General features: G+C 37.9%; 64 protein-coding genes and 1 riboswitch (2 of these 65 cut by a window edge). Of the genes, 58 read left to right on the top strand and 6 right to left on the bottom strand.

Features of this window, described 5'->3' with window-relative positions:
* The 9 genes from comGB to gcvPB form a co-directional block, all read left to right on the top strand.
* Window positions 1–594, top strand: the 3' portion of a protein-coding gene (gene comGB, locus NYE67_RS12465; RefSeq protein ID WP_340728417.1) for a competence type IV pilus assembly protein ComGB. 480 nt of this gene lie to the left of the window's left edge; the window shows 594 of its 1,074 coding nt (coding positions 481–1,074); the start codon falls outside the window, past its left edge; its stop codon occupies window positions 592–594.
* 18 nt (window positions 595–612) lie between these two features.
* Complete coding sequence (gene comGC, locus NYE67_RS12460) at window positions 613–924, top strand: competence type IV pilus major pilin ComGC (protein WP_340728416.1); 312 nt, start codon at window positions 613–615, stop codon at window positions 922–924.
* An 18-nt stretch (window positions 925–942) separates the two neighbouring features.
* On the top strand, window positions 943–1,494 hold the full coding sequence (locus NYE67_RS20805; protein WP_445683020.1) for a prepilin-type N-terminal cleavage/methylation domain-containing protein: 552 nt from the start codon (window positions 943–945) through the stop codon (window positions 1,492–1,494).
* Entirely contained in the window at window positions 1,403–1,696 is a 294-nt protein-coding gene (locus NYE67_RS12455; protein ID WP_340728414.1) for a pilus assembly FimT family protein, read from the top strand. The genes NYE67_RS20805 and NYE67_RS12455 overlap by 92 nt, the downstream gene beginning before the upstream one ends.
* A complete protein-coding gene (comGF, locus tag NYE67_RS12450) occupies window positions 1,693–2,145 on the top strand; it encodes a competence type IV pilus minor pilin ComGF (protein WP_340728412.1) in 453 nt (150 codons plus the stop codon). The genes NYE67_RS12455 and comGF overlap by 4 nt, the downstream gene beginning before the upstream one ends.
* A gap of 428 nt (window positions 2,146–2,573) precedes the next feature.
* Window positions 2,574–3,086 carry a shikimate kinase gene (locus NYE67_RS12445; RefSeq protein ID WP_340730219.1) on the top strand — a complete coding sequence of 171 codons (513 nt, stop codon included), beginning with the start codon at window positions 2,574–2,576 and terminating at the stop codon, window positions 3,084–3,086.
* Between the two features lie 130 nt (window positions 3,087–3,216).
* Window positions 3,217–3,309: riboswitch (glycine riboswitch) on the top strand.
* Window positions 3,310–3,581: 272 nt separating this feature from the next.
* The gene (gene gcvT, locus NYE67_RS12440; protein ID WP_340730218.1) at window positions 3,582–4,685 is read left to right on the top strand and encodes a glycine cleavage system aminomethyltransferase GcvT; all 1,104 of its coding nucleotides are present in this window, start codon (window positions 3,582–3,584) and stop codon (window positions 4,683–4,685) included.
* Between the two features lie 23 nt (window positions 4,686–4,708).
* Entirely contained in the window at window positions 4,709–6,055 is a 1,347-nt protein-coding gene (gene gcvPA, locus NYE67_RS12435) for an aminomethyl-transferring glycine dehydrogenase subunit GcvPA (RefSeq protein WP_340728408.1), read from the top strand.
* Entirely contained in the window at window positions 6,048–7,529 is a 1,482-nt protein-coding gene (gcvPB, locus tag NYE67_RS12430; RefSeq protein WP_340728407.1) for an aminomethyl-transferring glycine dehydrogenase subunit GcvPB, read from the top strand. The genes gcvPA and gcvPB overlap by 8 nt, the downstream gene beginning before the upstream one ends.
* A 129-nt stretch (window positions 7,530–7,658) precedes the next feature.
* Here gcvPB and NYE67_RS12425 read toward each other — a convergent pair whose 3' ends face one another.
* The gene (locus NYE67_RS12425; protein ID WP_191700099.1) at window positions 7,659–8,042 is read right to left on the bottom strand and encodes a rhodanese-like domain-containing protein; all 384 of its coding nucleotides are present in this window, start codon (window positions 8,040–8,042) and stop codon (window positions 7,659–7,661) included.
* Window positions 8,043–8,141: 99 nt separating this feature from the next.
* Between NYE67_RS12425 and NYE67_RS12420 the strand changes: the two genes are divergently transcribed.
* Window positions 8,142–8,975 (top strand): lipoate--protein ligase family protein, encoded by an 834-nt coding sequence (locus NYE67_RS12420; protein WP_340730217.1) that lies wholly within the window; start codon window positions 8,142–8,144, stop codon window positions 8,973–8,975.
* A 251-nt stretch (window positions 8,976–9,226) separates the two neighbouring features.
* Window positions 9,227–11,797 carry a vitamin B12-dependent ribonucleotide reductase gene (locus tag NYE67_RS12415; RefSeq protein ID WP_340728405.1) on the top strand — a complete coding sequence of 857 codons (2,571 nt, stop codon included), beginning with the start codon at window positions 9,227–9,229 and terminating at the stop codon, window positions 11,795–11,797.
* A gap of 112 nt (window positions 11,798–11,909) precedes the next feature.
* Here the strand turns inward: NYE67_RS12415 and NYE67_RS12410 are convergent, their stop codons facing one another.
* Window positions 11,910–12,668: a YqjF family protein gene (locus NYE67_RS12410; RefSeq protein WP_340730911.1), complete on the bottom strand. Its 759-nt coding sequence runs from the start codon at window positions 12,666–12,668 to the stop codon at window positions 11,910–11,912.
* A 225-nt stretch (window positions 12,669–12,893) separates the two neighbouring features.
* Here NYE67_RS12410 and trhO point away from each other — a divergent pair, with 225 nt between their 5' ends.
* The 20 genes from trhO (at window position 12,894) to NYE67_RS12310 (ending at window position 31,969) form a co-directional block, all read left to right on the top strand.
* The gene (gene trhO / locus NYE67_RS12405) at window positions 12,894–13,835 is read left to right on the top strand and encodes an oxygen-dependent tRNA uridine(34) hydroxylase TrhO (RefSeq protein ID WP_340730216.1); all 942 of its coding nucleotides are present in this window, start codon (window positions 12,894–12,896) and stop codon (window positions 13,833–13,835) included.
* Window positions 13,836–13,964: 129 nt separating this feature from the next.
* Window positions 13,965–14,558, top strand: coding sequence for a hypothetical protein (locus NYE67_RS12400; RefSeq protein WP_340730215.1), 594 nt, complete (start codon window positions 13,965–13,967; stop codon window positions 14,556–14,558).
* Window positions 14,559–14,655: 97 nt separating this feature from the next.
* Window positions 14,656–15,267 (top strand): response regulator transcription factor, encoded by a 612-nt coding sequence (locus NYE67_RS12395; protein ID WP_191700091.1) that lies wholly within the window; start codon window positions 14,656–14,658, stop codon window positions 15,265–15,267.
* Window positions 15,264–16,238: a sensor histidine kinase gene (locus tag NYE67_RS12390; RefSeq protein ID WP_340730214.1), complete on the top strand. Its 975-nt coding sequence runs from the start codon at window positions 15,264–15,266 to the stop codon at window positions 16,236–16,238. Before NYE67_RS12395 ends, NYE67_RS12390 begins: the two co-directional genes overlap by 4 nt.
* A gap of 75 nt (window positions 16,239–16,313) precedes the next feature.
* Window positions 16,314–17,078: an ABC transporter ATP-binding protein gene (locus NYE67_RS12385; protein ID WP_340728400.1), complete on the top strand. Its 765-nt coding sequence runs from the start codon at window positions 16,314–16,316 to the stop codon at window positions 17,076–17,078.
* On the top strand, window positions 17,068–19,026 hold the full coding sequence (locus NYE67_RS12380) for an ABC transporter permease (RefSeq protein ID WP_340728398.1): 1,959 nt from the start codon (window positions 17,068–17,070) through the stop codon (window positions 19,024–19,026). The genes NYE67_RS12385 and NYE67_RS12380 overlap by 11 nt, the downstream gene beginning before the upstream one ends.
* 468 nt (window positions 19,027–19,494) lie before the next feature.
* A complete protein-coding gene (locus NYE67_RS12375) occupies window positions 19,495–20,325 on the top strand; it encodes a phosphate ABC transporter substrate-binding protein (RefSeq protein WP_191700081.1) in 831 nt (276 codons plus the stop codon).
* Between the two features lie 21 nt (window positions 20,326–20,346).
* Window positions 20,347–21,261 carry a phosphate ABC transporter permease subunit PstC gene (pstC, locus tag NYE67_RS12370; RefSeq protein WP_191700078.1) on the top strand — a complete coding sequence of 305 codons (915 nt, stop codon included), beginning with the start codon at window positions 20,347–20,349 and terminating at the stop codon, window positions 21,259–21,261.
* A 1-nt stretch (window position 21,262) separates the two neighbouring features.
* On the top strand, window positions 21,263–22,087 hold the full coding sequence (pstA, locus tag NYE67_RS12365; protein ID WP_340728395.1) for a phosphate ABC transporter permease PstA: 825 nt from the start codon (window positions 21,263–21,265) through the stop codon (window positions 22,085–22,087).
* 16 nt (window positions 22,088–22,103) lie between these two features.
* The gene (pstB, locus tag NYE67_RS12360) at window positions 22,104–22,919 is read left to right on the top strand and encodes a phosphate ABC transporter ATP-binding protein PstB (protein ID WP_340730213.1); all 816 of its coding nucleotides are present in this window, start codon (window positions 22,104–22,106) and stop codon (window positions 22,917–22,919) included.
* Window positions 22,920–22,934: 15 nt separating this feature from the next.
* On the top strand, window positions 22,935–23,588 hold the full coding sequence (gene phoU, locus NYE67_RS12355) for a phosphate signaling complex protein PhoU (RefSeq protein WP_340730212.1): 654 nt from the start codon (window positions 22,935–22,937) through the stop codon (window positions 23,586–23,588).
* A gap of 22 nt (window positions 23,589–23,610) precedes the next feature.
* Entirely contained in the window at window positions 23,611–24,318 is a 708-nt protein-coding gene (locus NYE67_RS12350; protein ID WP_191700072.1) for a response regulator transcription factor, read from the top strand.
* A gap of 127 nt (window positions 24,319–24,445) precedes the next feature.
* On the top strand, window positions 24,446–24,625 hold the full coding sequence (locus tag NYE67_RS12345; RefSeq protein ID WP_191700070.1) for a hypothetical protein: 180 nt from the start codon (window positions 24,446–24,448) through the stop codon (window positions 24,623–24,625).
* A gap of 126 nt (window positions 24,626–24,751) precedes the next feature.
* Window positions 24,752–25,228 (top strand): RNA polymerase sigma factor, encoded by a 477-nt coding sequence (locus tag NYE67_RS12340; protein ID WP_340730211.1) that lies wholly within the window; start codon window positions 24,752–24,754, stop codon window positions 25,226–25,228.
* The gene (locus tag NYE67_RS12335; protein WP_340730210.1) at window positions 25,221–26,099 is read left to right on the top strand and encodes a hypothetical protein; all 879 of its coding nucleotides are present in this window, start codon (window positions 25,221–25,223) and stop codon (window positions 26,097–26,099) included. Before NYE67_RS12340 ends, NYE67_RS12335 begins: the two co-directional genes overlap by 8 nt.
* An 80-nt stretch (window positions 26,100–26,179) precedes the next feature.
* Window positions 26,180–27,439, top strand: coding sequence for a kynureninase (kynU, locus tag NYE67_RS12330; protein ID WP_340730209.1), 1,260 nt, complete (start codon window positions 26,180–26,182; stop codon window positions 27,437–27,439).
* A gap of 11 nt (window positions 27,440–27,450) precedes the next feature.
* A complete protein-coding gene (gene kynA, locus NYE67_RS12325; protein WP_340728387.1) occupies window positions 27,451–28,308 on the top strand; it encodes a tryptophan 2,3-dioxygenase in 858 nt (285 codons plus the stop codon).
* Between the two features lie 39 nt (window positions 28,309–28,347).
* The gene (locus tag NYE67_RS12320; RefSeq protein ID WP_340728386.1) at window positions 28,348–29,694 is read left to right on the top strand and encodes a sodium-dependent transporter; all 1,347 of its coding nucleotides are present in this window, start codon (window positions 28,348–28,350) and stop codon (window positions 29,692–29,694) included.
* Between the two features lie 10 nt (window positions 29,695–29,704).
* The gene (kynB, locus tag NYE67_RS12315; protein WP_340730208.1) at window positions 29,705–30,319 is read left to right on the top strand and encodes an arylformamidase; all 615 of its coding nucleotides are present in this window, start codon (window positions 29,705–29,707) and stop codon (window positions 30,317–30,319) included.
* A gap of 168 nt (window positions 30,320–30,487) precedes the next feature.
* The gene (locus NYE67_RS12310; RefSeq protein ID WP_340730207.1) at window positions 30,488–31,969 is read left to right on the top strand and encodes a methyl-accepting chemotaxis protein; all 1,482 of its coding nucleotides are present in this window, start codon (window positions 30,488–30,490) and stop codon (window positions 31,967–31,969) included.
* A 469-nt stretch (window positions 31,970–32,438) separates the two neighbouring features.
* Here the strand turns inward: NYE67_RS12310 and NYE67_RS12305 are convergent, their stop codons facing one another.
* Window positions 32,439–32,897, bottom strand: coding sequence for a cAMP-binding protein (locus tag NYE67_RS12305; protein WP_340730910.1), 459 nt, complete (start codon window positions 32,895–32,897; stop codon window positions 32,439–32,441).
* Window positions 32,898–33,035: 138 nt separating this feature from the next.
* On the opposite strand from NYE67_RS12305, the gene NYE67_RS12300 reads away from it, so the two are divergent.
* The 14 genes from NYE67_RS12300 to NYE67_RS12235 all read left to right on the top strand — a co-directional run bounded on the left by NYE67_RS12300 (window position 33,036) and on the right by NYE67_RS12235 (window position 45,243).
* Window positions 33,036–33,737, top strand: coding sequence for a GntR family transcriptional regulator (locus tag NYE67_RS12300; RefSeq protein ID WP_340730206.1), 702 nt, complete (start codon window positions 33,036–33,038; stop codon window positions 33,735–33,737).
* 192 nt (window positions 33,738–33,929) lie between these two features.
* Window positions 33,930–34,352 (top strand): phosphonate C-P lyase system protein PhnG, encoded by a 423-nt coding sequence (gene phnG / locus NYE67_RS12295; RefSeq protein WP_340730205.1) that lies wholly within the window; start codon window positions 33,930–33,932, stop codon window positions 34,350–34,352.
* 11 nt (window positions 34,353–34,363) lie between these two features.
* Window positions 34,364–34,945, top strand: a complete 582-nt coding sequence (phnH, locus tag NYE67_RS12290) for a phosphonate C-P lyase system protein PhnH (protein ID WP_340730204.1) — start codon at window positions 34,364–34,366, stop codon at window positions 34,943–34,945.
* Window positions 34,933–36,018 (top strand): carbon-phosphorus lyase complex subunit PhnI, encoded by a 1,086-nt coding sequence (locus NYE67_RS12285; protein ID WP_340730203.1) that lies wholly within the window; start codon window positions 34,933–34,935, stop codon window positions 36,016–36,018. Before phnH ends, NYE67_RS12285 begins: the two co-directional genes overlap by 13 nt.
* Window positions 36,015–36,860, top strand: coding sequence for an alpha-D-ribose 1-methylphosphonate 5-phosphate C-P-lyase PhnJ (locus NYE67_RS12280; protein ID WP_340730202.1), 846 nt, complete (start codon window positions 36,015–36,017; stop codon window positions 36,858–36,860). Before NYE67_RS12285 ends, NYE67_RS12280 begins: the two co-directional genes overlap by 4 nt.
* A complete protein-coding gene (locus NYE67_RS12275) occupies window positions 36,857–37,696 on the top strand; it encodes an ATP-binding cassette domain-containing protein (protein ID WP_340730201.1) in 840 nt (279 codons plus the stop codon). The genes NYE67_RS12280 and NYE67_RS12275 overlap by 4 nt, the downstream gene beginning before the upstream one ends.
* Window positions 37,697–37,707: 11 nt before the next feature.
* A complete protein-coding gene (gene phnM, locus NYE67_RS12270) occupies window positions 37,708–38,880 on the top strand; it encodes a phosphonate metabolism protein PhnM (protein WP_340730200.1) in 1,173 nt (390 codons plus the stop codon).
* 11 nt (window positions 38,881–38,891) lie between these two features.
* Window positions 38,892–39,587 carry a phosphonate C-P lyase system protein PhnL gene (gene phnL, locus NYE67_RS12265; protein WP_340728378.1) on the top strand — a complete coding sequence of 232 codons (696 nt, stop codon included), beginning with the start codon at window positions 38,892–38,894 and terminating at the stop codon, window positions 39,585–39,587.
* Complete coding sequence (locus NYE67_RS12260; RefSeq protein ID WP_340728377.1) at window positions 39,584–40,405, top strand: PHP domain-containing protein; 822 nt, start codon at window positions 39,584–39,586, stop codon at window positions 40,403–40,405. Before phnL ends, NYE67_RS12260 begins: the two co-directional genes overlap by 4 nt.
* A gap of 115 nt (window positions 40,406–40,520) precedes the next feature.
* Window positions 40,521–41,561: a PhnD/SsuA/transferrin family substrate-binding protein gene (locus tag NYE67_RS12255; protein ID WP_340728376.1), complete on the top strand. Its 1,041-nt coding sequence runs from the start codon at window positions 40,521–40,523 to the stop codon at window positions 41,559–41,561.
* A gap of 125 nt (window positions 41,562–41,686) precedes the next feature.
* Complete coding sequence (gene phnC, locus NYE67_RS12250) at window positions 41,687–42,532, top strand: phosphonate ABC transporter ATP-binding protein (protein ID WP_340728375.1); 846 nt, start codon at window positions 41,687–41,689, stop codon at window positions 42,530–42,532.
* Between the two features lie 9 nt (window positions 42,533–42,541).
* A complete protein-coding gene (locus NYE67_RS12245) occupies window positions 42,542–43,333 on the top strand; it encodes a PhnE/PtxC family ABC transporter permease (protein WP_340728374.1) in 792 nt (263 codons plus the stop codon).
* Window positions 43,333–44,178 (top strand): PhnE/PtxC family ABC transporter permease, encoded by an 846-nt coding sequence (locus tag NYE67_RS12240; RefSeq protein WP_340728373.1) that lies wholly within the window; start codon window positions 43,333–43,335, stop codon window positions 44,176–44,178. The genes NYE67_RS12245 and NYE67_RS12240 overlap by 1 nt, the downstream gene beginning before the upstream one ends.
* Before the next feature lie 192 nt (window positions 44,179–44,370).
* On the top strand, window positions 44,371–45,243 hold the full coding sequence (locus NYE67_RS12235; protein WP_340730199.1) for a CPBP family intramembrane glutamic endopeptidase: 873 nt from the start codon (window positions 44,371–44,373) through the stop codon (window positions 45,241–45,243).
* A gap of 89 nt (window positions 45,244–45,332) precedes the next feature.
* On the opposite strand, the gene NYE67_RS12230 is transcribed toward NYE67_RS12235, so the two are convergent.
* From NYE67_RS12230 to NYE67_RS12220, 3 genes are all read right to left on the bottom strand, one after another.
* A complete protein-coding gene (locus NYE67_RS12230) occupies window positions 45,333–47,129 on the bottom strand; it encodes an ABC transporter ATP-binding protein (RefSeq protein WP_191700029.1) in 1,797 nt (598 codons plus the stop codon).
* A complete protein-coding gene (locus NYE67_RS12225; RefSeq protein ID WP_340730198.1) occupies window positions 47,126–48,844 on the bottom strand; it encodes an ABC transporter ATP-binding protein in 1,719 nt (572 codons plus the stop codon). The genes NYE67_RS12230 and NYE67_RS12225 overlap by 4 nt, the downstream gene beginning before the upstream one ends.
* A 451-nt stretch (window positions 48,845–49,295) precedes the next feature.
* Window positions 49,296–50,183: a DUF1385 domain-containing protein gene (locus NYE67_RS12220; protein WP_340730909.1), complete on the bottom strand. Its 888-nt coding sequence runs from the start codon at window positions 50,181–50,183 to the stop codon at window positions 49,296–49,298.
* Window positions 50,184–50,418: 235 nt separating this feature from the next.
* Between NYE67_RS12220 and NYE67_RS12215 the strand changes: the two genes are divergently transcribed.
* The 13 genes from NYE67_RS12215 to accC form a co-directional block, all read left to right on the top strand.
* The gene (locus NYE67_RS12215) at window positions 50,419–50,826 is read left to right on the top strand and encodes a DNA helicase (protein WP_340728368.1); all 408 of its coding nucleotides are present in this window, start codon (window positions 50,419–50,421) and stop codon (window positions 50,824–50,826) included.
* Window positions 50,827–50,895: 69 nt separating this feature from the next.
* On the top strand, window positions 50,896–51,324 hold the full coding sequence (gene aroQ, locus NYE67_RS12210; protein WP_340728367.1) for a type II 3-dehydroquinate dehydratase: 429 nt from the start codon (window positions 50,896–50,898) through the stop codon (window positions 51,322–51,324).
* Between the two features lie 15 nt (window positions 51,325–51,339).
* Complete coding sequence (locus NYE67_RS12205; protein ID WP_340728781.1) at window positions 51,340–52,401, top strand: M24 family metallopeptidase; 1,062 nt, start codon at window positions 51,340–51,342, stop codon at window positions 52,399–52,401.
* A 17-nt stretch (window positions 52,402–52,418) separates the two neighbouring features.
* On the top strand, window positions 52,419–52,976 hold the full coding sequence (gene efp, locus NYE67_RS12200) for an elongation factor P (protein WP_340728366.1): 558 nt from the start codon (window positions 52,419–52,421) through the stop codon (window positions 52,974–52,976).
* 169 nt (window positions 52,977–53,145) lie between these two features.
* Complete coding sequence (locus NYE67_RS12195; RefSeq protein WP_340728365.1) at window positions 53,146–54,150, top strand: NAD(P)H-dependent flavin oxidoreductase; 1,005 nt, start codon at window positions 53,146–53,148, stop codon at window positions 54,148–54,150.
* Window positions 54,151–54,253: 103 nt separating this feature from the next.
* Window positions 54,254–54,460, top strand: coding sequence for a hypothetical protein (locus tag NYE67_RS12190; protein ID WP_008404269.1), 207 nt, complete (start codon window positions 54,254–54,256; stop codon window positions 54,458–54,460).
* Between the two features lie 4 nt (window positions 54,461–54,464).
* Window positions 54,465–54,842, top strand: coding sequence for a pyruvate formate-lyase (locus NYE67_RS12185; RefSeq protein WP_340728364.1), 378 nt, complete (start codon window positions 54,465–54,467; stop codon window positions 54,840–54,842).
* Window positions 54,842–55,753, top strand: a complete 912-nt coding sequence (locus tag NYE67_RS12180; protein WP_340728362.1) for a stage III sporulation protein AE — start codon at window positions 54,842–54,844, stop codon at window positions 55,751–55,753. Before NYE67_RS12185 ends, NYE67_RS12180 begins: the two co-directional genes overlap by 1 nt.
* The gene (locus tag NYE67_RS12175) at window positions 55,750–55,884 is read left to right on the top strand and encodes a hypothetical protein (protein WP_263617017.1); all 135 of its coding nucleotides are present in this window, start codon (window positions 55,750–55,752) and stop codon (window positions 55,882–55,884) included. Before NYE67_RS12180 ends, NYE67_RS12175 begins: the two co-directional genes overlap by 4 nt.
* 66 nt (window positions 55,885–55,950) lie before the next feature.
* Window positions 55,951–56,328, top strand: a complete 378-nt coding sequence (locus tag NYE67_RS12170; protein ID WP_340728358.1) for a hypothetical protein — start codon at window positions 55,951–55,953, stop codon at window positions 56,326–56,328.
* Window positions 56,325–56,858 carry a SpoIIIAH-like family protein gene (locus tag NYE67_RS12165; RefSeq protein WP_191700014.1) on the top strand — a complete coding sequence of 178 codons (534 nt, stop codon included), beginning with the start codon at window positions 56,325–56,327 and terminating at the stop codon, window positions 56,856–56,858. The genes NYE67_RS12170 and NYE67_RS12165 overlap by 4 nt, the downstream gene beginning before the upstream one ends.
* A 193-nt stretch (window positions 56,859–57,051) precedes the next feature.
* On the top strand, window positions 57,052–57,546 hold the full coding sequence (accB, locus tag NYE67_RS12160) for an acetyl-CoA carboxylase biotin carboxyl carrier protein (RefSeq protein WP_191700012.1): 495 nt from the start codon (window positions 57,052–57,054) through the stop codon (window positions 57,544–57,546).
* A gap of 15 nt (window positions 57,547–57,561) precedes the next feature.
* Window positions 57,562–57,671 carry the 5' end (the start) of an acetyl-CoA carboxylase biotin carboxylase subunit gene (gene accC / locus NYE67_RS12155; RefSeq protein ID WP_191700010.1) on the top strand. It continues 1,255 nt past the right edge of the window, so 110 of the gene's 1,365 nt are visible here — the first part of the coding sequence; it begins with the start codon at window positions 57,562–57,564; the stop codon falls past the right edge of the window.

The following is a 57,671-nucleotide window of genomic DNA, read 5'->3' as shown; positions in this document are numbered from 1 at the left end:
GAGGAATCAGCAAGTATCCAATGGTCTGCATTTTTCCTCCATTTGCCCGACTATATCGTAGCAGCTAGTATTTTTTTATGCTGTCTGCTGATAACGTTTATTTTTTATGTAAGAAAGAAACGCATCGACATACAACTCCATCTGCTATTTAAGCTTCCTTTCTTCAGCCTAATTTGGCGATTGATATTAACAAGACAATTTTCACGACATTTAGGTAATCTTTTGGTCGCGGGAATTTCTCTTCAAGATGCATTTGACCATTTGAAATCCCAGCAGCATCAGAAACAAATAGCCTATATTGCCGAAACGTTACAGGAACGTATTCTTATCGGTGATTCTTTATCTCATTCTGTTGTACTTGTCGGTTATTTTTATCCTAAGTTTGAACATTTTATTGCCCACGGTGAGGCTAGTGGTTTACTGGGGCGGGAACTGATTTTATATTGTGAGCTTCTTGATGAAAAGCTGCAGAAAGTTATAGAACGGTTACTGGCAATTGTTCAACCATTACTTTTTATCATTATTGCCATGTGTGTCATTGCTGCTTATTTAAGTATTTTAATTCCTATGTATGATGTAATTGATTTTATTTAAGAAGAGGTGGAAGAGATGATGAAAAATGAAAAAGGATTTACGTTAGTTGAAATGCTTGTTGTATTGTTAATTATTTCTATATTGATTCTAGTAACCATTCCTAATGTCTCCAAACATTTCGCGTCAATTGATGAAAAAGGCTGTGATGCCTATGTTTTAATGCTTCAAGGACAAGTGGAGGCGTATAAGTTGAACCATAAAGAATATCCAAGTTCCATATCAGACTTAATAGAAGAGAACTATGTTATGGAAGAAGATTTACGATGCCCTGATAATACGCAAATTAAAATTGAGAATGGCAAAGTGATAGCTTCGACTTCGGGCAGCTAGCTAACACGGTAATAATAAATGAAGTTAAAAATAAGAACAGTTTTAACGAATGAAAAAGGGTTTACTTTATTGGAAATGCTCGTTGTCCTCTCGATCTTTATGGTGGTAAGTACAGCAATTCTCTTTTTTTCACATAAACCATTGTTGGATTTTACCGAAAAACAATTAATGAATCAAAATGAACTATTAATAAGAATGACACAGTTGATTTCAATTGAAAAAGAGAATCCACATAGTTTTGAAATCGTCAATTGCCGTAGAATTCGTATAAGGGAAATGAATAGAGAGGGCGTTATATACGAGCAGATGGTGCCTAGTCACATTGAAATATTTATAACGACCCCGAACTCAAGGCTCAGCTTTAATACGAAAGGAAATGCGCATGCGTTTGGGCGAATTATGTACCATTTTGAAAATGTGAGTTATCAATACTCTGTGAATATTGGGAAAGCAAGAATTTTGGAAAAGGAGGTTTTTCATGACACAGGGAGGCCTAACGCTTGTAGAAACACTGTTGGCAGTCGTCATTTTATTTTTCCTGACTTCAACCATGATTCCACTCACTTATAATATGAAACAGCAAATAGCAGATCAAAAATTGCAGACCCATGCCGCTGAGGTCGCCTTCATGGGTGCGTTAAAATATAAAAGATACAGTCAATCAGCCGGTACTCAAGAAATCGATCAAACCGTTTTTCATTGGACCTATAATGGCCAGCAACTTTGTGTTCTGTTCGATAACAACGGGGTGGAAGAGGAGCAATGTATATGAAACGAGCTCGGATAAATGAGGCAGGATTTACACTGTTGGAAAGTCTGTTCCAGTTAACTGTTTTCGGTTTGTTCGCTTCGATTAGCTTACTAATCCTAATTTGGGTAAACGATATCCAGCAAATACAGAAGATGAAGGATGAAGTGAATTGGGAGTTTTTCGTCTATGATTTACATCAATATAATATGAATTCGGCATCCGGAAGATTATATAATTCCAGCACATTGCAGCTTGAAATGCTAAATGACCCAAATGATAGGTTATTTGTATTTGATAAATCAGAGCTGCATTTACGGAAAAGGTCGAATAAAGGGGGCAATGAGATTCTATTGCCATTCGTTGATAATTGGCATCTAGAAGGAATCGACAATGATCTAAATATGAAAGTGGTGATGCAGGATGGAACGGAAAGAGAACGATCCCTCGTGTTACCATTGGATCCGAAATGAAAAAGGGGCATTATTTTTGCTGGCAATTCTCTTATTATTCATCGTTACTGGATCTGCCATTTTATATACAAATGCGTATTTTGCACAATTAAAATTTTATAATTCATTGGAATCTATTTACGTTCGTGCTACGATAAACATACTAAATACTCATTGAAGTTTCGACTTCTTTCAACAATTGTCTTCTATCTCCCAAAATAGAGGGGAATGACAGTGTAAAATTCAAATGAAAGAAGTTAATATCTCGGCAATTATTAAAAGTTGGGTAAGAAATACTTAAAGTGAAAGTCACCTATGCATCGTTAATGGGTAGTAGTAAGTAATGCATTAAAAATTGGAATTTCACATTAAGTACAAAACCAGTTTTCAATATATTGAAATAGAGGTGCTATGGAAAAGTAGTTCGTAATTAGAAGAAGGTGAACAGCATGCGAAAAATATATTTAGTTGGATTTATGGGATGCGGAAAAAGTGCGATTGGCAGAAGATTAAGCTATTTCTTAAAGATGCCCTATTATGATATGGACCATGAAATCGTTCGGCAACAAGGAATGTCAATTCCAGAGATCTTTGAACAATACGGGGAAGCACATTTTCGAAAAATAGAGACGGAATTTTTAAAAAACTTCCGTGATGAAGCATGCATTATCTCGACTGGCGGTGGGGTAGCCGTTAATGGAGAAAATCGTAAAATTATGCGAAAGACAGGGCTAGTCTTTTTCCTGGACGCCAAATTCGAAGATATATATATGCGAATTCGTAATGATAAAAATCGTCCCATAGTACAAATAAAGACAGAACAAGAGTTGGAAGAACTGTATCATAGCCGTAGAAAGGCTTATCGGGATGCAAGCCATATACAAGTACTGACAGTAGGTAGATCTTTAAGACAAATAGTTGAATACATTGCTTTTCAAGTAAATAGATTAAAAGGCGAATAATTTTTCGGAAAAGCGCAAAAAATGTTCGCTTATTAAGTAAAATTAAAAAAAGATTGCGTTTACAATACATTCAATGTTAGGATATTGCTAAGAGTACAGTTAATTTAAATTAGTTGAAAAACTAGCGCGGATGATGATACGGGGAGAGAACGTGATGTCACGTCGCCGAAGGAGCAAATAGCGGTGCTATGAATCTCTCAGGCAAAAAGACTCGTATTTGACGCAACTCTGGAGAGTGCTGTTGTAGTACAAGTTACTGGCAGCCACCAAAGGGGAAAGCCTAAAATGTGATAGACTATCAAATTTAGGTGTAACTTTCAGGTGCAAGGACAGAGAATCCCATTAAAAGGGATTCGTCTGTCTTTTTTTTATGGAAAAAAATACGTTTTCCAATTTAAAAGTAAAAAGAGGCAGCTAGCTGTACCGCACAATGTAATCATTCCCCGTCACATTTTTACAATGGTTATAACATAAAAAATTTAAGGAGGAAATGACATGACAAATGAATTAAAACGTACACCGCTATTTGATGAATACGCAAAATATGGTGGGAAAACAATTGACTTTGGTGGGTGGGAATTACCTGTACAATTTTCTTCTATTAAAGAAGAACATGATGCAGTTCGTAACCGTGCTGGTCTTTTTGATGTTTCACATATGGGAGAAATTTTTGTAGAAGGTTCAGATGCATTACCATATTTACAAAAAATGCTGACGAATGATATCTCTAAAATCACAGTTGGTGGAGCACAATACAGTGCACTATGCTATGAAGACGGTGGAGTTGTAGATGATTTATTAACATATCGTTTAGCAGATGAGCGCTATTTGCTTTGTGTCAATGCCTCTAATATTGAAAAAGACTTCGAATGGTTGCAAAAACATGTAGAAGGCAATGTTACAGTAACAAACGCTTCAGATGACTATGCTCAAATTGCATTACAAGGTCCATTAGCAGAGGAATTGCTGCAATCGTTAACGACGGAAGACTTGGCAGCGATTAAATATTTCAAATTTAAAGACAATGTCGATGTAGCTGGACAATCGGTACTTGTATCTCGCTCTGGTTATACAGGTGAAGATGGATTTGAAATTTACGGTACACCAGAAGCTATTATCGAACTATGGAATAAAATTTTAGATACAGGTAAAGACAAAGGTGTTGTTGCAGCTGGTTTAGGTGCCCGTGATACATTAAGATTTGAAGCATGCCTGCCATTATACGGACAGGAACTGTCTAAAGAGATTACACCACTTGAAGCTGGGATTGGGTTTGCAGTGAAATTAGCTAAAGAACCACAATTTATCGGACAACAAGCATTAATTGATCAAAAAGAAAAAGGCCTAGCTCGTAAATCAGTAGGTATTGAGATGATTGATAAAGGGATTCCACGTACCGGTTATAAAGTATTTAAAGATGGTATTGAAATTGGAGAAGTTACAACTGGCACACAATCTCCGATGACGAAACGCAACATCGGTCTAGCTTTAATTGACGCAAAATTCGCTGAAGTCGGAACTGAGTTAGAAGTTGAAATTCGCAAAAATAGAGCGAAAGCATTAATTGTGGAAAAACCGTTTTATAAACGTACAAAATAATACTTTTGAAAAGAGGGTTAACAATGAAACATCGTTATTTACCAATGACGGAACAAGATAAGCAAGAAATGTTAGATCGCGTCGGAGTTGCTACAATCGATGAACTTTTTGCAGATATCCCGGAAAAAGTTCGCTTCCAAGGAAACTACAATATTAAACCTGCAAAATCAGAAGCAGCTTTAATGAAGGAATTATCGCAACTGGCGTCAAAAAACAAAGATACTGCTAGTAATGTATCGTTTTTAGGTGCTGGTGTATATAATCACTACAAACCTGTAATTGTTGATCATGTTATTTCCCGTTCAGAGTTTTATACAGCCTATACGCCATACCAACCGGAAATTTCCCAAGGTGAGTTACAAGCAATTTTTGAGTTCCAAACGATGATCGCCGAGCTTACAGGTATGGATATCGCAAACTCTTCTATGTATGATGGGGGTACAGCGTTAGCAGAGGCAGGAATGCTTGCTGCAGGCCATACTCGCCGTAAAAAGCTTTTAGTTTCCGGTGCAGTACACCCAGAGTATAAAGATGTAGTAACGATGTATGCATACGGTCAATCAATTGAAGTGGTAACAATCCCTACAAAAGACGGTGTAACAGATGTTGAAGCGTTAAAAGGATTAATTGACGATCAAACAGCTGGCGTTATCGTGCAATATCCAAACTTCTTCGGGCAAATTGAAAACTTGCAACCTCTTGCAGATATTACACATGATGCAAAAGGATTATTTATCGTATCTGCAAATCCATTAGCACTTGGCGTTTTAACACCTCCAGGAAAATTAGGAGCGGACATTACAGTTGGTGACGCACAGCCATTCGGCATTTCCGAAGCTTTTGGTGGTCCACACTGCGGTTACTTCGCTGTTACGACTAAATTGATGCGTAAAGTACCGGGACGTTTAGTTGGGGAAACAGTAGACCAAGATGGACGCAGAGGTTACGTATTGACATTACAAGCACGTGAACAACATATTCGTCGTGATAAAGCGACATCAAATATTTGCTCAAACCAAGCGTTACTTGCTCTTGCTTCATCAGTTGCAATGACAGCACTTGGAAAGCAAGGCATGCAGGAAATGGCAAAACAAAATATCGTGAAAACACGTTACGCAAAAAATGCGTTTGAAGCAGCTGGATTCGAAGTTGTATATCAAGGTGCACACTTCAACGAAATCGTAGTAAACACAAAACATAATGTGACACAGTTAAATAAAGCATTAATCGAAAAAGGCATCATCGGTGGATTTGATTTAGGGCGAGTTTACCCTGAATTAGAAAACCATGCACTAATCGCTGTTACTGAAATACGTACAAAAGAAGAAATTGATGCACTAGTTGCAGAAATGGGGGCTTATAATGAATAACGAAAACCAAACACTCATTTTCGAAATTACAAAACCAGGCCGTATTGGTTACAACTTAGAGCCTTTAGATGTGCCTGATTTTGATCTTGAGGAGCTTATTCCATCAAATTTAGTACGTCAAGAAGCAGCTGAGCTACCTGAGGTTTCTGAATTAGATATTATGCGTCACTATACAGCACTTTCCCGTCGTAACCATGGTGTGGATTCAGGCTTCTACCCACTTGGTTCTTGTACGATGAAATACAATCCGAAAATCAATGAAACAGTTGCACGCTATGCTGGTTTTGCCAATGTTCACCCACTACAAGATGAGTCAACAGTACAAGGTGCAATGGAATTATTATATGACCTGCAAACATCCCTTCAGGAAATTACAGGTATGGATGAAGTAACATTACAGCCGGCAGCAGGCGCACATGGTGAATGGACAGCATTAATGATGATCCGTGCATTCCATGAGGCAAATGGAGAAGGGCACCGTAACAAAGTAATCGTACCGGACTCAGCTCACGGTACAAACCCGGCTTCTGCTACAGTTGCAGGTTTTGAAACAATCACAATCAAATCAGGTGAAGATGGCTTAGTTGATCTTGAAGATTTACGACGTGTTGTCGGTCCTGATACAGCAGCGCTTATGCTGACAAACCCGAACACATTAGGCTTATTCGAAGAGAATATTATTGAGATGGCGAATATCGTTCACGGTGTTGGCGGAAAAGTTTACTATGATGGCGCAAACCTAAATGCCGTTATGAGTAAAGCACGTCCTGGCGACATGGGCTTTGACTGTGTTCACTTAAACTTACACAAAACATTTACAGGTCCACACGGTGGTGGTGGTCCGGGTTCAGGTCCAGTAGGGGTAAAAGCGGATTTAATTCCATTCTTGCCAAAACCAGTATTAGTGAAAAAAGAAGATGGTACATACCACTTCGATTACAACCGTCCACAATCAATCGGTCGTGTGAAACCTTACTACGGAAACTTCGGCATTAATGTCCGTGCATATACGTATATCCGATCAATGGGACCAGATGGCTTAAAGGCTGTAACAGAATATGCTGTACTAAACGCAAACTACATGATGCGCCGTTTAGAAGAGCATTTTGATTTACCTTATAACCGTCATTGTAAGCATGAGTTCGTTTTATCGGGGCGTCGCCAGAAGAAATTAGGCGTACGAACACTGGATATTGCAAAACGCCTGCTTGATTTCGGATATCATCCACCAACAGTGTACTTCCCATTAAATGTTGAAGAGGGAATTATGATTGAACCGACTGAAACAGAATCGAAGGAAACTTTAGATGCATTCTGTGATGCAATGATTCAAATCGCACAAGAAACAATAGATAATCCTGCGTTAGTTCAGGAAGCCCCTCATACGACAGTTGTTAACCGTCTAGACGAGACACGTGCTGCAAGAACGCCAGTATTACGTTATAAAAAACAAGAACAAGTAACAGTGTCTTAATATTACCAAAAGGGTCAGAGATATTCTGACCCTTTTTCTAATGGAGAAGTTAGACTTCTTACAATTCACTTTATATATAGTAGAAACTCAAAATTAAAAGCCCTCTAATGAATTAGAGAGCCTTTAAGATTAGTTTTTTGATTTTACTTTACCTGTCCAAGTTTTAAATCCACCTTGCAATTGATAAAGCTGGCTATAACCCTTTTTCTTTAAAGATAGCGCTGCTCGTGCACTACGGCCGGAATTTTGGCAGTAAAGGTATACAGGCAGGTCAGGACGTATTTCTTTATGACGTGTGTTGAATTGCGTCATAGGAATGTTTCGAGCGCCTAAAATATGGCCTGCTTCGAATTCTTTCGGTTCGCGTAAATCGATTAATTGTGCTTTACGATAACCTTCAATAAATTGTTCTTGCGTTAAATTTGTTACCGCTTTTTTCAATCGCATTGAATTGATTACTACGTAAGCAACGATTACGACTAAAATTGCTAGAATCGTGTATAAAATTGTCACAGCGATATTGCCCCTTTCTTTCTGTACTTTCTATTATAAGAGATGAACTAGAGTTAGTCGAGCCAGTTTGCTAAAATGTATTATTGGAGGCGAGAAATTATGAAAAAACAATGGTATTTTATTAATTCCGGTCCATGTAACCCGGCATTTAATATGGCATTAGATGAAGCTTTGCTGGATTGGCACAGTGAAGGAGAAATCCCCCCTGTCATTCGATTTTATGAATGGAATCCTGCAACTTTATCGATCGGTTACTTTCAGCAAGTACATAAAGATATTAATCTACAAGCAGTCCAAAAGCAAAATTTAGGTTTTATTCGCCGTCCTACAGGTGGACGTGCTGTTTTACATGATCAGGAGCTAACATATTCCGTGATTGTATCAGAAAGTTATCCAAATATGCCAGAGACGGTAACAGAAGCATATCGTGTTATTAGCGAAGGGATATTGCAGGGGTTCCGTCAGCTAGGGCTAAACGCCTATTTCAGTATACCTGAAACGAAGGAGCAACTGGATGATCTGAAAAAGCCGAAAAGTGCAGTTTGCTTTGATGCGCCAAGCTGGTATGAGCTTGTTGTAGAAGGAAAAAAAGTGGCAGGCAGTGCGCAAACACGTCAAAAAGGTGTCATATTACAGCATGGTGCAATATTATTGGATTTAAATGAAGAATTGTTATTATCGGTATTTAATTTCGATTCTGCTGAGGCAAAAGAAAGAATGAGAAAAAAATTACCTGAAAAGGCCGTAGCGATGAATCAGTTTGTCGATGTCCCATTTACTATTGAGCAATGTGTAAATGCATTTTCAAAAGGATTTGAAGATGCGCTAAATATTGAATTGATTCCTTATGAATTAAACGAAAAACAACAGCAATATGTGGATCAATTAATGCAAAAAAAATATTTAACCGATGAGTGGAATTTCAAAAAATAGATTACGAACATTTGTTTTTATTTTTACGAAAAAAATTTTGATACTCGAAACGTTGATATACAGGGATTTAACATAAACTAAAAAAAATCAACCCTTGATTGAAATAAATATTTGGTGTAATCTTTTTTAAGGAATTATATATAACTCAACATATGGGATAGTCCTAATGAATCAAACACAAGATATGGTGTTTGATTCTCGTTTTTGTTGGGAATGTTAACATTATTAAATAGCGTTCAAAGGGGGCTTGCATGGTGGTAAGTGTTTTAGAACAATCCATCCCATTCAATCAGTTAAATCAGGATATTAAGCAATTTCCTCAAGTTCATCCGATTACACCAGATATGCATATTACGCATAAAGGTGTGTCGCGTCTTGTCATGATTGACCGGTATTCTTTTAAGGATACAGAAAAGAAAACATTAAAAGCAGGAGATTTTGTTGTACTGACAGTAAAGCAGGATCCAAAATTCCCGGCACGTGGACTAGGTATTATCAAATCAATTGATCTCGATAAGAAGAGTGCACTTATTGAAATTGAAGAGGATTATCGCCACGTACTAGAGGGAGAAGAGCAGACAACAGGAATAATTGAGCGCTCTTTAGATATTATTGAAAAGCCTTTGGAAATTTTCTATGAGCAGATTGCAAAGCGAAATGCAACAGGCTTAGCATCTGTAGAAAAAACTGAAGAAAAGCGAAAAGAATGGTTCGAAAAATTTTACGAACAGCTTGTATCAATGAACTTTATTCCAGCAGGCCGTGTAATTTATGGAGCAGGTTCGGAAACTGAAGTAACATTCTTCAACTGTTATGTAATGCCATTTGTGGCAGACTCTCGTGAAGGAATCAGTGACCACCGTAAGCAAGTAATGGAAATTATGAGCCGTGGTGGCGGTGTTGGTACAAACGGTTCAACGCTCCGTCCACGTAACACATTAGCGCGCGGTGTAAACGGTAAATCAAGTGGTTCTGTGAGCTGGCTTGATGATATTGCCAAGCTGACACATCTTGTTGAGCAAGGTGGTTCTCGCCGTGGTGCTCAAATGATTATGTTAGCAGACTGGCACCCAGATATCGTAGAGTTTATCATTTCAAAAATGCAAAACCCTCGTATTCTACGTTATTTAATCGAGAATACCGATGATGAATCGATTATTCGTCTAGCAAAAGAAAAATTAAAATTCAAGCCTTTATCACAGCAGGAAGATGCGATGTATCAAGGTATTGTGAACTATAAAAATATTGAAGGTTTTGGTGGATTTAATGAAGCGATTATCCGTGACGCTGAAACGAAACTACGTGATGGCGGAACGTATTCAGTCCATAATGCAGACTTCTTAACGGGCGCGAATATTTCGGTAACATTAACTAAAGAATTTATGGAAGCAGTAGAAAATGACGGAGAATTTCCACTGCGCTTCCCGGATGTAGCAAACTACACGCCAGAGCAAATGAAAGATTACAATGAAAAATGGCATGAAGTTGGCGATGTTCGCGAATGGGAAAAGCTTGGGTACCCAGTGCGCACATACCGTACAATTAAAGCAAAAGAACTTTGGAATTTGATTAATATTTGTGCAACATATGCTGCAGAACCAGGGATTTTCTTCATTGATAACGCAAACGACATGACGAACGCTAAAGCATACGGTCAGCAAGTTGTTGCGACAAACCCTTGTGGTGAGCAACCATTAGCACCATATTCCGTTTGTAACTTAGCTGCAGTAAACTTAGCGAAGTTTGCAAATAAGGAATCAAAAACAGTTGATTTTGAGGCGTTACGTGAAACAGTAAAAGTTGGCGTACGTATGCAAGATAACGTAATTGATGCAACACCTTACTTCCTTGACGAAAATAAAAAGCAAGCACTTGGTGAACGTCGTGTAGGTCTTGGTGTTATGGGGCTTGCGGATTTACTAATCTATTGCGAAAAAGAATATGGTTCTGAAGAAGGCAATGCACTTGTTGATCAAATCTTCAAAACAATTGCGGTTGCAGCTTATGAGCAGTCAATTGAATTAGCAACAGAGCGCGGAAGCTTCCCGTTCCTAGAAGGACAAACAGAAGCAGAAACAGCGCGTTTACGTGAAGCATTTATTAACACAGGCTTCATGAAAAAAATGCCACAGCATATTCGCGAAAATATTGTGGCAAACGGTATTCGTAACTCGCATTTATTGACGGTTGCACCAACTGGATCGACTGGTACAATGGTCGGAGTTGCAACAGGGCTTGAACCTTACTTCAGCTTTACTTACTACCGTTCAGGTCGTTTAGGGAAGTTTATTGAAGTAAAAGCCGAAATCGTAAAAGAATATTTAGATGCGAACCCAGGTGTGGATGAAAATAACTTACCAAACTGGTTCAAATCTTCAATGGAGCTTTCTGCTGAAGCTCATGCAGATGTTCAATGTATTATTCAAAACTGGATTGATTCATCGATTTCGAAAACAGTAAATGCACCAAAAGGCTATGGAGTAGAGCAAGTACAACAAGTGTACGAGCGTCTATACCGCGGCGGTGCAAAAGGTGGTACGGTGTATGTTGACGGTTCCCGTGATACACAAGTATTAACTTTAAAAGCTGAAGAGGCAAATTCAGATGAGCAATTAGAGTTTGAAGAGTTCAAACAAATGGAAGACCAAGTAAAACGTCAAGTTGTGTTAGTGGATACGATTAAACCATTAACAGATACTGACGTAACAATCGGTTCGGAAGTAGGTAATACATGTCCTGTTTGCCGTCAAGGTACGGTAGAGGAAATGGGCGGTTGCAACACATGTACAAACTGTGGCGCACAGCTGAAATGCGGACTGTAAATTTTTCCAAGTGAATTTGAAATAAATTAAAATCATCCCTCCCCTAAGAGTTTATTAGGGGAGGGATGATTTTTTTGTTGGCAATAACATATAGCCTTAGATTCATCTGTCACTAAATCCTTAACCGATTCGTAGCATGGTGTACTAATGGCCAGGCACGCACGTCAATCCTTTTTGCGAAGTGGACGATAGGAACTGTATTTTCCACTTCAATGCCTTGCTTTGATAGTATCGTATTTATCGTAATTTCGGCTTTAGCTTTTTGTAAGATCCATGGTCTATGCAAAATATCGCAGCGGACTGGAGTACCGAACAAATTTAAAGTATAGAAGCAATAACGTTCCGACATCCATTCGTCAAAAGAACCCTTTGCTGCTAAATAGGGATCTGAAATTGGTCTATAGCTACAAGCAAATTCAATTTCCAAGTCATGGCGTCTTTTACTTTCAAATTGTATGGATGAGCCACGATTGATAATTTTCATCTTAGAATACCAATACGGCAAATGGAAAAATGTTCGGGCTCCTTTTACAGCCGGCCAATTGTCTGCATCTAGACTAAAAAAGTAGATACCGGGTTTTCCGTCCATTGTCACATATGTCCGTACATTGAGTTCCGGAAAGCGGTTTGTTCCAGGTACTGGCGGCAATCCCCTAAGTCTAACCCCTGACATAAGAAAAGGAACAACTCCTATCCAATAAGTACCTTCATATGAATCCAGTTCCAGCTCTTTTGGTACTATTTTTCGTAACATTTCATATTTAATCGGGTAATGGGCAAACAAAAGATCGCTCCATGTCTGCTTCATCCCCCATGGTAAATTCGGCAAAGCCCACGGACGGTGACTGTCATCCCATTTGTTTTTATTCATTAATAACCTTTCTTCCAATGCATCTCACTTCCTTTGCCATATATTGTTTATATATAAATATATCATTATTATTCTATTCCTTTAGAAAAAGGTCAAAAAGGGAAAATTGTCCTAAAATATCAGTCTAAATACTGATAGGAAATGATTGTGCAATACCTTATCATTGTAAGGTAGTTTTAAACTATCAGGTATATCCTGCAAATATATGAATGATAGGTGGAAAACATGAATTATCAAGTATTATTATATTATCATTATACAACAATTGAAGATCCGGCAGTATTCTCAGCGGAGCATTTAGCTTTCTGTAAAGAAATCGGTTTAAAGGGACGTATTTTAGTCGCTAATGAAGGCATTAACGGGACAGTTTCTGGAACAATTGAGCAAACAGAAGCCTACATGGAAAAGATGAAGTCAGATCCTTTATTTGAAGGTATCGTATTTAAAATTGATGCGGTAGAAAGTCATGCGTTCAAAAAAATGCATGTCCGTCCTCGACCAGAGCTTGTTAACTTAGGCTTAGAGGAAGATGTTAATCCACATGAATTGACAGGCCGTTATTTATCCCCTGAGCAATTTATGAAGGAACTGCAAGATGAGAATACGGTTGTTTTAGATGTGCGCAACACATATGAATATGATGTTGGCCATTTCCGTGGCGCGATTCGACCAGAAGTACAGAATTTCCGTGATACACCGCAATGGGTACGGGAAAACCGTGAACTATTTGAAGGTAAGAACGTATTAACTTACTGTACTGGCGGTATCCGCTGCGAAAAATTCTCCGGCTGGATGAAGCGTGAAGGATTTGGGGATGTTGGTCAATTACATGGTGGTGTCGCAACATACAGTAAAGACCCAGCAACAAAAGGTCAACTTTGGGACGGCCAAATGTATGTATTCGATGAGCGTTTAACAGTGCCGATCAACCAGGTAGAGCATGTCGTAGTTGGTCGTGATCATTTCGATGGTACACCATGTGAGCGCTATATTAACTGTGCAAATCCTGAATGCAACAAGCAAGTTTTAGCATCAGAAGAAAACGAAGCGAAGCATTTAGGCGGCTGTACAATAGAGTGTACGAAACATGAACGTAACCGCTATATTGTACGTAATGTGCTATCTGAGCAACAAGTTGAAGAAGCAATTGCTTTACTGGAAGCATAAAAAACCACCCATCATAATAATAGAAAGGTAAGCTATTACATGGCTTACCTTTTTTGTGTATTTAGGTAAACTTTCTAGTACATTAGAATATCGTAATTTATTGGGGGAAAAAAGGAAGGGGGATCTTTATTGGGCAACAAGAAATATTCGCTACTGTTCAGATGTTTTTTGACTACACTTATAGTGGCGGGCTGTACAAATGAAGAAAATACAATGTCCCGTTTGGATAATGAAGATGGAAATACTATAAGTAAGCTTGAACAAACACTTCAGGATCAGCAGGAAACGATTGTAGACCATGAAAATAAACTGACAGCATTGGATGAGTGGGAGCAAGTCATGAATGAATTATCATTGCTCAAAGAGTCCACTTATTATTTGCAAAATCGACTTGATTTACAAGAAGCCGTTATAAACGAAACAACTAATTATAAAACAGCTATTTTAAATAGTTTCGATATTAACGAAGAATCATTTGTTATAAATATTACGTATACGAATAAACTCATCGATGAGGATGCGCCGAATGGTTATAGACTAATTGAATCCACAGAAGGAACGAAAGAGATAAGTATAAAAAAGGATGTGCCAATCTGGATGCTCGAAAACCCGGGAGAATCAGTACAAGTAACTTGGGAGGAATTTGCTCCAATGAGCGGATTTCTGAAATTATATGAAAAAGATGGGGAAGTAGTATTCATTTCTGAAATATATTTACCTTAATTTTCTTGTTTCACAGGCTATTTCTTTAAATAGGCTGTTTTTTTCATGAATAAACATTGTGTATAATAAGGAAAAATGCTTTAAAGGGGTACTTTTTGTGCAAAAAATTTATGTAGTAGAAGATGATACGGTAATTTTGGAAGAATTAAAACAGCTCTTAAAAAGTAATGGCTATTTACCCGTGGATGCACCCCCATGTGACTTAGCACTGTTAGATGTCAATCTTCCAGGAGAAAGTGGCTTTGAAATTTGCCGTAAGCTCCGAGAATCTTCAGATGTGCCAATCATTTTTTTGACGGCACGGGATTCTACAGAGGACGAACTTATTGGTTTTGGCGTTGGTGCGGATGATTATATTCGCAAACCTTATAATTCTTCGATCCTATTAGCGCGCATTTCACGATTATTGATGAGAAAAATAACGAGTCATCAGTCAGTGCGCGGATTAACATTGGATGTAGGGAATATGATGGTTAGCTTTGAAAACAATTCTACTGAGCTTACCAAAAATGAAACACGTATTTTAGCTTGTTTAATGAAAAAAGAACTTGTTACAAGGGAAGAAATTATAGAGGATTTATGGAATAACTCGCTGTATATTGATGAAAATACATTGTATGTCAACATTAACCGATTGCGCGAAAAGCTAAAACTACTAAATGCGACAGACTTTATTAAAACAGTACGTGGCGTAGGATATCGTCTATGATCAGAGGATTTCTTCAATCTAAACTCATATCGGTAGGTTTCTTATGGATTGGTTATCTTTTATTCCTGTTAATTTTTATGTTAATTGATGTACCATTTGGAACGATTGCCATGATATCGTTAGCCTTCATCTTCATACAGGTCAGCTGGCTTATCACAAGCTTTTTTTATGAAAAGAAGCGTTATGAAGAAATGAAGCAGCAGATGGAAAAGCTCGAGGAAACATATTTATTAGGTGAAGTTTTACGAAAACCAAAATCTTTAGTAGAGCATAAATATTATGAGGCGATGCTAGCTGTTTCTCAAGATGCTATATCCCGTGTAGAACAAAGCCAACGTTCAGCGAAAGAATATAAGGAATACGTCGAACAATGGATTCATGAAATCAAAACGCCTCTAACTGCGATGTCGTTAATTTTAGCCAATGAGCAGGATGTTTGGAAATTGCGTCGGGAACTAAAGCGTGCGGATAATTTAACTGATAACATTTTACATTATGCGCGGCTAGATTCCATCGAAAAGGACAAGCAGCTGAAAGAGCATTCACTGAATGCCATTTTAAATGATGTGGTGAAAAACCAAATGGATTTATTAATTGCATCAAAAATGAAGGTTGAAATTGATGGGGATGCCAATATTTATACGGATAATAAAGCGCTACAATTCATCGTCAATCAGCTATTGACGAACAGTGCCAAATATTGCCCTGGTGCGAAGATTACAATGCGTGTAAAGGGTAAGGAACTAATTTATGAAGATGATGGAATCGGTATTTTGTCTCACGAATTAGAGCGTATTACCGAACGGGGATATACAGGGTCAAACGGTCGTAAATTAGGGACAAGTACTGGAATGGGCTTATATATTGTGGCACAGCTGTGCAAAGAGTTACATATCGAGTTGAATATAAAATCAGAACATAACAGCTATACTCGATTTCAGTTAATCTTTCCAAATCTAACGGAAATGTAAGAATTCTGCTACCAGTCTGTTAGAAAAGAACCGTGCACAGCGTGATATGATAATGTCGAAGCGGAGGGTGTTTCGATGAAAAAAAGATTACAAATTGAACAGGTAACAAAATATTATGGTGCTGAAGCCATTATAACAAAGGCACTTGATAGCATTTCCTTTGAAGTTGGGGATGGAGAATTTATAGCGATTATGGGTGCATCAGGTTCGGGGAAAAGTACACTTTTAAATTGTATTGCGACAATTGATCGAATTAGCGCAGGGAACATTTTATTGGACGGAGAGCAAATATCGAATAAGAAGGAAAGGGAGTTAGCAGATTATCGACGCGATAAGCTAGGATTTATTTTCCAGGAATATAATTTACTCGATACTTTAACAGTAGAAGAAAACATTACACTCCCTCTTAATTTACAAGGAGTATCTCCTAAAGAAACGGAGAAGCGCTTAATAGACATTGCAAATAAGTTAGGAATTCAGGAGCAGCTAAAGAAGTTTCCGATGGCGCTTTCTGGTGGGCAACGTCAGCGTGTTGCCTGTGCAAGAGCACTTATTACAAATCCAAGTATAATTTTAGCTGATGAGCCTACGGGGGCATTAGATTCAGCCAATTCCAAAAAGCTGATGGAAACATTTTTATTTATGAATGAACAATTGCATTCCACAATTTTAATGGTGACACATGATGCTCTTGTTGGTAGCTTTGCAAAGCGGGTATTGTTCTTAAAGGACGGAAAGATTTGGAATGAATTGTATCGAGGGAATCAAAGTCAACGTGCGATGCATGAAGATATTTTAGCGACGATGGCATTGCTCGGAGGTGAGGGGCATGTATCGTAAGCTAGCCTTACGCAATGTGCGAAGACAAATTGGCAATTATTTAATTTATTTTATAACCGTTGCATTAACGATCTCCCTTATTTTTGCAATGAATAACTTGATATTTAATGAACAGTTACAAACTCAAGCTCAATCCATAGCGGAATTGGCATTAGGATTAGTGTTTCTATCGATTATAATTTGTATCATTATAGCTTTTGTACTCGGTTACGCGAATGCCTTTATGCTACGACTGCGAAAAAGAGAATTTGGCACTTATTTAACAGTCGGAATGAAACGAAAGCATATTGTGAAACTGTTTTTATTTGAAAATAGCTTACTCGGTTTTTTTGCGATGGTTGTTGGATTTTTTGTGGGTTCACTTTTTTATCAGGGACTCATGCTGTTAATGACTCAGCTTCTGGATATTCCATTTGTGTTTTCGATGTTTTCATTAAAAGGTGTGCTATTAACGATCGGAATGGTTTGTAGCATATTCCTATTCTCATCCATAGTATCAAGTTTTTATTTAAACCGTGTTACTATTTACGAACTCATACATGGAGAGAAGAAAGTGGAGCAGGGGGTAAAGCATCCGTATGTCACCATGCTAGTGACAGGCGTATCCTTACTTGGAATCATTGTATCATTTATCTTTTTTTCTCGGGAATTAAAGCATATCTTTTTAGAAGTCGATTCAAATCCAGGGAACTTCGTATGGCTGATGCTATTATTAGCAATATCATTGGTGACATTCCACATTGGACTTGCCAAAAGCTTAATGTATATTTTATTAGGGTTTAAACAATTTACACAACGTGGGACAAATCAATTTTTATTACGTCAATTGAGTGCGATGTTAAGCTCTAATGCTATTCTACTTGGGGCGCTGTCTTTTTTAATCGTATTTGCCATGATTGCTGCTAATTTCAGCTTTTTATATAAAGAAATTGAAGAAGCAAATTTAGATAAACAATATCCGTTTGATATTATAGCCAATATTAATGCGGAGCAAGAGGGCAGTATTCCATTGGAACAAGCAAAGGAAACGATTGAATCTAATATGCCTATAGATTGGTCGAAGGTGTATAACGGCTATTCCACAAATGAAAGGACATTCCATAAGCATACAATTTGGCAGGGCGATAAATATCAGGACGTCGATATGTTCATGAAAGAATCGGATGTAAATGAGCTATTGCAAGAACTTGGCAGCAAACCACTGAATCTAGAAAATCAATTTGCAATTTTCTCTGATATGCCGGGAATTCAAGGGGCAGACTTTTCAGAGGCATCATTTAATCATAAAGGTCAAACTTATACATTAAGTCATATAGTGGAATCCATGCCGATGTTTTTATGGAGCTATTTTGTCATTGTCGTGCCGGATGAAGTAGTAGAAGGTATGGAAATAAGTCAAACAGCGGTAGCCATTACTCTAGAAGAAGGACCATTTGATGCACAAAAACTTCAAGATGCATTAAGTTATACTTATAAAATAGAAGAAAACAATTACTCTATTTTATCGAGTGACTACCGGGTTAAAGAGCAGCGTCGATTATATGCTGCAGCATTCTCAGCTATCTTTATAGTCGGAGCATTATACTTAGCGGTCGTCTTTATTTTGCTAGCTATGGCGATTCTAGCACTAAAAATATTATCGAATCTACGTGATGATGAGAAAAAGTATAGACTGCTCAATCGATTGGGTGTTAATGAGGAGTTACAGCGAAAGACATTAGCGAAGCAAATTTTTGTGTTCTTTACGTTTCCAATAGTCGTTCCAATCTGCTTATCCATACCAATTACAATCATTCTCAATCAATTTATTGAACTAGCCGGATTTAGCGCAATGCTGAATTTTAATGTAGTATCCGTTTCAATAATAGTAGTTATAGGGATGATTTACTTCCTTTATTTTATGGTTACTTTCGGACTGACGAAAAAATATGTTATCCAAAGGCGGTAGGAAAGCTAAAAGGAATGCAAATTAATAGTAAAGTCGATTTTTCACAACTTCTTGTGATGAAAATCGGCTTTTTTTATTATGTAAAATAAAAAACTTAGCCATTGTTAAGGTTTTGTAAATGAGATTTAAGGAAAATTCATCTCATTTTCAAAAAAAGACGCTCTTTACATCTAATTTAATAGAAATATTAACGCTATATAACCGTAATTTAACTATTAATTTCAGAACTATCTGAAATATTGCTTCTTACTGGTGTATAAATTGCCCGATTCAACCACAATTATAAAAAGTTAAGGCTAATAGAACTATTAATACAAAATATTCAGATTTTATTGAAAAGTTTTACAAAAATATGCATTACTCTCTTCATAATTTACAGAAGGTTTACATGATTCACATATGTTATTAATTTTATAAAGGTATTGTTAAGGCAGATAGAAAAAATGCAAGTTGATGGAGGATTGAAGTATGTTGAAAAAAACATGTTACTTCATTGGGTTAACAATTCTAATGGTAGTATTAGCAGCCTGCAATAGAGAAGAAACATCGGAATCAAATTCCGGTAGTGAAGATTTAATCACAATTTCAGGTTCCACATCGGTTGGACCTTTAGCTGAGAAGTTAGCAGAGAAATATGAAGATAATGAAAATGTAAAAATAGAAATTAATCAAATTGGTTCATCAGCAGGTATTACAAATGCAATTAAGGATGTTTCACAAATCGGTATGTCATCGCGTGATCTTAAACAGGAAGAAATAGATTCGGGCATTGAGGAACTAATCATTGCCTATGATGGGATTGTAGTTGTTGCACATCCTTCCAATCCTGTAAAAGATTTAACGATGGAACAAGTAAAGCAGATTTTCACAGGGGAAATTACGAACTGGAAAGAACTTGGCGGTAAAGATTTAGAGATTGTAGTCGTGTCGCGTGAGGATGGTTCTGGTTCGCGTGATGCTTTCCAGGAAATCGTAGGCTATAAATCAGGTCAGTTAATTCGCAATGCAATTGTTGCAAGCGGCAATGGCAACATTAAAACAACAGTCGCAACAAATAAACACGCTGTTGGATTTATATCATTCGAATACATTGATGAAACAGTTTCGGCTATGGATATTAATGGGGTAAAAGCCGAAGCAGGCAATGTATTAGATGGGAACTATCAATTATCCCGACCATTCTTATTCGTTCATAAAGAAGACGTTCCAGAAGCAGCAACGAAGTTTATGGATTATATATTAAGTGCAGATGGACAGAAAATTGTGGAAGCTGCTGGAGCAATTCCATTAACGAAATAATCAGTGCTGGAGGATAAATTTGTGAATATACAAGACAAAAATGAACTAGAACAGCAAATTAGTAAAGGCAATAAACGAAAATATTTTTTAGAAAGTCTTTCATCAAAAATTTTCCTGGCATGTGCGCTTTTATCAGTTGTCAGCCTACTACTAATTGTAGGGTTTGTATTTTATAAAGGCTCAAACCCGTTTATAACGGGCGGCTACAGTTTCTTTGATTTCCTTTTCGGCAATGATTGGGTGCCTTCGGAAGATAAATTCGGTATTTTCCCAATGATTGTTGCATCAATTTATGCAACAATAGGAGCTCTTATCATTGGTGTACCGATTGGATTACTGACAGCAATTTTTTTAGCGGAAATAGCGCCGAAATCAGTAGCAAAAATCGTATCACCGGCCATTCAGCTTTTAGCAGGTATTCCATCTGTATTGTACGGGATATTCGGATTGGCAATTATCGTACCTTTTTTACAGAACAATTTAGGGTTAGCACGTGGACAAAGTTTAATTGCAGTAATTCTAGTACTAGCGATCATGATGCTGCCAACAATCGTAACAGTAGCAGAAACAGCTATTCGTGCAGTACCAAAAACATATCGAGAAGGTTCGTTGGCACTTGGTGTTTCGCAAATCGGGACAATCTTTAAAGTAGTCGTTCCAGCTGCAAAATCAGGGATTATGGCGGCAATCGTACTAGGATTAGGCCGAGCATTAGGAGAAACAATGGCCGTAATTTTAGTGGCTGGGAACTCACTCATTATTCCGACAAGCTTAACAGATAGTGTGCGTCCATTAACGACAAACATCGCGCTTGAAATGGGCTATGCAGCAGGGACTCACCAGGAGATGCTGTTTGCTACAGGGATTGTTTTATTCTCATTCATTTTAATTTTAAACTTTGTATTAGCTCGTATAACAGCGAAGGGAGCTCAGTAACATGCGACAATTTAAAGATAATATGCTCCGTGGATTACTTTGGGGTTCCGCATTCGTTTCGGTAGCTGTCCTAGTTATAATCGTGGGCTATATATTCTATAAAGGTTTTTCATACATTAGCTTTGATTTTATATTCGGTGATTATTCACCAACAGGTGGCGGTGGGATTTTCCCGATGATTGTTACAACAATTTTAACAATTTTAATTTCATTGGCCATTGCAACACCAATCGGAATTTTAGCGGCTGTTTACTTACATGAGTACGCAAAACAAGGTCGTCTAGTCCGCATCATTCGTTTTGCAACGGAAAGTTTAACAGGGATACCATCTATTATTTATGGTCTATTCGGTGCCGTTTTCTTCGTAGCGATTTTAAAGCTCGGAATGTCAATTATCGCAGCATCACTAACTTTAACAATTATCGTATTACCTGTTATTATCCGAACAACTGAAGAAGCATTAAAGACAGTACCGACAACATATCGTGAAGGTTCACTTGCATTAGGAACGACAAAATTGCAGACACTAATTAAAATAATCCTACCAAGTGCAATGCCAGGTATTTTATCAGGTATTATCCTGTCAATTGGTCGTATCGTAGGGGAATCGGCGGCAATTTTCTTAACGGCTGGTACAGTAGCGGCAATGCCAACTAGTATATTCTCATCTGCCCGTACATTAACTGTACATTCATTTTTAGTTACGCAGGAGGCTGGCGATATCGGTCTTGCAGCTGCTGTTGGTATCGTATTAATCGTCATTATTTTAGTGCTGAATTTATCGGCAACGTATATTTCAAAAAAATTAAACAAAGCAGATTATTAAAAGGAGCTAAACTAACATGACTATGATCGTATCAGAAGCATCAATCTTCAATTCAACAACAACTGCAACGAAGGACGATTTTGCCACGAAAATACAAGTAAATGACTTAAATTTATTTTACGGTGAAAAACAGGCATTATACAATGTCAATTTAGATATAAAAGAAAAGGAAGTAACAGCATTAATCGGTCCATCTGGTTGTGGTAAATCAACATTTTTACGTACTTTAAATCGTATGAATGACCTGATTGACGGTGTACGTGTAATCGGTAATATTCATATTGATGGTGAAAATGTATATGAATCGAATGATGTTATAAAACTGCGTACAAAAGTAGGGATGGTGTTCCAAAAGTCGAATCTATTCCCAATGAGCATTTATGATAATGTAGCCTATGGTCCACGTATGCAAGGGATTAAAAATAAAAAAATTCTAAATGAAATAGTTGAGGAATCTTTACGCGGTGCTGCCATTTGGGATGAAGTAAAAGACCGTTTAAAATCTTCTGCTTTAGGATTATCCGGTGGTCAGCAACAACGTATATGTATAGCTCGTGCTATCGCAATGAAGCCGGATGTAATATTAATGGATGAACCAACTTCAGCGCTTGATCCAATTTCTACATTAAAAGTAGAAGAATTAATCACGCAAATGAAAAAAGATTATACAATTGTTATTGTAACGCACAACATGCAGCAAGCAGCACGTATTAGTGATAAAACAGCGTTCTTCTTAAATGGCGAGGTTGTTGAATATGATGATACAAATGTGATTTTCTCGACACCAAAAGATGAGCGTACAGAAGACTATGTAACAGGACGATTCGGATAAGAGGGGGATTTACGGATGATTCGCGAAAATTTCGAAAAGAACATGCTCGAGTTACAAAATAAGATGGGTGAAATGGTTGACTTGACGGTTGCAGCAATGGAAAAAGCGTTTAAAGCCTTAGAAGAACAGGACATGGTATTAGCGTTAGCAGTTATTGAAGAAGATTCGTCCATAGATGACCTGGAAAATGAGATCAATCAAATGGCAATTTGGCTGATGGCGAAAGAACAGCCTGTAGCTCGTGACTTACGTCGTATTATTAGTATGATTAAAATGTCTTCCAACATCGAGCGTATAGCGGATTTTGCCGTAAATACAGCAAAAGCGACGATCAGAATTAGCAAAACCGATTCTATATTGGCAAAAACATCCTTAGTTGAAATGAAAAATATCTCAATGGATATGCTGAAAAAATCGATGACTGCTTTCATAGAGGAAGATATCGCATTAGCAAAAGCAGTTGGGGGGCTTGACGATAAAGTCGATCAGAAGAACCACGAAAATTATGCAGTACTGACAGATTATTTAAAAGAAAGTCCACAGGATATAGAGCAAACACTGCAGTTGCTTTTCATTAATCGTTTTGTTGAGCGTGCAGCAGATCATATTACAAATATGGCGGAATCAACAGCGTACTTTATTAAAGGGCAGTTATTTGACCTAAATTAACTAGAGAAGCGGGGAATCATTGATGACGAAAAAAATATTAGTCGTTGAAGATGACGAAAATTTAGTGAATTTACTGCGTATTTATTTAGTAAAGGACGGCTATGAAGTTCATTGCGTTAAAAATGGGAAAAATATTATGCAAGTTATTAAAGCGTTTGAACCGGATGCGATTTTGCTGGATTGGATGCTTCCCGATATTGAAGGGATCGAATTATGCCGTCAAATTCGTTTCGAGCACGATTTTCCGATCATTATGATAAGTGCCCGTACAGATGAGTTGGATATTGTGCTTGCCCTTGAGATTGGTGCAACGGAATACATTCGTAAACCGTTTGGGTTCCGTGAAATGCTCACTCGTCTTCGGATCCATTTAAAACGTCATGAAAAAGAAATTCGGCAACAGGAGCGTATATCAGAACTATTAATTGGGCCGTTCCGTGTCGATTTAGTAACCTTTAAAGTATTTAAAGATGAAGTAGAGATTCCATTAACGAAGCGTGAATTTAAATTGCTGCTGCATTTACTAGAGCAGCCTGGAAATATTAAATCCCGTGAAGAAATCATTGATATACTGGACTTTACTAAAGGTGATCGGCGTACAGTCGATGTACATATCCGAAGACTACGAGAAAAAATTGAAGAACAGCCAAGCTCCCCTAAATGGATAAAAACGAAAAGCGGAATTGGATATTACTTTAATTCCCCGACAAAGGAAGTCTCTTACAACTAGTAGGAGACTATTTTTATGAGTATTCGTCATTGGTTTAAATTTAAATTGGGAAAATGCATCATTTCTTTTACAAATGAGTGAACCTCGATTTATACTAAGTGGAGAAGGTAAATGAGGAGGTATGAATATGTCTGAGCAAGAGAAAAAGAAATTAAGCTTACAGGAACTTGTGAAACAACAATTAGAAGCTAAGAAAAACAATGCCAATAACGGCAAGGGCAATTTAAAAGGTGACACTTCAACGAAAAAGATGAAAAGTCAACAAACGAAAAAAACGAGCAACACACGTCGTAAAATGGGCGTATAATTAGGCAATTTGAAACCCTGTGCAATCGAAAAATTGCATGGGGTTTTATTTTTGTAATTTTTTACATAGAAAAAGTGATTCCAAATTGTATGTTACTCGTCTTTATAGAGGAAGGAGGCTGATTTTTTGCGACGTGAAGTTTTTGAGGACAATTACGAAGCTGTTTATAAATACATACGTTATTTAACAAATGATCAAGAGTTAACACATGATCTTTTGCAAGAAACATTTTACCGTTTTTATCATAAAAATTATTCTGAGTTTGAACGTACATATTTGCTGAAAATCGCCCGAAATCTTGTATATGATCATTACCGCAGGAAAAAAATTATTGGATTTTTTCAATTAAATTCAGAACCTATTGCAAAGGAAGGTTTACCAGAAGAAATCATTGAGCGCAATGCAGAAATCGAAAAGCTCTATGGCGCGTTACAACAAATTAAATGGAACTATCGGGAAGTAGTTATCCTTCGCTATATCGAAGAATATTCGGTAAAAGAGACGGCGATGATTTTAAACTGTAGTGAAGTAAAGGTGAAAAATAATACGGCGCGCGGTTTAAAGGTATTGCGTGAATTGTTGGGAGGGGAAAATGATGTTTGAAGAGAAGCATTTAAAAACCTTACGCAATATTAAAGTAGATGAGGAAAAAAAACAGGCTGATCTTAACAAGATAATAAGGCGCAGCAAGCAAAAGGTTGTTGATTGGCGTATATTTGCATTAATCGTCAGCATTGTAGGTATTACAATGTTTTTAATTGCAACTACTCCTCTCGATAATCAAACGGCAACAACTACTAATGATAACCAACTAATTTCTGTTTATACAGTAAATGGAAAGGGAAACCCGAAGTCCGCACTGCAGTTACATGTAAATCGGGTGACAAATGAGAAAGCATTGGATGAGATTTGGAAAGTATACAATCAACTACAAATAACTGATAAACCGGATGCAACTTCGGTAATTTATTCTTCTTACCGGTTTAATTTCAGCGACGATACATCTAAGCTGTATTATCAACATTTGGATTCTCGAAATATCTACTATGAAGATGCTTCAACAGGACAGTATTATAAATTGGAAGATGGTTCGGGTATACCGCTTATTCAGTATGATCAACCGACTACCACCCACACTGTAGCGTTTTATTCACTGTTTGTTTTATTAATCGGTAGTTATGCATACGCTGATCGCCAAATGCGTGATAAATCGGATCCAAAAAGAAAGTTACCTAAGCATTCCCATACAGGACAAAGTGTGCTGACGTTATTCTATTTATTAAGCTTGCTTATCCTCCTGTTTATCACACCCCATATTCATTTTATGTGGATTATTGGCAGCAGTCTTGCTGTAGCCGGCATCAATATTTTGATTGAAAATAAATACGGGAAAAATAATTGGCGCAAACTGTCATTTTTATTGATAGGCCTTCTTGTTCCGGTTTATTTATATTCAATTTTTATATTAAATTAATGGAATTGGTTTCAGAATACTTTGACAATAAATCTTTTCCTTCGTACGATAATAGTAAGTAATAATGGAGAGGTGAAAAGATGTCCACAATTGAAAAAGCGAGATTACTAGATCAACAGGATCAACTTCGAAAATATGCCGACGAGTTTTATAAAAAAGAAGGTCAAATCTATTTAGACGGCAATTCACTAGGACTGCTTTCAAAGCGTGCTGAACAATCGGTACTGACGCTGCTTGACTCATGGAAGCACTACGGCATTGATGGCTGGACGAGTGGGGAGCATCCGTGGTTTTATTTGTCTGAAAAGCTCGGTGAATACTGTGCACCACTTGTTGGCGCAAAAAGTGAGGAAGTCGTATTAACCGGTTCAACTACGACGAACTTACATCAGCTACTTGCTACATTTTTCAAACCTACCGAGAAGAGGAATAAAATTTTGGCAGATGAGCTGAATTTCCCGTCTGACTTATATGCGATTGCCAGTCAAATTGCGCTACATAATTTACCGGAAAGCCATATGAAGCTCGTAAAAAGTGAGAATGGGCAAACAATTACAACTGAAGCAATTATTGAAGCAATGACTGATGATGTAGCAGTCGCTGTTTTACCGGCTGTGTTATATCGCAGTGGGCAAGTGCTGGATTTACAGGCAATTACGAAAGCAGCTCACGAACGAGGCATTATCGTTGGCTTTGATTTATGCCATTCAATCGGCTCGATTCCACATCAGCTTCATGAAATTGGTGCAGACTTTGCATTTTGGTGCAATTATAAGCATTTAAATGGGGGCCCGGGATCTGTTGCAGGTTTGTTTGTCCATGAGAAGCATTTTGGTACAGTACCTGGTTTAGCCGGCTGGTTCGGCTCGGCAAAGGAAAAACAATTTGATTTAACGACAACGATTTCGGCAGCGCCTCATGCAGGGGCTTATCAAATCGGGACACCTCATATATTAAGTCTGGCACCTATTGAAGGCGCACTTTCCATTTTTGCAGAAGTAGGGATTGATGCTGTACGTGAAAAGTCGCTTGCTTTAACAGCATATATGATGGAATGCATTATGCACGAAATGCCAAATACATTTACATTCGGTAACCCACTTGATGAAACACGAGGGGGGCATCTGTTTTTAGTGCATGACGAGGCGGCTAGGATTTGTAAAGCTTTAAAGGAAAATGGAGTGGTACCGGATTTCCGTGCACCAAATGGTATCCGCTTAGCCCCGGTTGCGCTATATAATTCTTTTGAAGAAGTATGGCGGGCTGTTCAAGGTTTAAAAGATATTGTTATCAATAAAACTTATGAGAATCATGAGAATAAGCGAGATATCATTGCATAAGGAGTGGTTCGATGGAAAAACGTTCAATTTCAGATTTACAGCAAAAGCTAAAAAGTGAAAATGGCATTCATACCGATTTCAAGGAGGATATGACATACGGCGAGTATTTAAGTTTAGACGCAATTTTAAACAATCAAAACCGCCTATCCAATCATCACGATGAAATGCTTTTTATCATTATTCATCAAGTAAGTGAGCTTTGGATGAAGCTAATTATTCATGAAATGCAAGGTGCAATTCAAGCAATTGAACGTGGGGAAATGCAGCCGGCTTTTAAAATGCTGGCACGAGTTTCAAAAATACAAATGCAAATTATTCAGGCGTGGGATGTATTGGCAACAATGACTCCTGCAGAATATTTGCAGTTCCGAGATGATCTTGGAAAAGCATCCGGTTTCCAAAGCTATCAATATCGTTTAATTGAATTTTCGCTTGGATATAAAACACCTCATATTTTAAAAATTTATGAGAAAGAAAAGGACGTTTTAGCAAGATTAAAGGAAGCTTACGATGCACCGAGTATTTATGACGTTTCCATCCAAGCGTTGGCAAAAGCTGGATTACCAGTTAATGAGGCTTTGCTAAATCGAGATTTTTCGGTAGTATATAGTGGTGACGATTCTGTTGCTGCTGCATGGAAAACCGTCTATGAAAATACCGATAAGTACTGGGATTTATACCAGCTCGGCGAAAAGCTTGTCGATATAGAAGATTCATTGCAGCAATGGCGATTCCGTCATATGAAAACGGTCGAGCGTATTATTGGCTTTAAAGTAGGCACGGGTGGATCATCCGGAGTCAATTATTTACGTCAAGTGCTTGATCATCGTTTTTTCCCGGAGCTATGGGATTTACGAACAGTGTTATAGTTTAGTTAAGCTTAGTTTAGTATGAGTGGAGTGAGGCAAATGGAGAAGAGTAAAGGACAGTGGTCAAGTAAATTAGGATTTGTATTAGCGTCAGCTGGTGCAGCGATAGGGCTTGGGGCGATATGGAAGATGCCCTATGTAGCCGGTCAAAGTGGAGGCGGCGCATTCTTTTTAATTTTTGTAGTACTCACATTAATTATTGGTTTACCAATGCTATTATCAGAATATATTATCGGGCGGGCCGCACAAAAAGAAGCGGTTACTGCGTATAAAGTGCTTTCGCCAAATCCAAAAGTTTGGGCATGGATCGGAAAACTCGGGATATTAGGATGTTTCCTATTATTATCGTTTTATAGTGTTGTAGGTGGCTGGATATTCGTATATAGTGGCGTATCTATAGTTGGCAATGTGATTGAGCCGACTTTGGATCCAGGTGCATTTTTCGGACAAGTAACAGGTACACCATGGATTGCGCTCTTAGGACTAGCATTATTCACAATTGCCAATGTAATTATTATTGCACTTGGTGTACAGAACGGAATTGAAAAAGCCAATAAGTTTATGATGCCGCTTTTATTTATTATGTTCTTTATATTAGTAATTAGAGCTGTTACGCTTGATGGTGCGATGGAAGGAATCAAGTTTTTCCTGTATCCGGACTTTTCGAACGTTACAGGTGAATCAATACTATATGCTTTAGGGCAATCTTTTTTTGCGCTCGCAGTTGGGTTTTCTTGTTTAGTTACATATAGTTCTTATTTAAAGAAAGATGTAAGCTTACCGAATTCAGCAGGCTCAGTTGTAGGGTTGAGTATTTTTGTTTCCTTTTTAGCAGGTTTAGCCATTTTCCCTGTCGTATTTGCTTTTGATATGGAAGTGGCAAGCGGACCGCCATTATTATTCATGGTATTGCCGGCAGCATTCTCACAGATGCCATTTGGCGAAGTTTTCCTGGCGATGTTTTTAATTTTATTTTTATTCGCGACTTTAACTTCATCCTTCAGTATGTATGAAATTATAGTAGCGGCAGTAATCGAGAAGTGGAATATTACGCGCGCTCAAATTACGATGATTATTGGTGTACTTGTATTTATCGCTTCGATTCCATCTACTCTGACATACAGTACATTAGGTGATGTATCAATATTTGGCCGAAGTATTTTTGACTTTACAGATTTTGTTGTGTCGAATGTAATTTTACCGGTCGGCAATTTACTGATAGCAATTTTTATTATGCATATTATGGATAAAAATATTGTTAAAAGTGAGTTGTTACAGGGCAGTAAAATGGGGGAAGGCTTTTACAGAACCTATCGAATTTTAATGACCTTTGTTGTACCGGCAGTAATTTTACTCGTTCTCGGCTATTTAGTATTTCAATATTAGAGGTGATGCTATGTGGATTGATATAACACAAACGATGAAAAAAGGGATGCCGAACTGGCCGGGGGATACACCGTTTTCATTTGAAGTAGGGTATACAAAGCAGCAGACGGGCTCGGTCAATATTGGGAGAATAACAACTTCCTTGCATACCGGCACACATGTAGATGCGCCTTTTCATTTTAATAGTGAGGCCGAGACAATCGAACAATTAGACATCAATACTTATATTGGGGATTGTTATATTGTATCTTGTGTCGGAGAGGAAGTCATTACAGCAGAAATGCTATCATCCATTGATTTTCTTGGAGCAAAACGTGTTCTGTTGAAAACGGTGAATCAGCCTTCAGAACAATTTCCGGAAAAGATACCTGTTATTTCTCCAGATGTAGCATCCTTTTTAAAGGAGCGCGGTGTTATTTTACTCGGTGTGGATAATCCTTCAGTTGATCCTTTAGATAGTAAGGAAGTATCAGCCCATCATGCGCTCTATGAAAATGGGATTCATATTTTAGAGGGGCTGGATTTAATAGAAGTAACGCCCGGGCTCTATGATTTAATTGCATTACCATTAAAAATAGAAGGCGCTGACGGGTCACCGGTACGGGCTGTTGTTCGAAAAAAATAATATATGAAAGAGGCACACGAATAAAATTTTGTGATGCTTCTTTTTTATTAAAGTTAAATAACATAATGTTTTGATGTAATAAAAAAATAGATTGAATATTTACTATACTGACTGTAAAATATATCCACAATAGACTATTTTAGTACATAGTTCCTAGGGGGATAAATTTTGAAAAAGCATACTGATAAATTAAATTGGGTTCACCAGTTAAATTTTTTACTAACAGTAATTTTAGTTGTATTAATTGTCGCACCGCTTATATATAAAAATGGACTGACTCAATCTATCCCATATCTCATAGCAGGAGGTAGTGTCATTATATTATCGACGCTGAATTATTTTTTGAAGATATCTTATTTTGCAAAAGGACTAATCTTCTCCCTTCTTCCTGCAATCGTTATTATTCTGTTATTTTATCTGGACGGTTACGCGACCAACAAGCATTACATATTATTTATTACATTCATAATGGCGGCAATGTATTTCAATGAGCGATTAATACTCACATTTCTGACAGTTATTAATAGTTTATATTTGATATTGTACTTAGTATCACCAGAGAATTTATTAGGAGATAATGCCGGGATTCCTGTTTTCATTACAGTTTTTGCTATTATTAATGGCTGTAATTATATGCTTTATCGCTTAACAAAGTGGGGCAATAAATTAGTGAAAGATGCTCAGTCAAAAGAAAAAGAAGCAAAGGAACTTTTAGCTAATTTAACGGTAATCTTAAATAAAATTGACGACGGATCAGTCCAATTAGCCCAAAATATTATTAATGTGAATGAAAATGTCGGTACATTGAATGAAGCAAGTGAAACGATTCTACACTCTTCAAATCAAATGGCAACCGCAATTCATAGTGAAGCGGAAATGATTCAGAAAATTAATGAACAAATGGTTTTAGCTCATCAAAATATGCTCATGACAAAACAATCATCAGAAATAACAGTAAAAGGGTCAACTGAGGTTCAGGCAGCTGTAGAATACAGTTGGAAAAAAGTGCATGAGGTAACTAATGGTATGGAAACGTTAAGTGATTCCATTGACTTGACGACAGTAACAATAGACGATCTGCACGAAAGTTTAGAAAAAGTGAATGAACTTCTTGATGGTATTAAAGCTATTGCTGACCAAACAAACTTATTATCTTTGAATGCATCGATAGAAGCAGCAAGAGCAGGAGAACACGGGAAAGGTTTTGCTGTTGTTGCAGATGAAGTTAAAAAGCTTGCTGGACAAAGCGCGGAAATCGCAATGAATATCACAGAAGTTACAAAGCAACTACTTCAACGTGCAGCAACTGCTCGGTTAAAAGCATATGAAGGCAAGGATGCAGTGCATTCAAATGTAGAAACTTTAAATGATATTTCCGTTTCTTTTAATGGGATAAAGCAATCCTTTGATAATATTCAAACGAAGCTATCTGAGGATATGCTGACTATTACGAATACAAATCGTATGGTCGAAGATGCAATGAACCAAATGGAAAGCTTATCTGCTATATCTGAAGAAAATGCAGCAATGACAGAAGAAATTGCTACATCTATTCATGAAGAACATGAAATGATGATGGCCATATCAAAGGCAAGCCAACAATTACAGCAATTACAAGAAGATTTAACTAAAATTACAAAACAACAATAAGCGAATGAGCCTGGGACATAAGTTAAAATTTGTTTGGATAAGGGAAATGTCCTTATTAAGAAACTGATACTATATGAATTGATTGGAGTGAAGGGGCGACTCCTGGGGGAACAGCGAAATTTATTTTGCGACGAGTAACCGCAGGAGCACCGACGCCTGAGACGTTCGTGTAAGGCCGTGCCCCCGGAAAGCGTCCCCGGAACGGAAATCAATTTTGGCAGAAGCAGAAAAATATCCATTTTTTCTTTGAAAAAATGGGTATTTTTCGTTTTGTCCCAGGCTCATTTCTATTTAACCTTAAATGTACAAATTCGTAAATTGTCAAATCTTCATTAGGGATAATAATGCGAATCTTTCCGGTTATGCATTTTTGAATACACTGATTTTAAGGTGAATAGGTGAAAGTTCACCGTCTAATTGAATTAAAAACAGCATGGCTTTGTAAAAAACCATGCTGTGTTCCGTTCTGCTATTCGACTTCTATTGCTATTGTATCGCTGACATCCCCATTACTAAAACGGGTAAAGCTTGAAATAATATATGTACCTTTTTCAGTTGGTGCGGTAAATCGAGCGGTCGTTGCGATTTCCTCATAAATATGATCTTCCTGCCACAGCTGAATCGAAACACTCGTAATTTGCTGATCATATTTAAATTCAACCTCTTCATTCGGTTGAACCTTAATATAAGGCATATCCGATTCCTGTACCAATTCATGAGGCGCTGCAGTATCCACACATGTAGCTTCGCCAGCAGAATGCCAGCAATAGCTTCCACGAATAGAATCAATTGTTTGTTCATTCGTTACAACCGTTACAGTAGGAATTTCGGTTACTTCATTTTGGGCTAAAAAGAAGCGCCCGACAATAATAAGAATAATAAGGCCGATAATTACAAATAAACGGTTAACATTTTTCAACGTACTCACCTCCATCTATAAATCTTACTAAAAACCGAAATATAAATCTAATTAATTTTTGCTATTCGCAACTTTACAATTTTTCACTCCATCCTAACAAAGCATTAATAGTTACTGTGTAACCTCTTTATAAAGAGGTGGTTTTTTATGGACAAGCAGGAACTAATATTAAAAGATTATTTACTTGAAACAATTTCGGATACTAAGTTTTATATTGAATTCAAATTACCGAGTGAGTATCAGTTAGTAGAACAATTTCAGATGTCTCGAATTAAAGTGAGGAACGTGTATACTTTACTGGAGAAAATGGGTCTTGTTTACTCCAAAAAAGGTATTGGCAGATTTATTAAACAGAAGCAAAAACCGCTGGATGTTGTGATGTCCGGTAATATTAGCTTCAGTGAAAAAATGAAAAGTCAAACAGCCAACTATAAATCGAAGCTTACAAAATTTGAGCGTGTGGCACAGAATCATGCCATCTATACGAAGATTGATATTGGACAGGAGCCACTTTATTTAGTGGAACGTTTACGTTATATAGATGATGAACCTGCAGCCATTCATCGCTCATATGTTGTCATGAGCAATATGCCGGAAATAAAGAAAATTGATAGCCGGTTAACATCAATGTACCAGTTTTATCAACGTTTTGGTGTGAAGGAGTTTAGGAGTACGTTTTCTCAGCTCTCCGTGCAATATGTAAATGAAATTGAACGGAATATGCTGAATTGTGAGGTGCTGGTACCTATAGTTAAGGTGGAATCCGACAACTGGGATGCAGAACGTAATGTGCTGCTGGAATATACTGAAATCATTTACCGTACAGACCTTTTCTATTTTCAAATATAGTGACAATATAAATTAACCCCCGGCATTTTATGTTGGGGGCTTTCTGTTTTCTTAATAGTTTTCGGGCTTGTTAGGATTCTACATACCCACCTGGCGCCAGTTATGTAAAGCGTATTTACACTACTTTTACGAAACCTTGACACTACGCAACTTGGCAACAAGTTAAGGTGTAGTTAGAGAGGGGCGATCAAATTGAATAGAGCAGAACGTACAAAGCTATTAATCGAAGTTGGAAGAAAACAAGCTTTGGAAATGGCTGATCAAATTGCAAACACATATGAAATCGTTGAAGTACAGCCACCACGAGAAGGCCTTGTGATGGTGAAATTAAGGGAATCTGCCCAACAGTCTTTATTCTACATAGGGGAGGTACTTGTTACAGAGACGAAAGTAAAAATTCAAAATGTATTTGGAACAGGGATAGTCCGTGAAATGGAACCTGAATTAAGCAGGGCATTGGCGATAATTGATGCTGCCTTTAAAGGCGATTTTCCTGAAACGAAACAATGGATTCCTGTTATGGAGCAATTGAAAATGGAACTGTCACAAGAACAGCAAAATATTAAACGCTCGATTGAACGAACAAAAGTTCAATTTAACACGATGTCGCTTTAAGGAGGCACATGATGGAAACAGTACATTTTACTCAACAAACTTTTCGTTCATTAATGGAATGCTTCTCACGCCCAGGAGATCAGCAACGGCTAGAACAGTCACAGGAAATTACGGGGCTATATTCAGCAACCGTCTCAGCTTGTCTTACATTACTTGATGGTGAAGTGAGCTTTTATGTCGCCAATGAATGTCCAGTAATCCAAAGTGAAATTCGGGCTTGGACCGGTGCCAAATTAGCCTCTGTAGATTTGGCTGACTTCATAATTATTTCAGCAGATTGCTCGGAAAAGCAGGCACAGCTTGCATTACAGCATGCAAAAGTAGGCAATCTTATTGATCCACAGCTATCGGCAACCATTTTGTATGAAATGACAGATCACATTGGTAATATCGTTCATTTACAAGGGCCTGGCATTCAACATTCAAAGGCAGTGGAACTTAATGTTCCTGAACAATGGCTGCAGTTAAGAGAAATGAAAAATAATGAGTTTCCATTGGGAGTAGATGTTCTTCTAATCAATTCCAATTCAGAAATTATAACATTGCCACGAACAACTAAAATTCAAGAGGTGAAGCAATCATGGCATACGTAGCAGTTAGAGGCGGATCCGAAGCAATTGAAGCTTCTTTGGAACATTTACAATATGAGCGTATTAAGAGTGGGGAGCATGTTACCGTTCAAAAATTACTAGGAACGATGCGAGGATTCCTTGATCAAATTATGTCGGAAAGTAGCCTGTACAGCGAACAATTAGCTGCTCTAGCTATGAAGCAAAGTGAAGGAAATCAGGAGGAAGCGGTGTTTTTATTGCGTGCCCATCGCTCCACATTGCCGAGACTTTACTATTCAACTATAACCGATCCTAGAGATATGTTTGTGTTGCGAAGAATCTCTTCAAGTTTCAAAGATATTCCCGGCGGTCAGCTATTAGGTGCTTCACATGACTATTTGCATCGTCTATTGGATTTCAGTTTAATGACAGAAACAAAAGAGGATGTGGAACGGAAAATAGAACAGTTTAATGCCCTCGAGAAACCTGAGACAAGTAAGCTGCAGCTCGAGAAATTACCAAAAGTGATGGATTATTTACGGGAAGAAAACTTAATTCGAACTTTTCCACTGAATGATGTGGAGCCAAGTGATGTAACTAAGCAGGCTTTAGCATTTCCGACGAATCGCTCGCAGCGTCTGCAAACATTAACAAGAGGACAAACCGGAACTGTTACATCATTTGGTTATGCAGGTTTGCGCGGATATGGTGCATCACATCCAAATGTAGGGGAAGTACGCGTCGGTATGCAGCCAATCCATGTTGAAATCGATGGTGATGACGATCCATACTACATTGGTTCTATTAAGCTAACAGAAGTAGAGTCGTTTATTCCGGTAAATGTCGATGATGAACAGCAGCAAGTTTTGGAATTCGATATCGGATATGGGGCATGTTTTGGACAAAACGAAACGAAGGCCATTGCAATGTCGATTGTTGACCATGCACTGGAAACAGGAGGAAATACACCGATCCATGATGAGGAATTTGTATTGCTGCATGTTGATATTATTGAATCGACAGGCTTTATCTCTCACTTGAAAATGCCGCATTATGTTACATTCCAGTCGAAATTAGAACAAATGCGCACAATTAAAAAGGAGGGGAAACGATGAGTCATTTACCATTTGCATTATTGGATGAACAATCGAAGCGTGAAATTCGACGCGCTATTTTAAAAGGAATTTCCATACCCGGTTATCAAGTACCGTTTGCTTCCCGTGAATTGCCTATTGGCCGTGGTTGGGGTACAGGTGGCCTTCAGTTAACGCTGGCACTTATCGGGAAAGAAGATGTGTTAAAAGTTATCGATCAAGGTGCGGATGATTCCGTTAACGCAGTGAATATTAAAAATTTGGTGCAAAAAACGACAGGAGTCGATACGACAATTCGGACACAGGAAGCGAGCCTCATCCAGTCAAGGCACAGAATTCCGGAAGTGCCGTTACGCAAAGATCAAGTGCTAGTACTTCAAGTGCCAGAGCCGGAACCACTTAGGAAAATTGAGCGCAGTGAGTTCAAAACGAAGCGCCATCATGCGGAAAAAGAATATAGTGGTGCATATTTAATGTTATTTGAACAAATTATCCGTTATAACCAAACATCCCAAGGTGCTGATTATCCGGTGCTTGTCAATGATAGATATTTAATGAATCCAAGCCCTATTCCACGCTATGATAACCCGAAAATTCATAATAGCGAAGCACTTATTTTATTAGGGGCAGGTCGGGAAAAGAAAATTTATGCCGTTCCTCCATATACAAAAGTGGCTTCATTGGCATTTGAAGACTATCCGTTTGTTGTCGAGCAATTTGACGGTAAAGCATGTAAAGAAACGGGTCTATCCAACGTATTTTTAGATGAACTAACAGATGAACAAACCGGTGAAACGTATTATATGTGCAATGACACGAGTTATATGCAAGAAATTTTACAGCAAAAGGTGGGGGCAAAATGATTGTAGAACAGCCAATCTTATCTGTTCGGAATCTTTCAAAACAATATGGGGAAGGTTGCTTGCATTGCCAGCAAACGAATCCAAAGCTAGAAAAGAATTATTGTCCTGTTTGCAAGACGGTTTATGCATGCCGTGACATTTCATTTGAGCTGTATCGCGGTGAAATTTTAGGGATTGTCGGGGAAAGCGGCAGTGGCAAATCTACATTCATGAAAAGCCTGTATTTTGATGAAAGCGTCACAACAGGTGAAGGTTACTTGGAAGACTATAAAGATGGCAAGGTCAATATTTTTACGGAGTCTTCCCAGATGAAGCGTCAAATCCGCAATATGCTGCTAGGGATGGTGTATCAAAATCCTATTTTTGGATTAAAAATGGACTTTTCATCATTAAGCAATATTGCAGAAAAACAAATTGCCGCAGGGAATCGTCATGTCGGAAATATGGAAGCAAGAAGCTACGACTTATTACAGCATGTTAATATTCCGCTTCATCGCAGTAAAGAAGCGCCTAAAAACTTTTCCGGTGGGATGCAACAGCGTGTTCAAATAGCAAAGGCACTATCAAATAATCCACCGTTACTATTGCTCGATGAGGTGACGACAGGACTCGATTTATCCGTACAGGCGGATGTTTTGGATTTAATTAAGTCCATTCAGCGCGAATTTAATATTTCAATGATTGTCGTTTCACATGATTTAGCTGTTATCCGAATGTTGGCGGACCGCACGATCGTTATGCTAAATGGCGAAATTATTGAGCATGGCCTAACCGATCAAGTACTGGAAGATCCGCAGCATTCTTATACACAGCAATTAGTCTATTCATTATTGTAGGGGGCATATAAATGCAAGCAATTATTAACGGTATTATCGTAACAGAAGAGCAGTTTTTAAGTGACCATGCCGTACTTATTGATGGCGCTTTAATCGCAGGAATTGTACCTGTGAAGGAGTTGGATTTAGCTGAAGTTCAGGTAATTGATGCAGACGGAGGGTATGTATCACCTGGTTTTGTTGATATTCACTCGGATTATATTGAGACAATTATCAGCCCAAGACCTACATCCATTATGAGTTTAAAAGTTGGTTTACGTGAGAGCGAACGTATTTTAATGACACATGGTATTACGACAATCTTCCATTCGTTATCCTTTTATGGAGATGATAAATATTCCCATAAGGCCATCCGCGAACCGCAAAATGTGCAACGCTGCATTGATGCCATTCATAGTACACATACAGAACAACACTTAATTCGTCATCGGATGCATGCACGTTTTGAAATCGATTCAATCGATCAAATCCCGGCACTTGAACAAAATATCTTGGATGGAAAAATACATTTACTTTCATTTATGGACCATACGCCAGGACAAGGGCAATATCGCAATCTAGAAATATATAAAGAGACAATGCGTGGCTACCGGTCTATTTCGGAACCTGAAGCCGATGTGCTCATTAAAGAACAAATTGATAAAACAAAAATGACGTATGAAGAAATTGAGCGGTTGAGCTGTCTTGCGATTGAAAGAAATATTGCTGTTGCGTCCCATGATGACGATGATGTTGCCAAGCTGCAGCTTACTCAATCATACGGTACAACAATTAGCGAGTTTCCGATTACATTGGATGTTGCAAAAGAGGCAAAGCGTATGGGTCTATATACAATTGCCGGGGCTCCAAATATTTTGATGGGTGGGTCGCATTCTGGCAATTTAAGTGCGAGTGAAGCTATTCAAGCTCGTGTCATTGATATTGTTTGCAGTGATTATTATCCACCAGCAATGCTACAGGGCATTTTTGAACTTGCTGATAAATATGAAGAAGATTTGCATCGATTGTTCCAGCTTGTCACGATTAATCCTGCTCGTGCTGTAAATTTGGATCAAGAAATCGGGTCAATTAAAGCCGGAAAGAAAGCGGACATCATTATCATCGGTAAAATGGATGACGGTTATCCTATTGTAACCAATACGATGGTAGATGGCAAAGTGATTATGCAAACAAATTATCGATAAGGGGTGGCACAATGCTGACAATTAACGAGCTACAAAAGACTTTTACTATTCATCATCTACAAAATACGTTCACAGCGTTAAATAATATTTCATTGCACGTAAAAGAAGGGGGATTTTTAGGGATTGTCGGTAAAAGTGGCAGCGGGAAGTCCACTATATTAAAAAGCATTTATCGTACGTACGAGCCTCAAAGCGGAGAAATCCTTTTTCATTCAGAAGCATTTGGAATGATAGATCTATTAAAGGCAAGCCCCAGACAAATTGTTTATTTACGTAAACATGAGATTGGCTATGTATCACAGTTTTTAAATGTAATGCCACGTACAACGGCACTCGAATTAGTAACGCAATCACTACTTGATATTGGGATTAAACGTCATAATGCAGTTACACGTGCAAAAGAAGCACTGACGCATTTTGATTTGGAAGAAACATTATGGAATAGTTATCCGAATAATTTTTCCGGTGGTGAAAAGCTCCGTCTTAATATTGCCTGTGCCATCGTAAAGCAACCACGCTTATTACTGTTGGATGAGCCGACAGCCAGTTTAGATGAAACTTCGAAAATAAAAGTGAAGGAATCTATTGAAAAACTGAAAGCGCAAGGTACTACATTAGTCGGGATTTTTCACGATTTGGAGTTTATGGAAGGCTTATGCGATGAAGTATTTACAATGGAAAAATACGTTAAGGATGAGATTGCATGATAATTGACTGGCATACACATAGTCACTATTCCGACGGCAGTGATACATTAGAAATGCTTTTTTGGAAAGCAAAACAGGCAGGAATTACCCACTTAGGTGTTGTTGATCACGATACAGTGGCGCATCATAACGAAGGTCATTTACTGGCCAGGCAATATGATATGACGTTTATACCTGGCGTTGAAATTTCTGCTTTTGACTTTAAACGCAGACGGAAAGTCCATTTGCTTGGATACGGATTTAAAGGATCCTGTCCAGCAATTGAAGCACTTTGCCAGCCATTATTAGCCCGTCGTCATGCACATTCCATTTGGCAAACGAGGTGCATAAAAGATGCTGGATTTCAGATAAATACTGAAGATGCGCTTGCCTATGCCCATACGAGCGGTACTTTATATAAGCAACATATTATGAACGCGTTATTGGAAGAATCGTATGATAATAAAAATTATCAAACGCTGTATCAATCGTTATTTAAAGGGTCAGGTGTGGCGGCTGGAGATATTGCTTATATCGATGTCTTTCAGGCACTTAAAGCAATTCATGCCGATGGAGGATTTGCGGTATTAGCCCACCCTGGACAGCTCGATAGCTATGAAGTTGCAGAGGAATTAATTGCACAAGGCTTAGATGGGATTGAGTTAGTGCATCCAGATCATACCGAGACGGACAAGAACCGCGTGAAGCAATTGGCTGCCAAGTATAATTTGTTGTTAACTGGGGGTTCCGACTATCACGGCACATATGGTGCTGCTGTTAAGCTGGGCAGCTATATAATGGACGATTTACAAAGGTCCTTAACTGTAAAGTATTTGTAAAACATTATAAAGATCGTTGAAGAACCCTATTCGTTACTACAGAAACATGATTAAATGTGAATGGAAGTAGGATGCTCTAAAAATTTGGACTATTACGAAAACAAGGAGAGTTGTAATGAAAAAACTATGGAAACTACCTGTTGTTGGTATGCTAAGTGCACTGCTTTTAGTAGGGTGCAATTCATCCGATAATGAATCATCAACTGACTCGGCAAGTGCAAACTCAAAAGAACCATTAGTGGTCGTATGGTATCCGAATGAATCTGGTTCTGAAATGGGCCCATCACGTGATGCTTTCGGAGAGCTATTTGAAGAAGCGACAGGAAGAGAAGTAGAACATAAATTAACGACTGACTACGCAATTGCAATCGAAACAATTGCCAATGGAAATGCACAAGTAGCATTCATGGGCGCTCAGGGCTATATCGAAGCAAATAAGAAAAATGAGGCAGTTGAACCATTGGTAGTAACTTCAGGTGAATCAGGTACTCTTGATGATGCGCTTTATTATAGCTGGTTAGCTGTACCTAAAGAAAAAGCCAATGCTTACAAAGTGAATGAAGAATTTGATTTGGATACGACAGAAGGGAAAAGCATTTCATTTGTATCTCCATCATCTACATCAGGCTTTAAAATGCCGGCAAGTACAATTATTTCACATTTCAGTGACAAAGGCTTGAAGGAAGAAGATTTGATGGAAGGCAATGCTGTGTATCCAAGTGTAGTGTTTGGCGGTTCACATCAAGGTGCAGCAGTCAATATGTTAATGGGGCGAACAGATATTGCTTCCTTCTGTGATACATGTGTGGATCCATATATTGAAATAGTTGAAGGAGAAGCAAACAAACCAGGAACGGTTTACCGTGTACGAGACAATGCAGCACCACCATTTAATACAATGCCAGGCGAGGAATTTACATTAATTCAAGTTACACCTGTGTTAAATGCACCGTTTGCTGTGAATACAGAAGTATTGTCCGAAGAGGAAATTTCAAAATTAAAAGAAGCATTAACTTCCGATGCGACGGCAAAAAACGAAGAAATTTTTATGCCTAAGGAAAAAGAACAACCATCATTATTCTATACGTCAGGAAATGAGCGGTTTTTGGAAGTAGATGATCAATGGTTCGACCCGATTCGTGAATTATCGAAATAAATAATTTGTGGGGGCAGTGATTAAAGTAAATTTTGCTTTAAACACAGCCCTCCTTCATAAGAGTCAAGTTATCGCAATGGCTTCCTGGGCACCCTTTTTAAAACACCAATAAAGGAGAATGAGTGATGCAAACTGTATTGGAACGAACTGTAAAAGAAATATCTAGACCAATTGCCTTCCATGAAACGAAAGTCGTAAAATCATCGAAAACCATTTTACAACTAAATAATATCCATAAAAGTTATGATCAGAAAAATAGCGTGCTAAATGATATTAGTCTTTCATTAGGGGAAGGGCAGTTAATCTCCATTATCGGTCCATCCGGTGCAGGGAAGTCTACCTTATTGCGTTGCATCAACCGCATGATCGAACCATCGAGCGGGGAAGTTATTTTCGACGACCAGAATATTGTGCTACTGGATAAAAAAAGGCTTCGACGTACACGTGCGAAAATAGGAATGATTTTTCAGCACTATAATCTCGTATCCCGTCTAACAGTATTTGAGAATGTCCTGCATGGTCGATTCGGCTATAAAAATACATGGCAAGGCCTATTCAATGTATATACAGAAGAAGAGAAGATGCTTGCTTTAAATATATTGCAGAAGCTAGGAATGGAAGAACATATTTATAAACGCTGTGATCAGTTAAGTGGTGGTCAGAAGCAACGTGTCGGAATTGCACGTGCATTAGTGCAGGAACCAAAACTTTTGTTGTGTGACGAGCCGATTGCTTCCCTCGATCCGAACGCCTCAAAAGTCATTATGGATCATTTAAAGGAAATCTCTGAAACAATGGGCATTACTGTATTAGTCAATTTACATCAAGTTGAAGTAGCCACCAGGTATTCCGATCGGATTATAGGACTGAGTAAAGGCTGTAAAGTATTTGATGATGAACCAGGGAAACTCACGAAATTTGCAATTCACGAAATTTATGGGACCAATGTAGATGAATTGATCACGGAATAGACGGGGGCAATGATTGTGAATACAGATATTTTACGGAAGAAGAAATGGCGAACAACTATAATCTTAATTTTATTAATTCTCTTAACTTATAGTTCGGCTGTGATAACGGAGTTTAGCTTAATCGAAGGAATTGCAGCCATTCCAGGTACAGTAATATGGATGGCGGTCAATTTAATCCCTAGTAGTGAAGCATTGGAAAACTTACCGAAAGTGCTTGATCGATTATGGGAAACGATTGTGCTCTCAATTTTTGCGACAATGACTGCCACGATTTGTGCTTTGTTTTTTGCAATGTTGGGTTCCAAAACGACGCAAGTCCAGCATTTGGTAGGGGCTGCAGCGCGCTTTATTGCATCCATATTCCGAAATATACCGGTTGTAGCGTGGGCGCTAATGTTGGTTATTTCATTTGGACATAATGTTATTACTGGGTATTTCGCGCTTTTCTTTTCAACGTTTGGCTTTCTAGTACGGATGTTTATTGAAACGATTGATGAGGCGAGTTCAGATGGTGTGGAAGCTTTAAAAGCAACGGGTTCGACTTATTTGCAAGTCGTGTTTAAAGGGGTTTTACCGGATACGATGCCACAAATGCTAAGCTGGGTATTTTATATGATTGAAACGAATATTCGAAGTGCTACATTAGTTGGAATTCTAACAGGTACGGGGATCGGTTATTTATTCGATATGTACTATAAAAGCTTAAATTACGAAATGGTCGGCCTTATTACTATTACGATTGTACTTGTAGTATTTGCAATTGAATTTGCATCGAACAAAATAAGGAGGGCGATTTCATAATGCAAGCAGTACCATCTATTAAAAATGTTAAAGTAAAAAAGGGTCGGATCCAAATTCAGCAGGTTTCAAAAGCTTCGATCGTGATGCGCACCGTTTGGATTTCGCTCCTTGTCTTTACATGCATTTGTCCATTCCTCTTGGATTATGGGGCAATTGAATGGTCGACTGCTATTTCAATGACATTAGGTAATTTGAAAATGATGTTTTTACAACCGGCATTCAATCAAATTACTTTTGCAACAGCGATGAGCCAAATTCTGATTACGCTCGCTCTTACATTTCTGACTACAGTACTAGGTGCAGTCATTTCATTTTTCCTTGCAATTGCCTGCGCAAAAAATTTAGGCAATGCAAAAGTTTCACATATTATTATTGCGGTGAACTCGTTTATCCGGGCAGTACCGACTGTTTTATGGGTACTCATTTTTGCCATTGTGGCTGGTCTCGGTGCAGTAGCATGTGTACTAGGGATGATGCTGCATACAATAGCCTATTTGACGAAAGCCTATTCCGAATCCATTGAAGAACTGGGTGACGAAATGATTGAAGCATTACGTTCTGCTGGAGCAAACTGGTGGCATATTATTCGACATGCCGTCATCCCGCAATCTTCATCATTTCTTGTTTCATGGACGTTTTTACGTTTTGAGACGAATTTTGATATTGCGATTGCAATGGGGGCAGCAGCAGCGGCTGGTGGTATCGGATTCGAGCTGTTTATGGCATCAAACTTTTACTTTGACTTGCACGAAGTAGGCATGATTACATATTGTGCACTCATTATCGCGCTTATTCTAGAGTTTATTTCGGTACGGATCAAGCGACGTTTAATGACAAAATACTAGAAAACAAAGAGCGCAGTCCCTTACTAATATATTTGGTAAGTGGACTGCGCTGTTTGTTCGTCCATGCTAATCTTGATAACTGCTAAAAACATACACGATATCATAATGTGTAAGAGGCGGGTAATCTTTACGTGCCTAAAAAAGGATAATATTGTCATATTATGCTATTCTTAAAGCAGGAGGTGCAAATTTATGGACTATACCGAGTTGAAAAAATTTAAAATGCGTTATTTTATTTTGTTTGCGGTTTTCTTATTTATAGCGAGTATTGTATTGGTGTTTGCAGTCGATTTCCCGGAAAGCGAGCAATGGATTACATTTATTATGTCCATGTGTCTTTTGTTGTATATTGTATATCAAACAAAGAAATGGAATTTTACTTATAATGAACAGCCAATGAATACAATGATGTCAAAAGGACGCTGGGCAAGGTACTTATCGATAACTGCCTGCTTTCAGTTAATTACCGTTGTATTTACAGCGATTGTTGTAACACTTCTGTATCTCATGTTTGAAGAACTTTTACGCAACTTATTTTTATTTGATCCGATGATCGATTTGGAAGAAGTGCAACCATCATTACTCGTTTATATTTTGTTTTTCATTAATATTTGCATTCTCGCACCTATTTATGAGGAGCTTTTGTTCAGAGGGATCCTACTTCGTCGCTTTACTTTAAGATGGAGTCCGCAAAAAAGCATTATAATTTCATCAATAATTTTTGGGATTATTCATCTTAATCCGATTAATGTAGTGTTTGCTTTTGCATTAGGCTGTGTGCTCGGCTATGCGTATTTAAAAACAAAAAATATATTTGTTCCAATGTTATTACATAGTTTTAGTAATTTTCTTGCCTTCCTTCAATTTGTATATACAAATCAAACGGCCGAACTTGATTTACCTTCGACAGAAGCAGCACAGCGTGAACTGTTGATAAACGGTATTTTGTTTATAGTATTGGCAGTCGTTATTATAATTTTGCTTGTTAAATATTATAAGCGTTTCCGGCAATTAAAAAATCCGGTACCGAAAGTTGTGGAGCAAGAAGAAATTGATCCTATTTAAGCTATAACTAGACACAAAAAACCGCCCCTGTTTGCTTTTCTAGCAACATGGGCGGTTTTGTAGTTCTTATGCAAAAAATTCTTTTGTTCCTACACGTTCAGCATTTGTCCGAACACGCCTTGTTTTTCAATAAGCTGTTGGCGCTTTCCCTGTTCGATAATTTTCCCTTGATTCAGTACGATGACATAATCGACTTTGCGAATCGTATTTAAACGATGCGCGATAATAAAGCTAGTACGGTTTTCCATGAGCTTTTCAAGGGCTTCTTGAATATGGAGCTCAGTCACAGTATCGATACTGCTTGTCGCTTCATCTAATAATAAAATTTTTGGATCTGCAACAAAGGCACGTGCAATCGATAGTAGCTGTTTTTGTCCTTGTGAAATCTGGCTGCCATCCGCACTTAATATTGTGTCGTATTTATCCGGAAGCTTATCAATAAATGAATGGGCATTAGCTTTTTTTGCTGCCTCGTAAATCTCCTCATCCGTAGCATCGAGTTTCCCGTATCGAATGTTTTCTTTTATCGACATTTCAAAAAGAAACGGATCTTGCAAGACGAATGCCATTTGGCTGCGCAGACTTGCCTTGGAAATCTCTTCAATATCCATATCATCAAATACGATTTTCCCATCAGTCTTTTCATACAGTCCTGTTAATAGCTGCATAATCGTCGTTTTACCAGCACCGGTTTGCCCAATTAATGCAACTGATTGTCCTGCTTTCACCTCAAAAGACACATTTGATAAAGTAGGGGAGGATGCCTGTGCATCATATTGGAATGAAACATTTTGAAAACGGACATTACCAAGTATTTCAACATCTTCTCCAACGGTTTTATCTTCCTTCTCATCCATGATTAAAAAGACGCGTTCAGCACCTGCTAGAGCAGATAGAACGGTGTTAAACTGGTTTGCCAAATCATTTAGTGGACGGGTGAATTGGCGAGCATATTCTGTGAAAATAATAATCGTCCCGATAGAAATATGTCCATAGTATGCAAATAGACCTCCTGCAAATGCGACAATTGCAAAACTTAAGCTGTTTAATGTGTTCATGACTTTTGGGATGAAGCCGGAATAGGTTAATGCCCAAAAACCAACAGTGCGAATGCGGGTATTCTTTTCATCAAATTGGCGCAGCATTTCGTTTTCCTGTGAAAAAGCTTTTACGACATGCTGACCTGTAATAGATTCTTCAATTAAACCATTCATTTCTCCAATGGCTGCTTGCTGTTGTTTAAATAACAGGCTCGTCCGTTTTGTAATCCAGCGCATACTATAAAACATGAGTGGTACGATCAACATTGTAATGAGTGTAAGGGCAGGACTCAGCCAAAGCATGACTGCCACAGTACCTGTTAATGTTAATATACTGGATACGACTTGGATAAAGGCACTATTTAATGTTGCGCTGATTGTTTCGATATCATTAGTCGCGCGGCTCATCAATTCTCCGTGCTTTCTTTTATCAAAAAAGCGAAGGGGAAGCTTGAAGAAATGCCCATATAACTGCGTACGTATACGAAATACTGTTTGCTGGGCAATACTGACCATCCAGTAATTCTGGAAATAGCTTGCTAAACTGTAGAGCAAATAAATGACCGCTAACCCATAAAGCCAATATTGCAGTTGACTTAATGAACTGCCATCAATAAACTGATCAATTAGTCTCCCGATAATAAATGGTCCGATTAAAGCGAGCGCAGAGCTTAATACGACGAGAAATAGCACTGCAAATAGCAGTATTTTTTGCTCAGCAACAAAATCAAGAATACGCTTTAAAGTGTATGTCCAGTTTTGGGCACGTTCACCTTTTTTCTTTTTTCCACTTGCATTTTTTATCTGTTCTTTCGTAATGATTGGTTCATAGTTGAAAAACTTCATTCGGCAAGCACCTCCTGCTGTGAAGCAACGATTTTTGCATACAAATCGTTTGTTTCCATTAACTCTTCATGTGTGCCAAAACCATGGAGCTCCCCTTCATTAATAAGAAGTATACGGTCAGCCGTTTGTGCTGTCTGGATTTTCTGTGTGACAACGAGCATCGTTAAAGGTTCACCGTCGAGCGCCTCCCACAATTTTTGCTCAGTCGCGACATCGAGCGCAGATGTACTATCATCCAAAATGAGTAATGAAGCTGGCTTTAGAAGGGCACGTGCAATGGCAAGGCGTTGTTTTTGACCGCCTGATAAATTAATGCCGCGTTGTCCAATCATTGTCTCATACTGTTCATCAAAGCTTTCAATAGATTGATGGATTTGTGCTTTTTTCGTCGCGTCAATAATTTGTTCAAGCGACGCATCATTTTTCCCCCAGCGTAAATTGTCTACAATTGTCCCAGAGAACAGAAGTGATTGCTGCGGGACGTAGGAAATGGAGCTACGCAATTGTTGAAGCGGAATGTCTTTTATATTGCGACCATTGATATAAATCGCGCCATTGTTCGGCTCATAAAAGTGTTCGATCAACTGCAAAATAGTTGATTTTCCTGAGCCTGTTGCGCCCATAATTGCAATTTTTTCACCGCTGCTAATTGTAAAGGATAGATTCTGAAGCGTATATTGTTCCGTTGTTGGATAATGGAAAGAAACATTATCAAAAGAAATTGAGAAGTCTTCAAGAATTGGAGCTTCATTTTTCTCTACTTCTTCAGTACCTTCATTGATATTTAAAATTTCCTCAATACGCTCAGCAGATGCTTTTGCGCGGGCATACGCAATAATAATAAATGAAAAAATAGAAAACGATGCGGTCATACGGAATGCATAGTTAATAATTGCGGCCAAGTCCCCGGCAAGAATTTCATTTTCCCGGATTGCATCTGCACCAACCCAAATCACAATAAGTAAGCTAATATTCATTACAAATTGGAGAACAGGCAGTGCAATTTCCATGACACGCGTCGCTTTAATCGTATCGAACTTTAAATTTTCTGCGACTGTTAAAAATCGACTTTCTTCATACTGTCCGCGCATATATGCTTTAATCAATCTTACGGCCTGAAGTCCTTCCTGAAGCTGTCTGTTCACAAAATCAAGTCTATGCTGAACACGTGCAAACAATTTGATGCCTATCGATACCATCCATACGAGGAAGATGAGTAAAAACGGAAAACTTACACATAAAATCAAGGCTAGTTTGGCATTGATGATAAATGCCATGATCAGTGAACCGATTGTCATTAATGGTGCTTTCATTGCAATGCGTAGCATCATAAAGACAATATTCATTGTCTGCGTCACATCACTCGTCAGGCGGGTAATAAGCCCCGATGTCGGGAACGTTAAATATGTAGCCATTGTCAGCGATTGAATTTTACTATAAAGTGCTTTACGTAAGTCGAAGCCGAAGCTATGGGCGACATGTGCGGAGAAGAAGGAGTTTAACACACCGCTTATAAAGGAAAACAGTGCCAATACAAATAAACAGCCACCCCAGAATGCCACATTGGACAAATTTTCTTCTAGTAAACCTTCATTGATCATCTTTGCCATGAAAAGTGGCTGGATCAAGTCGCTTGTTAGCTCTAAAAGCATTAGGAAAAAGGCAATTGCGGCAGGCCATTTATAGCGCCTCATAAATTGAAAAATAGTTTTCATGTAATAACCTCTCATGTTGAATTTACTGGATTTTAACTTCTTTTACTGAGCAATCTCCTTTCATTAGAAGTTAAGTTCTATAGCAGAAGATATAGATTTTAAATTTTTTGAATCTTGCATATTTGATATCTATTATGCCATTTCATGTAAATGAACTCAATAAAATTATTTCGAGAGTCTAAATAATAATGAAAAAAAGAGCCTGGGACAAAACGAAACCTATCTATTTTTTCAAAGAAAAAATAGATAGGTTTCTGTTTCTACCAGAATTGATTTCCGTTACGGGGACGCTTTCCGGGGGCACGGCCTGAGCCTGTAGTCTCAGGCGTCGTGCTGTTCCCCCAGGAGTCGCCCCTTCACTCCAATCAATTCATCTAATATCAATTTCTTAATAATAGTATTTCACTTATCCTAAGAAATTTCTACTTATGTCCCAATCTCCTCTGTTTCCTTAATCATGCACCAAAGTTTGAGCAATAGCTGGATTTTTTTCCACTTCATGTAGCTTATTGAATGAAGCAATAGCCACTTCAACCATTTCATCCTTTGGTTCTTTTGTTGTTAATAGTTGTAGCCATAAACCGGGATACCCTAAGTAACGTAAAACAGGAATATCACGTACCGCGTTTGTAGCCTGTAATACTTCAAATGAGATGCCTATTACGACAGGAATTAATAATATACGGCTTACAAGGCGGACCCAAAGAGGATCTACTGGAACGAAGAAGTATGTAAACATTCCGACAATTACTGTGAACAAAATAAAGCTTGATCCACATCGATAGTGCAGGCGGGATTGCTTTTGTACATTCTCGACCGTCAATTCAAGACCGGCTTCATAGCAGTTGATTACTTTATGCTCTGCTCCGTGATATTGGAATACACGTTTAATTAAAGGTGTCATCGCGATAATTTGAAGGTAGGCCAATAATAAAACTAATTTAAAGCCTGTTTCGATAAAAATCTGTATTGTTTTGCCGGGGAACCAAGGTTTTAGAAATTCCGCCAGAAACATAGGTACCAATGTAAAAACAAATTTCCCGAATAGGAATGATAATACACCAATAACGGCTACCCCTAAGATCATCATTAACTTAGATGGTTCCTCACCAGCGTTTTCTTCTTCTTCACCTGGAGTAACGTCATAGCGATCTGAAGCAAATTGTAAATGCCGCGATCCAAAGCCTGCCGATTCGATTAATGCCACAACACCACGAACGAACGGAATTTTTTTCAGTTTTTGATATATAGGCTTTTTCTCTTTTTTAACATGGAAATAGTCAATTGAATCGTCATTACGACGAATCGCAGTTACCATATGATCTTGCCCGGTAAACATGACACCCTCTAAAAGGGCTTGCCCACCATATACTGGCGCATTATTACTCACTTGCTGCACACCACTCTCTAATTAAATTTCTACTTTTACACTTTAATATAGAAATGAATCTAGCCTTTTCTATGTAAAGTTTCACTTTCATATTGTACTAAATTTTGGGGAAAAGCACTATCGATTCGAATAGTTTTTTTGCAAACGGCAATACTGAAACAAAAAAAGAGGAGTTTTGATTAGAATGCATTTATTAGTAACAGCGATAGTCGCAGCACTTTTAGGGACAATTAGTTTAAAAGGGTTGCACTTTTTCAATCTCATTTCATGGCACCCTGTCTCTTTTTTAAAAAAATATGAATGGTTTGAATGGACTGCCTTTGAACGATGGGCTGTTCTGTTTTTAATCCTGGTAGTATGTGTATATGTGATAACGCTTCTGGCACAGTATTTTTTCAAGGCTCCACCTTTTTTATTTTCGCTTATTTTAGGGCTGGTTGTTGCTTTAATTTTGGAATGGCTGATATTAGACCTTCCGATTGAATTTTCATCGCTGAAAAAGTTATCCATTCCTTTTATTATTGTTGTTTTAACAATCATGCGCTTTATTGTTGAAACTGCCCAGTATAAGAAGTTATATATATTTCGCTAGGCGAAAGTATTGATGTCTGAAAAGTCTGTGATAAAATAGGGGCAGTATGAAAAAAGGGAGCGCATATTGATGAAGCTACTTATTTTAAATGGTCCAAATTTAAATCGTTTAGGAATGCGTGAACCGGAAATTTACGGAGCTGAAACATTAGACGATGTAAAGGTTAAATGCGAAGCGCTGGCAAGTTCGTTTGATGCTACAATCGATTTCCGGCAGTCTAATCATGAAGGGGTCCTCATTGACTGGATTCATGAGGCGGCTGACACAGAAGTTGATGGTATTGTTTTTAATCCTGGTGCATATACACATACAAGTATCGCGCTACGGGATGCAATTGCTTCTGTAAATGTACCGGTAATCGAAGTGCATATTTCCAATATCCATGCACGCGAAGCATTTCGTCACGAATCGAAATTGGCTGCACAATGTATAGGGCAAATTTGCGGACTTGGTACATTTGGCTATGAGCTGGCCATGCGCAAGTTTTTACAACAATAAAAAGGGGAATGAGAAATCGTGAAACTAACAAAATTGAGACAGGCATTAATCGAACATAATGTAGATGCAATATTAATTACAAATGAATATAACCGTCGTTATATGACAGGCTTTACTGGAACTGCAGGAGTGGCAATCGTTTCACAAAACGACGCTGTATTTATTACTGATTTCCGATATACTGAGCAGGCCTCAGAACAAATTAAAGATTTCCGAATTGCCCAACATACAGGACCGATTTTTGAAGAAGTAGCGAAACAAGCAGAGTTAATGGGTGTGAAATCATTGGCATTTGAAAAGGATGCGATGCATTTTGGTACATATGAAGTATATAAATCTACAGTAAAAACTGATTTTATCCCAGTTTCAGGCTTAATCGAAAAAATTCGCTTGATTAAGACTGCGGAAGAGATTAATATTATTAAGGTTGCTTGTGAAATTGCAGATGATGCATTTACACATATTTTAAAGTTCATCAAGCCTGGAATAACAGAGCTTGAGGTTTCGAATGAATTAGAATTTTACATGCGTAAACAAGGTGCTACAAGCTCTTCTTTTGATATTATTGTTGCAAGTGGTTTGCGTTCAGCATTGCCACATGGTGTCGCGACAAATAAAATTATTGAAACGGGCGATTTTGTAACCCTTGATTTTGGTGCTTACTATAATGGATACATTTCGGACATAACACGTACAATCGCTGTAGGACAACCTTCAGAGAAGTTGGTTGAAATGTACAATACTGTACTCGAGTCTCAGCTTCTAGCACTTGAAAAAGTTGGTCCAGGCATGACAGGGATCGAAGCAGATGCAGTGGCACGTGATTACTTAAAATCAAAAGGCTTAGGCGATGCATTTGGTCACTCAACTGGTCATGGTATCGGCTTGGAAGTGCATGAAGGACCTGGGTTATCATTCCGATCTGATACTGTGCTAGAGCCAAATATGGTTGTAACAATTGAACCGGGTGTCTACATTCCTGGAATTGGTGGCGTTCGAATTGAGGACGATATTTTAATCACAAAAACGGGTAATGAAGTACTAACACATTCGACAAAAGAATTAATTATTTTATAATTTGGAGGAAATAATTCATGATCTCAGTAAACGATTTCCGTACAGGCTTAACAATTATCGTTGACGGTAACTTATTCCGCGTACTTGAATTCCAACACGTAAAACCAGGTAAAGGTGCTGCATTCGTGCGTTCTAAATTACGTAACTTACGTAATGGTAACGTGACAGAAAAAACATTCCGTGCGGGTGAAAAAGTAGAAAAAGCGATGATCGACAACCGTAAAATGCAATATTTATATGCACAAGGTGACGAGCACGTATTCATGGACTTAGAGTCATATGATCAAACTACTCTATCTGAAGCGCAAATTAAAGATGAGTTATTCTACTTATTAGAAAACATGGAGCTTCACATCCAATCTTACCAAGGCGAATTAATCGGTATTGAATTACCGAATACAGTTACTTTAGAAGTTGCTGAAACAGAGCCAGGTATTAAAGGTGATACAGCTTCAGGCGGTACTAAACCAGCTAAAATGGAAACGGGCTTAATGGTAAACGTACCATTCTTCGTTAACCAAGGTGACAAACTAATCATTAATACAACTGAAGGTTCTTACGTTTCACGCGCATAATCTGCACGTGTACCTGAATCTTTGTATAGGGATACTGCATTTTATGCGGTATCTCTATTTTTTTGTGACAATTTATATTAGAGGGAATATAAATATACCTTCCATTCTCTAGAAATTATAGATAATTAAGGGGTGGGTTAGTATAATTAAAAAAGGGGGTGGGACAATTATGAAATCAAGTTTTTCGATTGAAAAACCAATCATACAAGCACCGATGGCAGGTATTACAACTCCTGAATTTGTGGCAGCCTGTTGTGAAGCAGGAGTATTAGGTTCAATAGGAGCAGGCTATTTAAATGGAGAAGAGACGAAGGACTTTATTAAAAAGGTGAAATCATTAACGAATAAGCCATTTAGTGTGAATTTGTTCATTCAGGAGGAGCCTGGAATTGATGTGAGTGTTCTTCAAGATGCACGTGATGCACTACAGCCGATTTATGATGAACTCGGCATACCCAAAATACAACGCGTTATTTCAACAGAAGTTTTCGAAGGGCAAGTTCAGGCGATTATTGATGAAGGTGTGAATATCGTATCGTTTACATTTGGCATTCCGGATGAAGATACTATTAAGAATTTGAAATCGCATGATGTGTATTTAATTGGCACAGCGACAACAATCGAAGAAGCCGTTGCGGTTGAAAAGGCAGGGCTAGATGCTGTTGTTTTACAAGGGCGTGAAGCAGGCGGTCACCGCGGCACATTTACTGAACCAATCGAACTCATTGCAACAGCCTATTTAGTGAAGACTGTACGGGACAAAGTATCGATTCCGATTATTGCTGCTGGAGGCATAATGACAAAAGAGCATGTAGCTAGCATGCTATCCTTAGGTGCTTCGTTTGTACAAGTTGGAACGGTATTATTGACGACTCATGAGTGTGGTGCTGCAAAAACCCATAAAAATGCCATATTACATTCTTCACAGGAGTCCACAACATTGACTAAGGCATTTACAGGAAAATATGCACGTGGCCTGAAAAATAAATTTACTGAGCAATTAAAGGATGCTATAGTGGCGCCGTATCCTATCCAACATTATTTAACATTACATATTCGGAAAGAGAGTGCCAATCAAAATAACCCTGAATATATGTCTCTATGGATGGGGGAAAATAGCTATTTGGCTAAAGAAGGAACGATAAAAGAGATTATCGGACATTTATATCATTAACAGGAGATCGCTGATGACGAAGGATAAAATCTTTCTCATTGGCGTTTTTTGTGCTTATTTCGTTATGAATTGCATATAGTTTCGTTAAGGAAGGAGGGCTTTATTGGAATTACAAGATGTGCTTCGTGTTGCAGGGATTGGGTTGATTATTGCACTTCTTCATTTATTCTTCGAACATTTAGGAAAAAAAGAGTTTTCATTTTTCTTATTCTTTATTGCGTATTTATATATGACGATTGAATTAATCCGATTTTTGCGCTTGTTCTTTCAAGAGATTGTCGTATTTTTTCAATGGTTGACAGCAGTCTAGCTAAATGATTGCCTTATTTGCTAGTGTCATTTACTTAGTTCTGTTTTTATTTTTAAAACAGACAATGGACAAGTTGCACTCGATTATCGTCGTCATCGCATTTTTTATTTTTTTCCAATTTGTTATTCGCGAACAATTAATCCCACTTTGGCAGCGACTTGCCGTTATTTTTAATAGTGTTCCCTATAGTAAGGGACTATTGTTTACGGCATTGCTTTTCCTAATGAATGAATTGATCTGCCAGCTATTGGAGCAATATGAGTATGATGCATTTGCAACACTGGTTACATTGTCCGTCCGCATGACAGCAGTTTTATATTGGATCAATCTTTTGCAACCTAAGTTTCAGGTGTTAATCCAACTATTAGAAAGGCTACAGTAATGGAGACGTTCTTTTCAATCTTTACCGAGCCATTTCAATCTTTGTTATTTTCGTTATTGCTCGTTGCAATCTACATTTTATTGTATTTACTGTTAATTGCCCTAGTACCGAGTGAAGTCGTGTTAATAGAGCAGTTATTTATCCTGCTTTTTATTGTAGTATTTGCGCAAAATGTAGTCGATGCTTTTGTCGTACTATATGAATTAATCGCATTGCTTCAAAATTTTTTCATGGCTATATTACCGATTATGACGTTCATGCTGTTGACGATTCAAACAGTTTTTACAGCAATCGCCTGGAATCCTATTATTATTATATTTGTTCAAATTATTTTATTTGTCAGTACGAACATTTTAATACCAGCTCTTGTCCTCGCCCTAGTTTTCGATGTATGTACGAAAATATATCCGGCAATTTCCTTTACTAAAGCTGCAGACCTTATTCGCTCTTCCATATTGAGCGTCATGATTGCTTCTGTCGTGGCACTCACATCTATTCTTACATTATCCGGCATTGCATTTATCCAATTAAACGATGCATTAAAATCTCCTATAAAAAAATTAATAGAACAAAATATCCCTTTAATCGGAAGTCTTATTGTTGAAGGATTGTCCTTTTTCCAAAAAACCCAATCAACTGTTTCGACTTTTATTGGACTCTCCTTTTTAACAATCGTTTGGGGGGCAGCCTTTTATCCTGCAACCGTATTGCTCTTACATGCCCTGCTATTTAAGGTGATGGGCGCAGTTACCGAGCCTTTTACAAATATGCGATTAAGCAGTTTATTTGATGATGTCGGAAAGACGCTGTTTGTTTTATGTGCAGTCGCATTTTTGCTCGGCTTTGCCATTATGTTTATCGTGCTATTATTTATTTTCTTTATGCAGATGTCCATGGGAGGAAAAACGTGATTCAATTATTTCTATTTATTTTGCTGGGGAGCAGTTTGCTTGTGTTTGCAGATGAAAAGCAATGGCAAGTCTATGTGAAGCTTGCCCTATATTTATTTGTGACAAGCACAATTCTTTCATTCTTTGCATAACCGAGTTCATTCGTTCATACATTATGTTGAAATCTAGTAGAGAAGGGGGCGCATACGCTTAATAATGTGGAAAAGAAACAAGCGAATCGTCCTATCATTTTAATCTTCATTGCCGTTGTATTTATTCTTTGTTTATTCTTTCTTCTACCACAATCAGAGAAAGGGGAAAAAAATCGCTCAAATGAAGAACAGCTCGCAAATTTATTAAGTGAAATTGATTCAGTCGGACAAGTACAGGTTTATTTTCACTATGATCAACAAAAGGAACAACAGTTTTTAGCTGTGACACAACAAGAGAAACTATCAGGTGTCATTATTGTGGCACAAGGAGCAAACAGGGCCGACGTGAAAATCATGCTAAAGGAAACAGTGGGGCATGTTCTTCAAATTCCGGCGCATCGTATTCAAGTGGTACCAATGCAAATTAAGGAGGAAAATAAGTGAAAGTGAAAAAGCGAACAGTATGGTTTTTAACATTAGTAAGCCTAGTTGCGGTAATTTCTGTATTCTACATTTTTGAAGACAATACACCGAATATCTTAACTATTTTTTCTGATGAAGCTATTAATGAAACGGATATTTTAGGTGTTAACAAAGAGCTAACTCAACCAGTTAATTCAGAAAGTGATTTATTCCAGGAAGTGCGCCTAGAGCAAGCAAACAAACGAAGCCAATTGAAAGCGCAATTAACACAAAAAATTGCATCTGATGAATACAGCGCGGAAGAAAAGAATACGGCATTCAATGAAATGGATGAGCTTATTAAGTTAGAGTCTTCAGAGGCAATGTTGGAAATGCTTATTAAATCAATCGGATATTCCGATGCACTTGTTCGGATTGACGAAGAAAAAGTAATGGTAACAGTTATGTCTGATGAGATTTCAAAACAGCAGGCGAGTGAAATTATGTACATCGTACGTTCTGAATTTAATGACTATGTAAATGTACAGGTAAAGTTTGAACCTTTTAATTAATTGATCGTCCTATTAATGTAAATTACAAAGCTGTGTTATATAGCAGATGGTTATTTATTTCTTTGTTTTAATATACATTTGTTCTGTTTTATGCCTATTTTTATGTAATTTAAAATAAAGTATTTCAAAATAGTCGGAAAAATTATAAAATAGGGTTTGTATTGTTATTACTTTTTTAAAGGGAGAGTTAAGAATGTTCAAAGTTCAAGAAATCCGAGAAATTATTAAATTAGTAGACGCATCATCTATCGACGAGTTTGTTTATGAAGCGGACGGCGCAAAGGTTAAATTAAAGAAAAAGAATGGTGTAACAGAAGTAGTAGCTCCTAAAAAAGTAGAGGAGGCACCAGTAGCGCAAGTTGCAGCACCAACTCCAACAGCGGTAGCATCAATCCCAGCACCGGCTCCTAAAGTAGAAACTCCAGCACCAGTGGAAAACGCAGCTGATTTACATAAAATCACTTCTCCAATGGTCGGAACTTTCTATCAATCTCCAAACCCTGAAGCAGCACCTTACGTAAAAGTAGGCGACAAAGTAGGCGATGAATCAATCGTATGTATCGTAGAAGCAATGAAGTTATTCAACGAAATCGAAGCTGAAATTAAAGGTGAAATTGTAGAAATTTTAGTACAAGATGGCCAATTAGTAGAGTATGGTCAACCTTTATTCCTAGTAAAAGCTGAATAAGGAGCGTAACTATCAATGAAAAAAGTATTAATCGCAAACCGTGGCGAAATTGCGGTACGTATTATCCGTGCATGTAAAGAGCTTGGTATTCAAACTGTTGCAGTATATTCAGAAGCTGACGCAGA

This window comes from Solibacillus sp. FSL W8-0474, from assembly GCF_038004065.1.
Taxonomy (GTDB): Bacteria; Bacillota; Bacilli; order Bacillales_A; family Planococcaceae; genus Solibacillus; species Solibacillus faecavium.
This window is presented reverse-complemented; position numbering and strand designations above follow the sequence as displayed.

What these genes read in the sequence shown, in the direction of transcription:
- comGC (WP_340728416.1), top strand. Translation starts at nt 613, where the DNA reads ATGAAAAATGAAAAAGGATTTACGTTAGTTGAAATGCTTGTTGTATTG.
- NYE67_RS20805 (WP_445683020.1), top strand. Translation starts at nt 943, where the DNA reads ATGAAGTTAAAAATAAGAACAGTTTTAACGAATGAAAAAGGGTTTACT.
- NYE67_RS12455 (WP_340728414.1), top strand. Translation starts at nt 1,403, where the DNA reads ATGACACAGGGAGGCCTAACGCTTGTAGAAACACTGTTGGCAGTCGTC.
- comGF (WP_340728412.1), top strand. Translation starts at nt 1,693, where the DNA reads ATGAAACGAGCTCGGATAAATGAGGCAGGATTTACACTGTTGGAAAGT.
- NYE67_RS12445 (WP_340730219.1), top strand. Translation starts at nt 2,574, where the DNA reads ATGCGAAAAATATATTTAGTTGGATTTATGGGATGCGGAAAAAGTGCG.
- gcvT (WP_340730218.1), top strand. Translation starts at nt 3,582, where the DNA reads ATGACAAATGAATTAAAACGTACACCGCTATTTGATGAATACGCAAAA.
- gcvPA (WP_340728408.1), top strand. Translation starts at nt 4,709, where the DNA reads ATGAAACATCGTTATTTACCAATGACGGAACAAGATAAGCAAGAAATG.
- gcvPB (WP_340728407.1), top strand. Translation starts at nt 6,048, where the DNA reads ATGAATAACGAAAACCAAACACTCATTTTCGAAATTACAAAACCAGGC.
- NYE67_RS12420 (WP_340730217.1), top strand. Translation starts at nt 8,142, where the DNA reads ATGAAAAAACAATGGTATTTTATTAATTCCGGTCCATGTAACCCGGCA.
- NYE67_RS12415 (WP_340728405.1), top strand. Translation starts at nt 9,227, where the DNA reads ATGGTGGTAAGTGTTTTAGAACAATCCATCCCATTCAATCAGTTAAAT.
- NYE67_RS12410 (WP_340730911.1), bottom strand. Translation starts at nt 12,668, where the DNA reads ATGAATAAAAACAAATGGGATGACAGTCACCGTCCGTGGGCTTTGCCG.
- trhO (WP_340730216.1), top strand. Translation starts at nt 12,894, where the DNA reads ATGAATTATCAAGTATTATTATATTATCATTATACAACAATTGAAGAT.
- NYE67_RS12390 (WP_340730214.1), top strand. Translation starts at nt 15,264, where the DNA reads ATGATCAGAGGATTTCTTCAATCTAAACTCATATCGGTAGGTTTCTTA.
- NYE67_RS12385 (WP_340728400.1), top strand. Translation starts at nt 16,314, where the DNA reads ATGAAAAAAAGATTACAAATTGAACAGGTAACAAAATATTATGGTGCT.
- NYE67_RS12380 (WP_340728398.1), top strand. Translation starts at nt 17,068, where the DNA reads ATGTATCGTAAGCTAGCCTTACGCAATGTGCGAAGACAAATTGGCAAT.
- NYE67_RS12375 (WP_191700081.1), top strand. Translation starts at nt 19,495, where the DNA reads ATGTTGAAAAAAACATGTTACTTCATTGGGTTAACAATTCTAATGGTA.
- pstA (WP_340728395.1), top strand. Translation starts at nt 21,263, where the DNA reads ATGCGACAATTTAAAGATAATATGCTCCGTGGATTACTTTGGGGTTCC.
- pstB (WP_340730213.1), top strand. Translation starts at nt 22,104, where the DNA reads ATGACTATGATCGTATCAGAAGCATCAATCTTCAATTCAACAACAACT.
- phoU (WP_340730212.1), top strand. Translation starts at nt 22,935, where the DNA reads ATGATTCGCGAAAATTTCGAAAAGAACATGCTCGAGTTACAAAATAAG.
- NYE67_RS12350 (WP_191700072.1), top strand. Translation starts at nt 23,611, where the DNA reads ATGACGAAAAAAATATTAGTCGTTGAAGATGACGAAAATTTAGTGAAT.
- NYE67_RS12345 (WP_191700070.1), top strand. Translation starts at nt 24,446, where the DNA reads ATGTCTGAGCAAGAGAAAAAGAAATTAAGCTTACAGGAACTTGTGAAA.
- NYE67_RS12335 (WP_340730210.1), top strand. Translation starts at nt 25,221, where the DNA reads ATGTTTGAAGAGAAGCATTTAAAAACCTTACGCAATATTAAAGTAGAT.
- kynU (WP_340730209.1), top strand. Translation starts at nt 26,180, where the DNA reads ATGTCCACAATTGAAAAAGCGAGATTACTAGATCAACAGGATCAACTT.
- kynA (WP_340728387.1), top strand. Translation starts at nt 27,451, where the DNA reads ATGGAAAAACGTTCAATTTCAGATTTACAGCAAAAGCTAAAAAGTGAA.
- NYE67_RS12320 (WP_340728386.1), top strand. Translation starts at nt 28,348, where the DNA reads ATGGAGAAGAGTAAAGGACAGTGGTCAAGTAAATTAGGATTTGTATTA.
- kynB (WP_340730208.1), top strand. Translation starts at nt 29,705, where the DNA reads ATGTGGATTGATATAACACAAACGATGAAAAAAGGGATGCCGAACTGG.
- NYE67_RS12300 (WP_340730206.1), top strand. Translation starts at nt 33,036, where the DNA reads ATGGACAAGCAGGAACTAATATTAAAAGATTATTTACTTGAAACAATT.
- phnH (WP_340730204.1), top strand. Translation starts at nt 34,364, where the DNA reads ATGGAAACAGTACATTTTACTCAACAAACTTTTCGTTCATTAATGGAA.
- NYE67_RS12285 (WP_340730203.1), top strand. Translation starts at nt 34,933, where the DNA reads ATGGCATACGTAGCAGTTAGAGGCGGATCCGAAGCAATTGAAGCTTCT.
- NYE67_RS12280 (WP_340730202.1), top strand. Translation starts at nt 36,015, where the DNA reads ATGAGTCATTTACCATTTGCATTATTGGATGAACAATCGAAGCGTGAA.
- NYE67_RS12275 (WP_340730201.1), top strand. Translation starts at nt 36,857, where the DNA reads ATGATTGTAGAACAGCCAATCTTATCTGTTCGGAATCTTTCAAAACAA.
- phnM (WP_340730200.1), top strand. Translation starts at nt 37,708, where the DNA reads ATGCAAGCAATTATTAACGGTATTATCGTAACAGAAGAGCAGTTTTTA.
- phnL (WP_340728378.1), top strand. Translation starts at nt 38,892, where the DNA reads ATGCTGACAATTAACGAGCTACAAAAGACTTTTACTATTCATCATCTA.
- NYE67_RS12260 (WP_340728377.1), top strand. Translation starts at nt 39,584, where the DNA reads ATGATAATTGACTGGCATACACATAGTCACTATTCCGACGGCAGTGAT.
- NYE67_RS12255 (WP_340728376.1), top strand. Translation starts at nt 40,521, where the DNA reads ATGAAAAAACTATGGAAACTACCTGTTGTTGGTATGCTAAGTGCACTG.
- phnC (WP_340728375.1), top strand. Translation starts at nt 41,687, where the DNA reads ATGCAAACTGTATTGGAACGAACTGTAAAAGAAATATCTAGACCAATT.
- NYE67_RS12245 (WP_340728374.1), top strand. Translation starts at nt 42,542, where the DNA reads ATGATTGTGAATACAGATATTTTACGGAAGAAGAAATGGCGAACAACT.
- NYE67_RS12240 (WP_340728373.1), top strand. Translation starts at nt 43,333, where the DNA reads ATGCAAGCAGTACCATCTATTAAAAATGTTAAAGTAAAAAAGGGTCGG.
- NYE67_RS12235 (WP_340730199.1), top strand. Translation starts at nt 44,371, where the DNA reads ATGGACTATACCGAGTTGAAAAAATTTAAAATGCGTTATTTTATTTTG.
- NYE67_RS12230 (WP_191700029.1), bottom strand. Translation starts at nt 47,129, where the DNA reads ATGAAGTTTTTCAACTATGAACCAATCATTACGAAAGAACAGATAAAA.
- NYE67_RS12225 (WP_340730198.1), bottom strand. Translation starts at nt 48,844, where the DNA reads ATGAAAACTATTTTTCAATTTATGAGGCGCTATAAATGGCCTGCCGCA.
- NYE67_RS12220 (WP_340730909.1), bottom strand. Translation starts at nt 50,183, where the DNA reads ATGTTTACCGGGCAAGATCATATGGTAACTGCGATTCGTCGTAATGAC.
- NYE67_RS12215 (WP_340728368.1), top strand. Translation starts at nt 50,419, where the DNA reads ATGCATTTATTAGTAACAGCGATAGTCGCAGCACTTTTAGGGACAATT.
- aroQ (WP_340728367.1), top strand. Translation starts at nt 50,896, where the DNA reads ATGAAGCTACTTATTTTAAATGGTCCAAATTTAAATCGTTTAGGAATG.
- efp (WP_340728366.1), top strand. Translation starts at nt 52,419, where the DNA reads ATGATCTCAGTAAACGATTTCCGTACAGGCTTAACAATTATCGTTGAC.
- NYE67_RS12195 (WP_340728365.1), top strand. Translation starts at nt 53,146, where the DNA reads ATGAAATCAAGTTTTTCGATTGAAAAACCAATCATACAAGCACCGATG.
- NYE67_RS12185 (WP_340728364.1), top strand. Translation starts at nt 54,465, where the DNA reads ATGATTGCCTTATTTGCTAGTGTCATTTACTTAGTTCTGTTTTTATTT.
- NYE67_RS12180 (WP_340728362.1), top strand. Translation starts at nt 54,842, where the DNA reads ATGGAGACGTTCTTTTCAATCTTTACCGAGCCATTTCAATCTTTGTTA.
- accB (WP_191700012.1), top strand. Translation starts at nt 57,052, where the DNA reads ATGTTCAAAGTTCAAGAAATCCGAGAAATTATTAAATTAGTAGACGCA.